Annotated in this window: 59 protein-coding genes (1 of these 59 running past the window's edge); 35 read left to right on the top strand and 24 right to left on the bottom strand. The window is 73.3% G+C overall.

Annotated elements, in window-relative coordinates:
* Window positions 1-77 precede the first annotated feature (77 nt).
* Entirely contained in the window at window positions 78-1,481 is a 1,404-nt protein-coding gene (locus tag IEY99_RS15625) for an aldehyde dehydrogenase family protein (protein WP_189203827.1), read from the top strand.
* 6 nt (window positions 1,482-1,487) lie between these two features.
* Here the strand turns inward: IEY99_RS15625 and IEY99_RS15620 are convergent, their stop codons facing one another.
* The 6 genes from IEY99_RS15620 to IEY99_RS15595 all read right to left on the bottom strand — a co-directional run bounded on the left by IEY99_RS15620 (window position 1,488) and on the right by IEY99_RS15595 (window position 6,076).
* Window positions 1,488-2,348 (bottom strand): glycosyltransferase family 2 protein, encoded by an 861-nt coding sequence (locus tag IEY99_RS15620; RefSeq protein ID WP_189203826.1) that lies wholly within the window; start codon window positions 2,346-2,348, stop codon window positions 1,488-1,490.
* Between the two features lie 62 nt (window positions 2,349-2,410).
* Entirely contained in the window at window positions 2,411-3,367 is a 957-nt protein-coding gene (locus IEY99_RS15615; protein ID WP_189203825.1) for a TIGR03557 family F420-dependent LLM class oxidoreductase, read from the bottom strand.
* Between the two features lie 70 nt (window positions 3,368-3,437).
* On the bottom strand, window positions 3,438-4,076 hold the full coding sequence (locus IEY99_RS15610) for a DUF3618 domain-containing protein (protein ID WP_189203824.1): 639 nt from the start codon (window positions 4,074-4,076) through the stop codon (window positions 3,438-3,440).
* Window positions 4,052-4,474, bottom strand: coding sequence for a phage holin family protein (locus IEY99_RS15605; RefSeq protein ID WP_189203823.1), 423 nt, complete (start codon window positions 4,472-4,474; stop codon window positions 4,052-4,054). The genes IEY99_RS15610 and IEY99_RS15605 overlap by 25 nt, the downstream gene beginning before the upstream one ends.
* Complete coding sequence (locus tag IEY99_RS15600; protein WP_189203822.1) at window positions 4,471-5,373, bottom strand: hypothetical protein; 903 nt, start codon at window positions 5,371-5,373, stop codon at window positions 4,471-4,473. The genes IEY99_RS15605 and IEY99_RS15600 overlap by 4 nt, the downstream gene beginning before the upstream one ends.
* Window positions 5,374-5,680: 307 nt before the next feature.
* Window positions 5,681-6,076, bottom strand: a complete 396-nt coding sequence (locus IEY99_RS15595; protein WP_189203821.1) for a tyrosinase family oxidase copper chaperone — start codon at window positions 6,074-6,076, stop codon at window positions 5,681-5,683.
* A gap of 240 nt (window positions 6,077-6,316) precedes the next feature.
* Here IEY99_RS15595 and IEY99_RS15590 point away from each other — a divergent pair, with 240 nt between their 5' ends.
* Together IEY99_RS15590 and IEY99_RS15585 are read left to right on the top strand one after the other, a co-directional pair.
* Window positions 6,317-6,751 (top strand): tyrosinase family oxidase copper chaperone, encoded by a 435-nt coding sequence (locus IEY99_RS15590; protein WP_189203819.1) that lies wholly within the window; start codon window positions 6,317-6,319, stop codon window positions 6,749-6,751.
* Between the two features lie 54 nt (window positions 6,752-6,805).
* On the top strand, window positions 6,806-7,612 hold the full coding sequence (locus tag IEY99_RS15585) for a tyrosinase family protein (protein ID WP_189203817.1): 807 nt from the start codon (window positions 6,806-6,808) through the stop codon (window positions 7,610-7,612).
* A 36-nt stretch (window positions 7,613-7,648) separates the two neighbouring features.
* On the opposite strand, the gene IEY99_RS15580 is transcribed toward IEY99_RS15585, so the two are convergent.
* On the bottom strand, window positions 7,649-8,146 hold the full coding sequence (locus IEY99_RS15580) for a hypothetical protein (protein WP_189203815.1): 498 nt from the start codon (window positions 8,144-8,146) through the stop codon (window positions 7,649-7,651).
* 148 nt (window positions 8,147-8,294) lie between these two features.
* On the opposite strand from IEY99_RS15580, the gene folP reads away from it, so the two are divergent.
* Window positions 8,295-9,179: a dihydropteroate synthase gene (folP, locus tag IEY99_RS15575; protein WP_229798751.1), complete on the top strand. Its 885-nt coding sequence runs from the start codon at window positions 8,295-8,297 to the stop codon at window positions 9,177-9,179.
* On the opposite strand, the gene IEY99_RS15570 is transcribed toward folP, so the two are convergent.
* Window positions 9,176-9,718, bottom strand: a complete 543-nt coding sequence (locus tag IEY99_RS15570; protein ID WP_189203813.1) for a TetR/AcrR family transcriptional regulator — start codon at window positions 9,716-9,718, stop codon at window positions 9,176-9,178. The two genes, folP and IEY99_RS15570, sit on opposite strands and share 4 nt — an antisense overlap.
* A gap of 85 nt (window positions 9,719-9,803) precedes the next feature.
* On the opposite strand from IEY99_RS15570, the gene IEY99_RS15565 reads away from it, so the two are divergent.
* Window positions 9,804-11,219, top strand: a complete 1,416-nt coding sequence (locus IEY99_RS15565; RefSeq protein ID WP_189203811.1) for a DHA2 family efflux MFS transporter permease subunit — start codon at window positions 9,804-9,806, stop codon at window positions 11,217-11,219.
* A gap of 60 nt (window positions 11,220-11,279) precedes the next feature.
* Here IEY99_RS15565 and IEY99_RS15560 read toward each other — a convergent pair whose 3' ends face one another.
* The 6 genes from IEY99_RS15560 to IEY99_RS15535 all read right to left on the bottom strand — a co-directional run bounded on the left by IEY99_RS15560 (window position 11,280) and on the right by IEY99_RS15535 (window position 20,229).
* The gene (locus IEY99_RS15560; protein WP_229798748.1) at window positions 11,280-13,088 is read right to left on the bottom strand and encodes a LamG domain-containing protein; all 1,809 of its coding nucleotides are present in this window, start codon (window positions 13,086-13,088) and stop codon (window positions 11,280-11,282) included.
* A 109-nt stretch (window positions 13,089-13,197) separates the two neighbouring features.
* Window positions 13,198-15,207: a neutral/alkaline ceramidase gene (locus IEY99_RS15555; protein ID WP_189203807.1), complete on the bottom strand. Its 2,010-nt coding sequence runs from the start codon at window positions 15,205-15,207 to the stop codon at window positions 13,198-13,200.
* Between the two features lie 20 nt (window positions 15,208-15,227).
* Complete coding sequence (locus IEY99_RS15550; RefSeq protein ID WP_189203806.1) at window positions 15,228-16,268, bottom strand: hypothetical protein; 1,041 nt, start codon at window positions 16,266-16,268, stop codon at window positions 15,228-15,230.
* 86 nt (window positions 16,269-16,354) lie between these two features.
* A complete protein-coding gene (locus IEY99_RS15545; RefSeq protein ID WP_229798746.1) occupies window positions 16,355-18,499 on the bottom strand; it encodes a transglycosylase domain-containing protein in 2,145 nt (714 codons plus the stop codon).
* Between the two features lie 10 nt (window positions 18,500-18,509).
* Entirely contained in the window at window positions 18,510-19,166 is a 657-nt protein-coding gene (gene bluB / locus IEY99_RS15540) for a 5,6-dimethylbenzimidazole synthase (protein ID WP_189203804.1), read from the bottom strand.
* 31 nt (window positions 19,167-19,197) lie between these two features.
* Window positions 19,198-20,229: an alpha/beta hydrolase family protein gene (locus IEY99_RS15535; protein ID WP_189203803.1), complete on the bottom strand. Its 1,032-nt coding sequence runs from the start codon at window positions 20,227-20,229 to the stop codon at window positions 19,198-19,200.
* 124 nt (window positions 20,230-20,353) lie between these two features.
* On the opposite strand from IEY99_RS15535, the gene IEY99_RS15530 reads away from it, so the two are divergent.
* Window positions 20,354-21,136, top strand: a complete 783-nt coding sequence (locus IEY99_RS15530) for an LLM class F420-dependent oxidoreductase (protein ID WP_189203802.1) — start codon at window positions 20,354-20,356, stop codon at window positions 21,134-21,136.
* 62 nt (window positions 21,137-21,198) lie between these two features.
* On the opposite strand, the gene IEY99_RS15525 is transcribed toward IEY99_RS15530, so the two are convergent.
* Entirely contained in the window at window positions 21,199-22,683 is a 1,485-nt protein-coding gene (locus IEY99_RS15525) for a GntP family permease (protein ID WP_189203801.1), read from the bottom strand.
* A gap of 95 nt (window positions 22,684-22,778) precedes the next feature.
* Here IEY99_RS15525 and IEY99_RS15520 point away from each other — a divergent pair, with 95 nt between their 5' ends.
* From IEY99_RS15520 to thrS, 6 genes are all read left to right on the top strand, one after another.
* Complete coding sequence (locus tag IEY99_RS15520) at window positions 22,779-23,384, top strand: GNAT family N-acetyltransferase (protein WP_229798745.1); 606 nt, start codon at window positions 22,779-22,781, stop codon at window positions 23,382-23,384.
* Window positions 23,342-24,241 carry an amidohydrolase family protein gene (locus tag IEY99_RS15515; RefSeq protein ID WP_189203800.1) on the top strand — a complete coding sequence of 300 codons (900 nt, stop codon included), beginning with the start codon at window positions 23,342-23,344 and terminating at the stop codon, window positions 24,239-24,241. The genes IEY99_RS15520 and IEY99_RS15515 overlap by 43 nt, the downstream gene beginning before the upstream one ends.
* A gap of 79 nt (window positions 24,242-24,320) precedes the next feature.
* Window positions 24,321-24,476 carry a hypothetical protein gene (locus tag IEY99_RS15510; protein WP_189203798.1) on the top strand — a complete coding sequence of 52 codons (156 nt, stop codon included), beginning with the start codon at window positions 24,321-24,323 and terminating at the stop codon, window positions 24,474-24,476.
* Between the two features lie 5 nt (window positions 24,477-24,481).
* Window positions 24,482-25,333 carry a PfkB family carbohydrate kinase gene (locus tag IEY99_RS15505; protein WP_189203796.1) on the top strand — a complete coding sequence of 284 codons (852 nt, stop codon included), beginning with the start codon at window positions 24,482-24,484 and terminating at the stop codon, window positions 25,331-25,333.
* A gap of 131 nt (window positions 25,334-25,464) precedes the next feature.
* Window positions 25,465-25,779, top strand: coding sequence for an alpha-amylase inhibitor (locus IEY99_RS15500; RefSeq protein ID WP_189203794.1), 315 nt, complete (start codon window positions 25,465-25,467; stop codon window positions 25,777-25,779).
* Window positions 25,780-26,066: 287 nt separating this feature from the next.
* Window positions 26,067-27,281, top strand: coding sequence for a threonine--tRNA ligase (gene thrS / locus IEY99_RS15495; protein WP_189203792.1), 1,215 nt, complete (start codon window positions 26,067-26,069; stop codon window positions 27,279-27,281).
* Here the strand turns inward: thrS and IEY99_RS15490 are convergent.
* From IEY99_RS15490 to IEY99_RS15475, 4 genes are all read right to left on the bottom strand, one after another.
* On the bottom strand, window positions 27,278-27,673 hold the full coding sequence (locus IEY99_RS15490; protein WP_189203790.1) for an HIT family protein: 396 nt from the start codon (window positions 27,671-27,673) through the stop codon (window positions 27,278-27,280). The genes thrS and IEY99_RS15490 overlap by 4 nt on opposite strands.
* A 78-nt stretch (window positions 27,674-27,751) precedes the next feature.
* Entirely contained in the window at window positions 27,752-28,762 is a 1,011-nt protein-coding gene (locus IEY99_RS15485) for an NADP-dependent oxidoreductase (protein ID WP_373293379.1), read from the bottom strand.
* Window positions 28,763-28,827: 65 nt separating this feature from the next.
* On the bottom strand, window positions 28,828-30,672 hold the full coding sequence (gene htpG / locus IEY99_RS15480) for a molecular chaperone HtpG (RefSeq protein WP_189203786.1): 1,845 nt from the start codon (window positions 30,670-30,672) through the stop codon (window positions 28,828-28,830).
* A gap of 58 nt (window positions 30,673-30,730) precedes the next feature.
* A complete protein-coding gene (locus IEY99_RS15475) occupies window positions 30,731-31,477 on the bottom strand; it encodes a hypothetical protein (RefSeq protein WP_229798741.1) in 747 nt (248 codons plus the stop codon).
* A gap of 105 nt (window positions 31,478-31,582) precedes the next feature.
* Between IEY99_RS15475 and IEY99_RS15470 the strand changes: the two genes are divergently transcribed.
* Together IEY99_RS15470 and IEY99_RS15465 are read left to right on the top strand one after the other, a co-directional pair.
* A complete protein-coding gene (locus tag IEY99_RS15470) occupies window positions 31,583-31,939 on the top strand; it encodes a hypothetical protein (protein ID WP_229798738.1) in 357 nt (118 codons plus the stop codon).
* A gap of 174 nt (window positions 31,940-32,113) precedes the next feature.
* A complete protein-coding gene (locus IEY99_RS15465) occupies window positions 32,114-32,482 on the top strand; it encodes a hypothetical protein (RefSeq protein ID WP_189203782.1) in 369 nt (122 codons plus the stop codon).
* Here the strand turns inward: IEY99_RS15465 and IEY99_RS15460 are convergent.
* A complete protein-coding gene (locus IEY99_RS15460; RefSeq protein ID WP_189203780.1) occupies window positions 32,448-32,822 on the bottom strand; it encodes a hypothetical protein in 375 nt (124 codons plus the stop codon). The two genes, IEY99_RS15465 and IEY99_RS15460, sit on opposite strands and share 35 nt — an antisense overlap.
* A gap of 93 nt (window positions 32,823-32,915) precedes the next feature.
* Here IEY99_RS15460 and IEY99_RS15455 point away from each other — a divergent pair, with 93 nt between their 5' ends.
* Complete coding sequence (locus IEY99_RS15455; RefSeq protein WP_189203778.1) at window positions 32,916-33,800, top strand: ABC transporter substrate-binding protein; 885 nt, start codon at window positions 32,916-32,918, stop codon at window positions 33,798-33,800.
* A 21-nt stretch (window positions 33,801-33,821) separates the two neighbouring features.
* Here IEY99_RS15455 and IEY99_RS15450 read toward each other — a convergent pair whose 3' ends face one another.
* Entirely contained in the window at window positions 33,822-34,619 is a 798-nt protein-coding gene (locus IEY99_RS15450; RefSeq protein ID WP_189203776.1) for a CDP-alcohol phosphatidyltransferase family protein, read from the bottom strand.
* Between the two features lie 112 nt (window positions 34,620-34,731).
* On the opposite strand from IEY99_RS15450, the gene IEY99_RS15445 reads away from it, so the two are divergent.
* The 10 genes from IEY99_RS15445 to recQ all read left to right on the top strand — a co-directional run bounded on the left by IEY99_RS15445 (window position 34,732) and on the right by recQ (window position 45,063).
* On the top strand, window positions 34,732-35,715 hold the full coding sequence (locus tag IEY99_RS15445) for a zinc-dependent alcohol dehydrogenase (protein WP_189203774.1): 984 nt from the start codon (window positions 34,732-34,734) through the stop codon (window positions 35,713-35,715).
* The gene (locus IEY99_RS15440; RefSeq protein ID WP_189203772.1) at window positions 35,716-36,114 is read left to right on the top strand and encodes a 6-pyruvoyl trahydropterin synthase family protein; all 399 of its coding nucleotides are present in this window, start codon (window positions 35,716-35,718) and stop codon (window positions 36,112-36,114) included.
* On the top strand, window positions 36,111-37,148 hold the full coding sequence (locus tag IEY99_RS15435) for a glycosyltransferase family 4 protein (protein ID WP_189203770.1): 1,038 nt from the start codon (window positions 36,111-36,113) through the stop codon (window positions 37,146-37,148). The genes IEY99_RS15440 and IEY99_RS15435 overlap by 4 nt, the downstream gene beginning before the upstream one ends.
* A complete protein-coding gene (locus IEY99_RS15430) occupies window positions 37,145-37,942 on the top strand; it encodes a class I SAM-dependent methyltransferase (RefSeq protein WP_189203768.1) in 798 nt (265 codons plus the stop codon). Before IEY99_RS15435 ends, IEY99_RS15430 begins: the two co-directional genes overlap by 4 nt.
* A gap of 61 nt (window positions 37,943-38,003) precedes the next feature.
* Window positions 38,004-39,062: a lysylphosphatidylglycerol synthase transmembrane domain-containing protein gene (locus tag IEY99_RS15425; RefSeq protein WP_189203766.1), complete on the top strand. Its 1,059-nt coding sequence runs from the start codon at window positions 38,004-38,006 to the stop codon at window positions 39,060-39,062.
* Between the two features lie 37 nt (window positions 39,063-39,099).
* Entirely contained in the window at window positions 39,100-39,789 is a 690-nt protein-coding gene (locus IEY99_RS15420) for a RibD family protein (protein WP_189203764.1), read from the top strand.
* Between the two features lie 51 nt (window positions 39,790-39,840).
* The gene (locus IEY99_RS15415; protein WP_189203762.1) at window positions 39,841-40,488 is read left to right on the top strand and encodes a GTP cyclohydrolase II; all 648 of its coding nucleotides are present in this window, start codon (window positions 39,841-39,843) and stop codon (window positions 40,486-40,488) included.
* A gap of 93 nt (window positions 40,489-40,581) precedes the next feature.
* A complete protein-coding gene (locus tag IEY99_RS15410) occupies window positions 40,582-42,516 on the top strand; it encodes a SpoIIE family protein phosphatase (protein WP_189203760.1) in 1,935 nt (644 codons plus the stop codon).
* A gap of 47 nt (window positions 42,517-42,563) precedes the next feature.
* Complete coding sequence (locus tag IEY99_RS15405) at window positions 42,564-43,163, top strand: mycothiol-dependent nitroreductase Rv2466c family protein (RefSeq protein ID WP_189203758.1); 600 nt, start codon at window positions 42,564-42,566, stop codon at window positions 43,161-43,163.
* 55 nt (window positions 43,164-43,218) lie between these two features.
* Window positions 43,219-45,063, top strand: coding sequence for a DNA helicase RecQ (gene recQ / locus IEY99_RS15400; protein WP_189203755.1), 1,845 nt, complete (start codon window positions 43,219-43,221; stop codon window positions 45,061-45,063).
* A 160-nt stretch (window positions 45,064-45,223) separates the two neighbouring features.
* Here recQ and IEY99_RS15395 read toward each other — a convergent pair whose 3' ends face one another.
* Window positions 45,224-45,418 (bottom strand): hypothetical protein, encoded by a 195-nt coding sequence (locus IEY99_RS15395; protein ID WP_189203753.1) that lies wholly within the window; start codon window positions 45,416-45,418, stop codon window positions 45,224-45,226.
* 156 nt (window positions 45,419-45,574) lie between these two features.
* Here IEY99_RS15395 and IEY99_RS15390 point away from each other — a divergent pair, with 156 nt between their 5' ends.
* The 3 genes from IEY99_RS15390 to IEY99_RS15380 are packed head-to-tail and all read left to right on the top strand — an operon-like array spanning window position 45,575 to window position 48,062.
* Window positions 45,575-45,946: a YybH family protein gene (locus IEY99_RS15390; RefSeq protein ID WP_189203751.1), complete on the top strand. Its 372-nt coding sequence runs from the start codon at window positions 45,575-45,577 to the stop codon at window positions 45,944-45,946.
* Window positions 45,943-46,824 (top strand): class I SAM-dependent methyltransferase, encoded by an 882-nt coding sequence (locus IEY99_RS15385; protein WP_189203749.1) that lies wholly within the window; start codon window positions 45,943-45,945, stop codon window positions 46,822-46,824. Before IEY99_RS15390 ends, IEY99_RS15385 begins: the two co-directional genes overlap by 4 nt.
* Entirely contained in the window at window positions 46,821-48,062 is a 1,242-nt protein-coding gene (locus IEY99_RS15380; RefSeq protein WP_229798735.1) for an EAL and HDOD domain-containing protein, read from the top strand. The genes IEY99_RS15385 and IEY99_RS15380 overlap by 4 nt, the downstream gene beginning before the upstream one ends.
* An 80-nt stretch (window positions 48,063-48,142) precedes the next feature.
* Here IEY99_RS15380 and IEY99_RS15375 read toward each other — a convergent pair whose 3' ends face one another.
* Window positions 48,143-49,144: a 3-oxoacyl-ACP synthase III family protein gene (locus IEY99_RS15375; RefSeq protein ID WP_189203745.1), complete on the bottom strand. Its 1,002-nt coding sequence runs from the start codon at window positions 49,142-49,144 to the stop codon at window positions 48,143-48,145.
* A 182-nt stretch (window positions 49,145-49,326) separates the two neighbouring features.
* On the opposite strand from IEY99_RS15375, the gene IEY99_RS15370 reads away from it, so the two are divergent.
* The 3 genes from IEY99_RS15370 (at window position 49,327) to IEY99_RS15360 (ending at window position 52,008) form a co-directional block, all read left to right on the top strand.
* Entirely contained in the window at window positions 49,327-50,892 is a 1,566-nt protein-coding gene (locus tag IEY99_RS15370; protein ID WP_229798733.1) for a M4 family metallopeptidase, read from the top strand.
* Window positions 50,893-50,972: 80 nt separating this feature from the next.
* Window positions 50,973-51,236, top strand: a complete 264-nt coding sequence (locus tag IEY99_RS15365; protein ID WP_189203741.1) for a hypothetical protein — start codon at window positions 50,973-50,975, stop codon at window positions 51,234-51,236.
* Between the two features lie 67 nt (window positions 51,237-51,303).
* Complete coding sequence (locus IEY99_RS15360; RefSeq protein WP_189203739.1) at window positions 51,304-52,008, top strand: hypothetical protein; 705 nt, start codon at window positions 51,304-51,306, stop codon at window positions 52,006-52,008.
* Here IEY99_RS15360 and IEY99_RS15355 read toward each other — a convergent pair.
* On the bottom strand, window positions 51,959-52,768 hold the full coding sequence (locus IEY99_RS15355; RefSeq protein WP_189203737.1) for a polysaccharide deacetylase family protein: 810 nt from the start codon (window positions 52,766-52,768) through the stop codon (window positions 51,959-51,961). The two genes, IEY99_RS15360 and IEY99_RS15355, sit on opposite strands and share 50 nt — an antisense overlap.
* Before the next feature lie 130 nt (window positions 52,769-52,898).
* Between IEY99_RS15355 and IEY99_RS15350 the strand changes: the two genes are divergently transcribed.
* The 4 genes in view from IEY99_RS15350 to IEY99_RS15335 are tightly spaced (each overlapping or abutting the next) and all read left to right on the top strand, a layout consistent with a single transcriptional unit that may run on beyond the window.
* A complete protein-coding gene (locus IEY99_RS15350) occupies window positions 52,899-53,294 on the top strand; it encodes a YbaB/EbfC family nucleoid-associated protein (RefSeq protein ID WP_189203735.1) in 396 nt (131 codons plus the stop codon).
* A complete protein-coding gene (locus tag IEY99_RS15345) occupies window positions 53,284-53,766 on the top strand; it encodes a hypothetical protein (RefSeq protein ID WP_189203733.1) in 483 nt (160 codons plus the stop codon). The genes IEY99_RS15350 and IEY99_RS15345 overlap by 11 nt, the downstream gene beginning before the upstream one ends.
* Complete coding sequence (locus IEY99_RS15340; protein WP_189203731.1) at window positions 53,763-55,127, top strand: hypothetical protein; 1,365 nt, start codon at window positions 53,763-53,765, stop codon at window positions 55,125-55,127. Before IEY99_RS15345 ends, IEY99_RS15340 begins: the two co-directional genes overlap by 4 nt.
* Window positions 55,124-55,378, top strand: the start of a protein-coding gene (locus tag IEY99_RS15335; protein WP_189203729.1) for a hypothetical protein. It continues 306 nt past the right edge of the window; only the first 255 of its 561 coding nucleotides appear in the window; the start codon lies at window positions 55,124-55,126; the stop codon falls past the right edge of the window. Before IEY99_RS15340 ends, IEY99_RS15335 begins: the two co-directional genes overlap by 4 nt.

Genomic DNA, 55,378 nt, shown 5'->3' with positions numbered 1-55,378 from the left:
TTGATCGCGGCGCTGACCTGCACTGATAGGCACAGTTGTCAGGTTTTGGACCATGCCCGCGGGGGCAAGCCGCGCGCATGAACGTGGAGCATCTCATCGGGGGCACCTGGGGCCCCGGCAGCGGAACACGCACATCGACCGTCCTCGACCCGGCGAGCGGAGAGCCGGTCTCGACCGTCCCGGTCGCCTCCGACGCCGACGTCTGCGCGGCGGTGAAGGCGGCGCGCGACGCCGCGCCGGGCTGGGCGCGCACCGCACCGGCCGCGCGGGCCACGGCACTGCACGCCGCGGCGAACGCGGTGGAGGCGGCGGCGGACGAGCTCGCGCAGCTCATGACCGCGGAGATGGGCAAGCCCACCGGCGGTGCCAGGGACTCGATCGGCGCGGGGGTGGGCACGCTGCGCCAGTACGCCGAGCTGGGCCCCACCCACCGCGGGCGGGCCCTGGCCGGCAACGACGAGGCCATCGACCTGATGGCGTACGGACCGCGCGGCGTCGTCGCCGCCGTCACCCCCTGGAACGACCCGGTGGCCGTCTCCTGCGGACTGCTGGGCGCCGCCCTGGTCACCGGCAACACCGTGATCTACAAGCCGAGCGAGCGCACCCCGGCGACGGGCTGGCGGCTCACCCAGCTGCTCGCCCCGCACTTCCCCGCCGGGGTCCTCTCCCTGCTCAACGGCGACGGGCCGGTCGGCGCGGCGCTCGCGGCGGCGGAGGTGGACGTCGTCGCGCACGTGGGCTCCACCGCCACCGGCCGGGCGATCGCCGCGGCGTGCGCCCGGACCGGCGCGAAGGCGCTGCTCGAGAACGGCGGCAGCGACCCGCTCGTGGTGGACGCCGAGGTGGACCCGCAGTGGGCGGCGCAGCAGGCCGCGCTGGGCGCGTTCGCCAACTCCGGGCAGATCTGCGTGGCGGTCGAGCGCATCTACGTCCACCGCGACGTGGCCGAGCCGTTCCTGGCGGCGCTGAGCGCCGAGGCGCGCCGGTGGGCGGGCGACATCGGCCCGCTGGTCGACACCCGGCTGCGGGAGGCGGTGCACGCGCAGGTCAGCGACGCGGTGGCGGCGGGCGCGCGGGTGCTCGCCGGCGGCGAGGTACCCCCGGGGCCCGGGGCGTTCTACCCGCCGACCGTGCTCGCCGACTGCACCGACGCCATGGCCGTGGTGCGCGAGGAGACCTTCGGCCCGGTCGCGCCGGTGGTCGTCGTGGACTCGTTCAGCGAGGCGCTGGCCCGGGCCGCGGACTCGCCGTACGGGCTGGCCGCCACCGTGCTGACCGGCAGCATGAGCCACGCCCAGCGTGCCTGGCGCGAGCTGGGCGTCGGCACGGTGAAGGTGAACGCGGTCTTCGGCGGCGCCCCGGGCGGTGCCGCGCACCCGCGGCGCGGCAGCGGGCAGGGCTTCGGGTACGGCCCGGAGCTGCTCGACGAGCTGACCGTGACGAAGGCGGTGCACATCGAGGCGCCGCCGTCCGGCTGGTGACCCGGCTCAGCAGCCGAGGACGCGCAGATCCCGCTCGACGTCCTGGGGCAGCGTGCGCCGCTGTCCCAGGATCCGGGGCAGCATCCTGAGGGCGTCGACCGTTCCCGCCCGGTCCGCGCGCCAGGCGGCCGCGACGGTCCGTCCCACCACCGCGGGCGGGCGGCGCAGCAGCGCGGTCAGCACCCGGTTGCGCACCTCGCGGCGGTGCCGCAGGCCGGTGTCCCGGCCCGCCGGCAGCGGCATGTGCCGCACGGTCAGCGACGGCGCGTACGCCAGCCGGTGGCCCGCGGCGGCGAGGTCCATGGCGAGCAGCGCCTCCTCGCCGTACACGTGCAGCGCCGGATGGAAGCCGCCGGCCCGCAGGTAGGCGTCGCGCCGCAGCACGACGGCGCAGGCGAGGAAGCCGAGGATCTCGGGGCCGGGTGCGCCGTCGCGCACGCCGAGCGGCGCGGCGGCCATGGCCGCCGAGATGGGGTCCTCGCGCCGCTGCCGCCCGACCAGCACCCGGGCCGAGATCAGGGCGGTCCGGGGGTACGCGTCCAGCAGCGCGGCCGCCCGGGCCAGCGAGCCCGGCTCCCACCAGGAGTCGTCGTCGGCGAAGGCCACGTACTTCGTGGCGGCGCGCTCGACGCCGACGGTGCGCGCGGCCGCGCCCCGGTTCTCGCCGAGGCGGACGACGTCGACGCCGGCGACGGCGTCCGGGCCGCCGTCGTCGGAGCCGTTGTCCACGAGGACGACCGGGGCCGCGTGCCGGGGAAGGGTCTCCCGGAGGCGGTCGCGCCGGTTGCGGGTGGCGACCACCACGGTGACGTCGGCGGTCTCGGGCGGCACCGGCGCGGCGGCCCGGCCGGTCTGGATCATCGTCATGGCCGCGGTGGGTACCCCGATTGCCCGTGACGAAGCCACCACTTCGAGTGACCGTCGCGCGGTCACGCGCTGCGCAGCCGGTCGCCCAGTTCCTTCTGGAAGAAGTCGATGAAGCCGTCCGGGTCCGGCCCCGCGTTCTGCAGCACGATGTGGTCGAAGCCCGCCGCCACGTACGTCCGGACGGCCTCGAGGTACGGTTCCGGGTCCGGCCCGGCGGCGAACTTCTCCCGGACGTCCTCCTCGCGGACGGTCTGCGACGCCGCCTCGAAGTTGACCGGGTTCGGCAGCTCGCTCATCACCTTCCAGCCGGTCAGCGCCCAGCGGGTGGTCCGGTGCGCCTCCCGGATGCCCTCCTCGGCGGTGGGGGCCCAGGCCACCGGCACCTCGGCGTAGCGGGGTCCGGCGCCGCCGGCCCCGCGGTAGGTCTCGACCAGGTCGGCGCGCGGCTCGGTGGCGAACAGGCCGTCGCCCAGCTCGGCTGCCATCGTCGCGGCGTCGCGACCGCCGGCGGCCACCGCGATCACCGGAGGCTCGTCGGGCAGGTCGAAGACGCGGGCGTCCTCGAGCCGCAGGTGCTTGCCCTCGTACGACTGGTAGCCACCCCGCCACAGCAGCTTGATGATCTCCAGCGCCTCGCGCAGCCGCTCCTGGCGCTCGCGCACGTTGCCGAAGCCCTGTCCGACGACGTGCTCGTTGAGCCGCTCCCCCGAGCCGACGCCCAGGGTGAAGCGGTGGTCCGAGGTGATCGCGAGGGTGGCGGCGGCCTGCGCGATGATCGCCGGGTGGTAGCGCACCGACGGGCAGGTCACGCCGGTGGCCAGGCCGATCCGGTCGGTGCGCGCCGCGATGGCCCCGAGCACCGTCCAGGCGAACGGCGAATGCCCCTGGGCGTCCAGCCAGGGGTGGTAGTGGTCGCTGATCTCGACGAAGTCGAACCCGGCGCGCTCGGCGGCGACCGCCTGCGCGATCAGCTCCTTGGGCCCGAATCCCTCCGACGCCAGCTTGTACCCGATCCTCATGGGCGCTCCCTCGTTTGCCGCTTCCTGCCGGTTGCCCCCGGCAGGAAGCGGCAAACGTGGCGGAAGCACCTCAGGAACGGGCGTCCGCGACGGCCTGCTTGCTCTGCTCCTTGGCGTCCTGCGCCGAGGAACGGGCCTGGTCCTTGGTGGTCTCCGCGGCGTCGCGGGCCGTCTCCTTGAGCTGGCCCGCGGCCTGCTGCACCGTGCCGGTGACCTCGTCCTTGAGCTCCATGGCGACGTCCTTGACCCGGTCGGTCACCTCGCCGCCGTGCTCCTTGAGCTGCTCGCCGGCGCGCTTCTCGGCCTCGGTGACCGGGATCAGCGTGGCCGCCAGCATGCCCACGCCGAAGGCGATGATCCCGGCCGCGAGCGGGTTGCCCTGGGCCTGCTGCGTCATCGCCTGCGGCGCGCCCTTGACCGCGTCGGCGACGTCGTGCGCCTTCTCGCCGGCCCGGTCGCTCAGCTCGGACGCCTTGTCACCCAGCCGCGACGCCTTGTCCTGCACCGTGCTCGCCGCGGCGTGCGCGGCCCCGGACGAGCTGTGGCGGGCGTGCTCGGTCGTACCCATGACCTTCTCCTTCACCGCGGTCCAGCGCCGCCGGGCCACCTGCTTGGGGCTCGTCTTCTCGGCCAGCAGGTCCACGTCGCGCGTCAGCGAGGCCCGCGTCTGCTCGATCTCCTGCCTCAGCCGGTCGGGTTCTTCAGCCATTGCGCGTCCTCCTTGATGGTGTCGACGGTGCGGCGGGGCACGGGGTCCACGGACTTCAGCCGCTTGCGGCCGGCCGCGTAGAGGACGGCGCCGGCGGCGCCCCAGATCACCGCGACGATGAGCGCGGCCCAGCCCAGGTCCATGACGTTGCCCAGCCCGAAGACCAGGGCCAGGCTCAGCAGCACCACCGCGAGGTAGCCGGCGAACCCGGCGCCGCCGAGCATGCCCGCCGCCTTGCCGGCCTTGCCGGCCTCCTGCTTGAGCTCGGCCTTGGCCAGCTCCACCTCCTGGCGGAACAGCTGGGACAGGTCGTTGCTGATGTTGCCGATGAGCTCGCCCACGGAGGTCGCGGAGACCTCCTCGGCCCGGTCGTGGCCGGTCGGGTACGGGGCGGTCATCGGGTGCCGCCCGGATACTGCTCGTCCACGACGGCGGGCGTGCCCGTGCCGGTGGAGGCGTACTCGGTGCCCGCGGCCGTCGTGCCGGCGGCCGGGTAGCCGGCGGTCGTGCCGGCACTCGGGTAGCCCGCGGTCGCGCCCGCGGCCGGGTATCCGGTGGTCGTGCCGGCGGCCGGGTAACCCGCCGTCGTGTCCGCGAAGCCGGAGCCGTAGCCGGCGTCCGCACCCGAGACGAAGGTGTCGGTCCGCGGCTTGCCGGCGGTGTCGTCCGCCTTCATGACGCTCTTGCCGAGCCGTCCGGCCACGAAACCGGCGGCCAGCGCCGTGGCGAGGAACGCGCCGGGACGGCGGCGGGCGAAGTCGGTGACCTCGCGCAGGACGCCCTCGGGACCGTTGCGGTCCAGGTAGTCGGCCATCTGCCGGCCGCCCTCGGCGATGCGGGAGACGACCTGCGCGGCCGGCGAGTCCTGCCGCTCGCCGCGCATCTCGTCGAGCTGGTCGGCGGCCTGTCGCAGGGTGCCGACGAGCTTGTCGTTCTGGTCCCGGGCCTGGGTGCTGACCCGGTCCCGGACGTCGGAGGCGACGTTGCGCATCTGCGTCTTCGCCTCGGCGCCGACCCGCTGGGCCTGCTCCACGGCGGTGTCCTTGATCTCGCCGGCGGCCTGCCCGGCGGCGTGCGCGCCCTCTCCGGCGACGTGCTTGGCCTGCTCCTTGGCGCCTTCCGCGGTGCCCCCGCCGGACGAGGACGCGCCGAAGGCACGGTCGTCGCCGGTGGTCAGGCCGGTCCCGGTGGCGGGGCCCGTCGTGGCGGGGTACGCCTCGACCACCGGCTGGACCGGCACCTCGCCGTAGCCCGGGGTGGCGTCCGGTGCGCGGGCGCCCGTGTAGGGGTCACTCATCGCTACCTCCATGATGGTTCGTCCGTGGGTGCTTCGCCCCTTCCGCTACCCGCCAAGCGGGGTCGGCGAACCTGATCGCCCTCGCACAATTAATGGAAAAACCCCTGCATAGATTGCCTGTCCCCGGGTATTCGCCCCGGTTCGCGCGCGCCCGCCCGCGGCGGCGGCCCGGGCGCGCCCGAAATCACCCTGCGTATCGCACACAAGAGACTGTCGCCGGTGGAAGCGGTGGCGCAAAAGCAGTCGACGGCCGCCCTCGTCAGGACGGCCGCCGAGTGCCTGCGCCCCCGCGAGGGGACCCGGGTGGCTAGCTCCCCTCGGGGGCAGCGGTGACGAAGACGGGGCAGTGCGCGACGGGGTCCGCGGGCGGGACGAGGCGGGCCTCGCCGAGGACGTCCGCCGAGGCCTTGGTGATGTTCTTGACGCCGCGCTCCTCCTCGTAGGCCTGCAGCGCACTCACGTACCGGTTGCGGCCGAGGGGGTAGAGCACGAGCTGCACGCCGTCGATGTAGGAGCAGGCCGACTCGTCGCGGCCCCAGCCCATGATGTGGTGTCCCCCGTAGCGCTGCGCGAAGAATCCGGCCAGGTCGGCGCCGGCCTGCGCGGCCGGTTGCGGCGCGGGGGCGGCGACGGCGGGGCCGGCGGTGGCGATCAGGCCGGCGCCGGCGGCCAGCACGGCCGCCAGGATGGGGATTGCTCGCATGGAAACTCCTCGGATTCTTGCCTGTTTCCCGTCCAGGCACGGGTAGTCCATCGTCCACCTATCAGTGACGAATGTCGATCCCCAATGGCTGAAAGGCTCGTCATCCGCCACGACCGTCCAATTGCGAGCGCGCGGCTCGCGCCAGTAGTTTTCCTCCAGTCGACGATGTCGATGGAAACGGCAACCACGAGCTGCCCGTACCGAATGGCTTTCTTCCAGAAGAGGATTCCTATGGCCGACATGAGCCGACGTGACGTCCTGCGCTACGGCGCCGCCGCCGCGGTGAGCGCCACCACCGTCGCGGTGGCCACGCAGACCGTCACCGCCGCCCGCTCCGACGCGGCCCCCCAGCGCGCCGCCGCGGACCCGCGCGACTTCGACGAGGTCTACAAGGGCAAGAAGATCAAGGGTAAACACCACTCGAACGGCAAGCACGAGCTGCACATCAACAACAAGAAGCTGGCGCTCACCCCGATCGACACGCTGTTCGTGCCGGAGGACGGGTCGGCACCGCACGTGGGGGTCGGCTACATCAGCGCCCTCAACCACTACGACCCGGTGGAGATCGACGAGAGCCAGCACAAGGACGGCCTCAAGAAGCTGGCCAAGAAGGCGGTCGACACCCTGGGCGAGTTCGAGCTCGGCGACGAGGCGGGGCTGGCGCACCACCACTGACCACGGTGGTCCCGCGCCCCTGCCCTTCCCCACCATTCGAAAGGTAACCGAACAATGGCAGTCGCCCGCAAGAGTGTCGCCGCTCTGACCTCGACCGAGAAGACCGCGTTCGTCAACGCCCTGCGCCAGTTCAAGACGACGTCCGCGAATGGACGGAACTACAACTGGTACATCGACCAGCACATCGCATTCTTCGCCCGCACCTCGGACAACATCAGCCACGCCCACCAGTCACCGTCGTTCTTCCCGTGGCACCGCGAGTACCTGCGGCTGCTGGAGTTCGACCTGCAGACCGTCAGCGGCAACCCCGACATCTTCATCCCGTACTGGGACTGGACCGGCACCGCCACGCCGTTCACCACGGACTTCTGTGGTGCCATCACCAGCGGGAGCGTGTCCAGCGGCAACTTCAGCCCGGCGTGGGGCTGGAACATCTACCGCAGCAGCATCGCCACCTCCTACCTGCAGCGCCGGCTCGGCCAGAACGCCACGCGTCCCAGCGCCAGCACGGTGAGCACGGTGCAGAGCTACACGGTGTACGACCAGTGGCCGTGGAACTCCACCGTGAGCAACAGCTACCGCAACCGCAACGAGATCGACCTGCACAACCGGGTCCACAACTACGTGGGCGGGCACATGGGCACCCGCGAGGCACCCAACGACCCGGTCTTCTGGCTGCACCACTGCAATGTCGACCGGCTCTGGTGGCTGTGGCAGACCAGCCGCGGCGTCGACACCTACCAGCCGCGGACCGGGACCTCCGGCGTCATCGACAACACCGAGACGATGCGCCCGTTCGCCAGTGGCCGGACGCCCTCGGCGGTGCGTGACATCAGCACCCTGAACTACAGCTACGCCTGAGCCCGCCGCTGAGGCGGCACCCGAGCGGGTGCCGCCTCAGCCGGGCAGCGCGATGTCCAGCCGCCGGGCCAGCTCCCGGTGCGCGTCGACGACGGCGCCGACGAAGCGGGCCAGCACCCGCTCGGGCGGCTCGGGCCGGGTCAGGCGCAGCCAGTACACCTCCCGCTCGAGGTGCGCGGTGGAGATGACGCCGGGCCCGCGCGCGAGCGCCAGCTCCACGAGGTCGTCCTCGACGCCGGTGTAGCCGCCGGTGTCGACGATGCCCTTGACGGTGCAGTCGATCAGGAGCTCCCACGCCCGCCCGTCGGCGGTGACCACCTCCAGCAGGCCGGGGAGATCCTCGCGGTCGACGGCCATCTCCGCGTTCCCGGGGTCGTCGGCGACGGCGAGGAACACCTCCGGCGCCCGGGCGAGCGCCGCCACCACGGCCGGCTCGCCGGCCAGCGCCGCACCCTCGTACGCGACGGCCGAGCGGTCGGCGATGAACCCGATGTCCACCGGCGCCAGCACCCGGCCCCGCAGCCACGCCCACACGTAGCCATCTTCGCGCCGGACCCGCCCCGACCCTTCGGGATTCGCCGGAATCTCCTGCGGCCGGGCGCCGGGCCGGCGCCCCTGATCATGATCACCGTCACCGCCGATCCCGTCCTGCGGGCCCGGGATCCGGGCTACTCTCCCGGGCGTGAGTGACTACGCACCCCCGTTGATCAGCGCCGAACGGGTCATCGGCGGCCGCCGGTACGACTTCTCCCGCCGGGTCGCGGTGATGGCGATCGTGAACCGCACGCCGGACTCGTTCCACGACCGGGGCCGCACCTTCGCCCTGGACCGGGCCACCGAGGCGGTGCGGGCGGCCGCCGAGGCGGGTGCGGACTGGATCGACATCGGCGGCGTGCCGTTCGCGCCGGGGCCCGAGGTGTCGGCGAGCGAGGAGCTGGACCGGGTGCTGCCGGTGGTCGAGGCGGCGCAGGGGCTCGCGGTGGTCTCGGTCGACACCTTCCGGCCGGAGGTCGCCCGCGAGGTCGTCAAGGCCGGGGCCGGGGTCGTGAACGACACGTCGGGCCTGCGCGATCCCGCGATGGCGGACGTGGTGGCCGGCACGGACGCCGCCCTGGTGATCACGCACAGCCTGGCCGCGCCGCGGACGCCGTACCCGGGCCCCACGTACGGGGACGTGACCGCCGAGGTCGCGGACTTCCTGCGGCGGCGGGTGCAGCTCGCGCTCGACCGGGGCGTACGCCCGGAGCAGATCATCATCGATCCCGGCCACGACCTCAACAAGAACACGCTGCACACGCTGGAGGTGACCCGGCGCCTGCACGAGATCGCGGACCTCGGCCATCCCCTGCTGGCGGCGGTGAGCAACAAGGACTTCATCGGCGAGACCCTCGACCTGCCGCAGCGCGAGCGCCTCTCCGGCACCCTGGCGGCGGTCGTCTTCTGCATCCTGCGCGGCGCCCGCATCGTCCGCGTGCACGACGTGCGCCCGGCGGTCGAGGCGGTCCGGATGACCGAGGCGATGCTCGGGCTGCGCGAGCCGGCGTACACCCGGCACAACATGCCCTAGGACCCGTCGCCGCCGAGCAGCTCGGTCATCCACGGTTCCCGGGGCACCGCGTCCGGGCCCACCACCCGCATCGCCCCCAGGCAGGTGAGCAGCATCCCCATCGCGAGGAACCCGCGGGCCTCCTCCTCGCCGGCGCCGGTCAGCTCCCGGACCGTGCGGTAGATCCGGCCGAAGCAGTCGCGCACCACCGGCCCGATCGCGGGGTCGGCGCTCGCGGTGAAGCCGTGCAGCAGCACGGTGATCAGCTCCCGCTCGGCCAGCAGGTCGTCGTAGGCGGCGCCGAGGCTGGCCAGGGTGGGGTCCTCGGCGGCGGCCTGCCGGAACCGCTGCTCGATGCGGTCGCCCGCGCGCCGCACGGTGGCGAGGAAGAGCTGCTGCTTGGTGCCGAAGATCCTGATCACGTACGGCTGGGAGACGCCGGCCAGCCGGGCGACCTGGTCGGTGGTGGTGCCGGCGTAGCCGCCCGTGGAGAAGGCGGTCAGCGCGGCGCGGAGCAGCTGCTCCTGGCGTTGTTCGGCGGTCAGGCGGGTGCGGGCCACGTCCCGACGCTACCTTGCCAAGGCATCGGTTGATAACTAAGGTGGCGGTCGCTAGTTATCAGTGAATAACAACTAGGAGCGCGCGATGACCGCCGTCCTCGCCCGGCCGGCACCCCCGGCCACCCGCCCGCTGGCCGCGGTGCTGGCCGCCGTCGGCATCCCGACCTTCATGGTCACCCTCGACAACCTCGTGGTCACCACGGCGCTGCCGGTGATCCGCACCGAGCTCGGCGCCTCCCTCACCGACCTGCAGTGGTTCGTCAACGCGTACACGCTGCCCTTCGCCGCCTTCCTGCTCACCGCCGCCGCCGTGGGCGACCGGCTCGGCCGCCGGCGGATGTTCGTCGCCGGGATCGTCGTCTTCACCCTGGCGTCCGCCGCCGCCGCGCTGGCCGGCGAGCCCTGGATGCTCACCGCCGCGCGGGCGGTGCAGGGGCTGGCCGGCGCGGCCGTCGCACCCCTGTCGCTCACGCTGCTGGCCCAGGCCGTACCCGAGCGCCTGCGCAACGCCGCGGTCGGCATCTGGGGTGGCATCAACGGCCTCGGCGTCGCCGTCGGCCCGGTCGTCGGCGGCGCCGTGGTCGAGGGCCTGCACTGGTCGTGGATCTTCTGGCTCAACGTGCCCGTCGGGGCGCTCGCCGTCGTCCTGGCGACCACCGTGCTGCGCGAGTCCCGCGGCGGCGCGCCCCGGCTCGACCCGCTCGGCCTGCTGCTGTCCGCGGCCGGCATGCTGTCGCTGGTCTGGGGGGTGGTGGACGGGCCGGACCACGGCTGGACGTCGGCCCGGGTGCTCGGCATGCTCGGCGCCGGCGGCGTCCTGCTCGCCCTCTTCGTCGCCTGGCAACGGCGCAACCCCACGCCGATGCTGCCCCTCACCCTGTTCCGCTCCCGCGGGTTCGGTCTGGTCAGCGTGGTCACCCTGACCTTCTCGGCGGGCACGTTCGGCGCGGTGTTCCTGCTCGCCCAGTTCTTCCAGGTCGTCCAGGGGCTCAGCCCGCTGGCCTCGGGGGTGCGCACGCTGCCCTGGACCATGGCCCCGATGGTCGTCGCACCGCTGGCGGGCATCTTCGCCGACCGCCTCGGGCTGCGGAACCTCATCGTCGCCGGGCAGGCGCTCCTCGCCGCGGGCGTGCTCTGGATCGCCGTGGCGACCACGACCACCGTCTCCTACGGCGACCTGGTGACCGCCTTCGTCCTGGCCGGCGTCGGCATGGGCCTGACCTTCGCGCCGATCAGCACGATGGCCCTGGCGAGCGTGCGGCCCGAGCAGAACGGGGTCGCCTCCGGCGCCAACAACACCATCCGCGAGCTGGGCATCGCGGTCGGCGTCGCGGTCCTGGCCTCGGTCTTCAGCGAGTACGGCGGCTACACCTCGGCACAGTCCTTCGTCGACGGCATCGTCCCGGCCGTCCTGGTCGGCGCGGCCGTGATCGCGGCCGGTGCGGCGGTGGCCACCCTGCTCCCCCGGCGCCCGGCAGGGACACCACCGCGCGCGCAGTGACTGCCCGCAGACGCCACGACGGCCGGGACACCGGGTCCCGGCCGTCGTCGTCTCCGGGGTTCAGCCGATGCTGACCCACACGTCGTCGAGGCTGCCGTGGAACTGGTCGTTGTTGACGCCCGTACCCTTGCCGCCCAGGCTGAGCGGCTGGGTGGTGATCACCGACAGGGCCGCGGGCAGCGTCGTGCTGCCCTCCACCTTGTCGTCCACCAGGATGGTCAGCGTGGTGCCGGCCCGGCGGCACTCGATGGTGTGCCAGGAGCCGTCCGCCATCGACCTGCCGCTCTTGGCGACGTGGATGGTCGTGGCCTCCTTGTCGCTCATCACGCAGCTCGGCTTGCCGGACACGCCGTCGATCTGCATCTTGTACTGGCCGCCGGCGGTCGAGTAGCCCTTCTGCATGATGTTCTCTCCCGTCGAGGTCTCCGCCGGGGAGAGCAGGACGTACGCGCCGTACTTCAGGTTCTTGCTGCCCGGGTTGAGGTCCGGTGCGTCCGCGGCCTGCAGCACCACCCGGGGACAGGTCGTTCCGGCGCACTTGGGCGGGAAGACGATGGCCTGGCCGCTGCCGTGCGCCACCGTCGTGAGCGCGCCGCCGTTGACCGCGAGCGTCCGGAGCAGGTGGCCGTTGCCGGAGCCGTCGTCGTAGGTGCCGTCGGGCACGGTCGAGTCGAAGTTGTACGACGCCACGTACGGCGACGGCGGCGCGGGCGGGACGCTCTGGCGCGAGGCCGGGCCGCCGAAGGAGGCGTAGCGCTTGCGCGTGACCCCGGCGACGGTGGTGAAGTCGCCGCCGACGCTGAGCAGTCCGATGGCGGGGTTGGCCCCGAGCGTCCGGACGCCGACCACGCCGTTGGCCTGCGGGCCCCACTCGGTCAGGTTGCCCGCGCCGTCGATGGCGGCGAGCTTCACGCGGGACACGGAGCCGTCCGTGCACAGGCCCTGGGCGCCGTTGTTGGTGGTCGTGCACGCCCGGTCGAAGTGGCCGCCGACGTAGGTGGTGCCGTCGAGGGTGGCGATGGCCTGGGCGTCGCCGTCGAAGACGCGGGTCCAGCGGGCCGCGCCGGCGAAGGTGTAGGCGATGGCCCGGCCGCCCTGGCCGCCGAGCGCGGCGTAGACCCCGGCGGCGTCCGTGGTGAGGGCGAAGACCTGCGAGACCGGCTTGGGCAGGAAGCTCTTGTCCAGCGTGCCGGTGACGCCGTCGACGGCCGTGAGCCGCAGCGTGGAACTGATGTTGTTGGTCCGGTGGAAACTGCCGCCCAGGTAGACCTTGCCGCCCGCGGCGGCGAGCGCGTTGACCGTGTCGTCGGTGGTCGGCGCCCAGGCGTCGAGGGCGCCGGTGGCCGTGCTGAACGCCGCGAGGTTCGCGCGCGGCGCGCCGTCGACCGAGGTGATCCGGCCGCCGACGTAGAGCCGGCCGTTGGCCACGGCGAGCGCGTTCGGCTGGCCCAGCACGGTGTGCTTGAGAGTGCCGAGGGCGCCGGTGGTGGCGTCGATGCCGGCGACCGCGTCGCGGGACATGCCGGCGACCCGGTCGAAGTCGCCGGCGGCGTAGACGGTGGCGCCGTCGACGGCCAGGGCGCGCACGGTGGCGTCGGCGCCGGGGTTCCAGCCGAGCAGCGTTCCGGTACGGGCGTCGAAGGCGGCGAGCCGCGCCCGGGCGATCGTCTTGCCGCCGACGATCGCGCCGGTGAAGGAGCCTCCGACGTAGACGACGTCGCCGCGGTGGGCGACGGCGTAGACCGGCCCGTTGAAGGACGGGGTCGCGGCCGGGGTACCGGAGACCACCTCGGCCAGGGCCGCGCCGCCCGCGGCGACCAGGACGGTGGCCACGCCCAGCGTGACCAGCTTGCGCCTGGCGGATGTCAAGCTTCGGTTGTTCAGCACATCAGCAGTCAACGGCGCTCGCACCCGGAAGGACGCGAGCGCCGATCGACCGAATAGGTCACATTTCCGGACGAATGGCCATTTCGCCCCACTATGGGGTGATCATGAAGGTCCGGGTGACACCGGTGAACGGTTTGATCGTTCCCCACAGGCTCCGGGCATCCCCGTGGTGCACGATCCGGTACGTCCCCGGCACCGCGTCGGCGGGCACCGTCCAGCCGATCTGCGCCGTGGAGACGCCCAGGTACTCGCGCTTCCAGCGGTAGGTCGTCTCCCACTCGGCGTCGGTGGCGACCGTCGTCCACGCGGCGCCGTCCTGGCGCTGGACCTCCAGGAACGTGCCCTCGAGCCGGAGGTTGTTGTTGGGGTGGCCGGTGACGAAGTCGGCCCGGACGGTGGCGCCGCGGGCGTACGAGGCGAGCGGCTGGGTCAGCACGCTGCCGAACGACTTGCCCAGCGGCGGCGTGTCGAGCACCACGCCGGGCCGGATGCTGAACCTGTTCTGCGGCAGCGCGGGCGGCTGGACCGCGCTCGGCGCCGGCTGCCCGTCGCGCAGCGCCGCGGCGAGCTTCGCCAGCTCCTGGGCGTACGCCGGGGCGGTGTAGCGGCCGAAGTGCGTCGCGGCACCCTCGTAGTGCTGCAGGTCGTACTCCTCGGGGGTGGTGACGTAGCCGGCGTAGGCGTTCGCGTACCCGGCCAGGATCTGGTGGGTGGCGACGCCGCCGAGCTCGGCGGCGACCGCCGCGCGGACCCGCTCGCCGGCCACGATGGTGAACTCGCCCGGCGCGGTGGCGATGGCGAGCTGGCCGATGCGCAGGATCTGCAGCGGCATGACCTGCGGCGTCCACGGCGGAACCTGGCTGCCGCTACCGAGGAAGACGTCCTTGGGCGCCTGGCAGGCCCGCACCTCGGCCGGGGTCGGGTTCAGCACGATGCCCGCGACCAGCAGCAGCGGGTTGGTGGCGAGGTCGCCCTCCTCCACGATCGGCGGCCCGGGGCCGTCCTCGGCACCGGCGGTGAAGTTCTGCCCGAGCGCGCCCGGGCACGTCCGGTGGGCGCGGCCGTCGGGGTTGTACTGCCCGGCCACCTGGACGTGCGAGAAGTCGACGTAGCGGCCGCGGGCGTCGATCGCCCCGGTGAGCTCCTCGGTCGCGCCGTCGAAGAGCTGCCGCGCCCGGTCGGCCTGCAACCTGCCGATGATCCGGGTGTTCTCGAACTCGTCGTCGGTCGGGCCCTGGGCGCCGCCGTTGCGCAGGTTCGGCGACATGTCACCCGCGGCGGTCTGCGCGAACGCGGCCACGAACGAGCCGCGCCGGGCCCAGCCGGCCCCGGCGGCGTCCTCCACGAGGTGTGACGCGTAGCCCTTGTTGTCGGCGCTGATCAGGTGGTTGTGCTTGGTCATCGAGGTGCCGTGGGTGGCGAAGAAGCTCAGCATGCCGACCGGGCTGCCGCCGCGCTCGAAGCGGAGCACCGTCATCCGGGTGTCCACGGCGCCGGGGAACTTCGCCCGGTCGGCGGCCGGGTTGGCGTGGAACGGCGCGAGCGAGCGGTTGACGTTCGCGCCGGTGAGCGTGCCCTCCGCGATCTTGACGGCGCCGGGCGCGAGGCCGGCGTGCGCGGCGCCGACCGCGCGCACGATGCCGGAGACGATGGCCTCGAAGACCGGCGCCTCGAAGCCGAGGGTGGTCAGGTTCCACATCAGATACTCGGAGAACCCGCCCGGGCCGGCGTGGGTGTGCGTCGCGGTCAGCACCACGTTCTGCTCGGTGTAGGTGGCGCCGTAGGTGGCGCGCAGGCGCTTGAGCACCTCCATCTGGACGGCCTGGGTGACGAAGTCGATCTCGGCACTGACGAAGGCGACGTGGTGCCCGGCGCCGTCTTCCACCACGAAGGCGCGGGCCCATTGGCGCGAGGCGAGGCCGGCGGTCGTCTGGCCGGGATCGGCGTATCCCAGCATGCCGACCTCGGCCGCTTCCCCGGTGATGTCGCCGATGCCGACGCCGACGCGATAACCGGAAGCGGCGGCCTGGGCCGCGGTGGGTACGGGCAGGAGCAGGAGCAGAAGCACGGCCAGGGCGCCGAGCAGGCGGCGAGGGGACAAGGGCTCCTCCAGGTGTCGGGTCAGTCGACGACGCGCGGTGCGGTCCTCGCCGCCTCCTCGAGCTGGGCGGCGGCCTCCGCGTAGGGGTTGTGCGTGTACGACCGGGCCAGCGCGCCCGGCACGGTGAAGTACTGCGCCGCCAGCGCGGCCGGGTCGGTGGCGATCTCACCGCGCGCGGGCAGGTCGTTGCCGTCGTCCCAGCCCCAGGGCGCGTTGGCCGAGTTGGTGCCGCAGGAGAAGGTGCCCACGCCGCAGCCGCCGGAGGTGTCCCCGGCGAACGTGCCGAGGTGGGCGAAGAGGGTCTCGTTGCCGCGCTGGGCCCAGAGGCCGTCCGGGGCGAAGATGTCGATCAGGGCGTACCGTACGTCGCGGTCGTCGGCGTGGCCGGGCGTCTCCGCGGTGGTCGACGGGTAGTGGACGAGGCCGTCGCCGTTGATCGAGTACTGCGGGTAGGCCTTGAGCCCGTGCCCGCCCCGCTCCTGCGCCGTCACCGGGTGCAGATGCCCGTCGTGCGGCGACGGCTGCATCCGCAGGGTGCCGTCGACCGTCTCCCGGCCGCTGGTCCAGGTGCTGCCCGCCGGCGTGTACGAGTAGAAGTTCGCGTGCGCCACGGTCACCGCCGCGCGCAGCACCCCGTAGTCGCTGCCGTCGCGCTCGATCGCGAGGGTGAGCCCCTCGCCGTCGTTCTCGTGCTCGCTCTCGAAGAACGGGTGGTCGATCCAGTCGCGCGGGTGGAAGAAGAAGTACGTGATGTACCAGTGACTCGCCGTCTCGACGACGGAGTAGTACACGTGCGCGGCGAACGACGAGCCGGACCGGCCGGCGTTGTCCCAGTTGTTGCGCCCGTTCAGATCGCCGTCGTAGTCCACCCGCGTCAGGTAGTCGGACCGGCCGCCGAGGGCGTGGTTACCCGTCGTGTCCACGTCCTGGTGGTGGATCGGCGCCCAGCGCAGCGCGAGCTGGGCCCGGTCGACCGCCGCGTGCGCCGGAGCCGGGACGGCCAGCGCGGCCCCGGCGAGCACCGCGCTCAGCGCGGCCGCGATCCTGCCCCGGACGGCCATGCGTCCTCCCCCGCTCGCCTGGATAGACTGCAGTCAATCTATGGGCGGCGGGGCGCGATGTCCAGGGCGGGAGCGCGGCGCGGTGGCTACTGGTCCGGCGTCTTGAACTGCTCCTCGGGCTTGCCCTCCATGAAGTCGGCCAGGGCGTGGTAGACCGCCGGGTTGACGATGTTGTGATCCATGTGGTCGGTGTGCCCCGACCAGTCCGGGTTCACCAGGTATCCGGCGATGACCAGCGACGTCGTGCCGACCACCAGCGCGGCGGTCTTGAAGCTGTCGGTCGTGCCCGTCTTGCCGAAGACCGGGTGACCCACCGTGGGCCGGGCGGCGGGCTCGGTCGAGCCGCCGCAGTTGCCGAGCTGCGCCTGGTCGCCGACCGGGCAGCGGGCCGCGTCGAGCGCCTTGCGGGCGACCTCCTTGCTCGTCGCCCGCTTGCAGTCGGGCTGCCCCGCGTCGAGCTTCGAGCCGTCCGCCGCGGTGATCCGCTGGATCGGGGTGGGCTTGCAGTACATGCCGTCACCGGCCAGCGTCGCGTACGCGTTCGCGATGTCCAGCGGGGTGGACGCGGTGACCCCCAGGGTGAAGGCGCCGAACTGGTGGGCCCCCTCGGGGTCGTTGACGATGTCGGCGTCGGACTTGGCGCGGAACTGGATGCCGAAGCGCTTGGCCACGTCGACGACCTTCTCCGCGCCGACCTGCTCCTGCAGCGGCACGAAGTAGGTGTTCACCGACTTGGCGAACCCGCTCCACATGTTGAAGGTGCCCTTCAGGCCCTTGTACGCGTTCGACGGGCAGTAGAAGTGCGTGCCCGGGCAGGCCGCCTCCGAGCTCGGGTCGATGATGTAGCTCGATTTGTAGCGGTTTCCGGAGGTGATCGAGTGATCCAGCCCGAAGCCGTTCTCCAGCGCCGCCACCATGGTCAGCATCTTGAACACCGACCCGGACTGGTAGCCGACGATGTCGCCGCCACCGGTGATGATCGGGTTGGTGGTGTTCGGGTACGTGCCGCGGATGCCCTGGGCCGCCAGCTCCGGGTTCGAGCTGAGCTTGTTCTCCGGATCCGCCGGGTTGTCGAGCTTGTACTTGCGGTTGGCCGCCAGCGTACGGACCCGGCCGGTCCCCGGCTCCACGCCGGCCAGCAGCAGGGCGTTGCGGTTCTTGTCGCTGATCCGCTCGGTGATCCGCTCGCGCGCCGCCGACTGGGCCTTGAGGTCGAGCGAGGTCACCACCCGGTAGCCGCCGCTCTTGAGCTGGCGCTCCCGGTCGTACGTGGTCGGGCCGAAGGCCTCCTGGCTCAGCCACCAGCGGTAGAAGTAGTCACAGAAGAAGCCCCAGTGGTTCTTCGCCACCGACACGCAGCCGTTGCCCGGCCGGTTGGTCGTGCGGCCCAGCTTCACCGCCTTGGCCTTGGCGGCCTCCTCCGGGGTGATCATCTTCAGGTCCTGCATGTTCTTGATGATGTAGTCTCGCCGGGCGAGCGCCTGCGGGTGGCCCTTCGTCGTCGTCGGGTCGAACGAGGTCGGCGCCTTCACCATGCCGGCCAGCAGCGCGGCCTCGGCCACGGTGAGGTCCTTCGGCTTCTTCTTGAAGTAGACCTGGCTGCCGGCGTAGATGCCGTAGGCCCCGTTGCCGAACGGCGCCATGTTGAGGTAGCGCTCGAGGATCTTGTCCTTGCCCAGCTCCTTGTCGACCTGCAGGGCGTACTTCATCTCGGAGAGCTTGCGCTCCGCGCTGTCCTTGGTGGCGTCGATGGCCTGCTGCGGCGTCTTCGCCGAGTACGCCAGCGTCATCCGTACGTACTGCATGGTCAGCGTCGAGGCACCCTGCTGCGCGCCGCCGTTGCGGTTGTTGACGAACGCGCGCGCCACGCCCTTGAGGTCCACGCCGTTGTGCTCGTAGAACTGGTGGTCCTCGGCCGCGATGATCGCGTTCTGCATGTTCTTCGAGATGTCCTTCAGCGGCACGTCGCTGCGGAACTCGTCGTACATGACCGCGATCTGCGTCTTGCCGTCGGACGCGAAGATCCGCGTGACCTGCGGAGCCGACTGCTGCGCCAGCTCGCTGGGCAGCTCCGCGAAGCCCTTCGCCCCCGCCTTCGCCGCCAGCCCGGACATCGCGACGGCCGGGAAGGAGGCCGCCGCGACCACGACGCCGGCGAGGAGGCCGCAGATCATCAGTGATCCGGTGTTGGCGAAGAGGGAGCGATCGCGTTTTCGGGTCCAGAAACTCACCCGGCCCACGTTAGCCACGGAGGTCCAGCACCGCCTCTCGAGGGTTACCCCAGGTGTCCGCATGCAGGGCGGCGCCGAGGGGCCGCCGCCGGCGCCACCCGTGCCGCTCCAGGTCCGGTACGCGCTGAAGGTGGGTGACCGGCCCCAGGCACAGCCACGCCACCGGGCGCACTTCCTGCGGTATGCCCAGCAGCGTCCGCAGGTAGTCCTCACGGTAGAAGGACACCCAGCCCACGCCCAGCCCCTCCGCCGTCGCGGCCAGCCAGAGGTTCTGGATGGCCAGGCACACGGAGTAGAGACCGGCGTCGGCGATGGCGTGCCGGCCCAGCACGGCCGGACCACCGCGCTGCGGGTCGTAGGTCACCACCACCGAGAGAGTGGACTCCATCACACCATCGATCTTGATGCGCGCGAAGCGCTCCGCGGCCTCGCCCGTGAGGCCGGCGGCGAACACCCGGCGCTCGGTCTCCACGTGGTCGCGGAACCGTCGGCGCAGGCCGGGGTCGCGCACCAGCACGAAGTCCCACGGCTGGGACAGCCCGACGCTGGGCGCGGCGTGCGCCGCGGTCAGGATCCGCTCGAGGACGTCCCGGGGGATCGGCGCGCCGGTGAACTCGCCCCGGACGTCGCGGCGGCGGTGGATGGTCTCGTACAGCTCGTGCGGCAAGGAAGCTCCCGGTGAGTGCGGCCCCGTACGGTCAGAGCTGATTCTCGAAGGTCGCCACGCCGCCCTTCGCGGCCGCCTCCGGGATCCGGGCCCTGGCGGCCGCGTCGCCGTACAGCGCCCAGCGCAGGAACTCCGTCGAGGCCGAGGTCGACGCCTCGAAGTCGGCGCCCTGGGTGACGTGCCCGCCCTCGGTGACCGACAGCATCGCCCGCGACCACGGCACCGCCTGGAACACCGTGTGCCCGGCACGATGGGTGACCGTGGTGTCCCGGCGGCCGTGCACGAAGAGCAGCGCCGCGCTCGGCCCGGTGAACGGCGTGCCCTGGAAGTCGGTGCCCGCGAACACCACACCGGCCTTGAGACGCTCGTCACGCCGGGCGCTGAACAGCCCCACGGTGGTGATGCCGCCCGCGGAGTGCCCGGCCGCCGCGACCCGCGCCGGGTCGACGAGGGCGGCCACCGGGTGACCGGGGGCGAGCAGCGTGTCGAGCACGAAGGAGGCGTCCGCGGGCTGGTTGACGATGTCCGACGGGTCGAGCCTCTCCGCGCCGTAGGAGGTGTGCGGATACTTCGGCGCCGCGACCACGAAGCCGGCCTGTGCCCAGCGGGCCAGCAGCGCGGCGTAACCCTCCGGATAAGACGTGAGCCCGTGGCTGAACAGCACCAGGGGGAAGCGCCCGGGCGCGCTCGGCGCGTCGTCGACCGGGGCCGGGGTGGCCGGCGCGGTGCCCGCGGCCGGGTAGTGGACCGTCGTCGGCAGGGCCCGGTCGCCCCGGCTGAGCGACAGGACCCGGCGGCCCAGCGGGTACGCCTGCGCGGGCGCGGCACCCGGTGCGGGCACGTACGGCGCCGTGACCGGCCGGGGCGTCAGCGAGGACGCGGCGGTCGAGCCGAGGATGGGCGCGGCCGAGGCCGAGGGGGTGGCCGAGGCGGCCGAGGAGACCGCGGGAGCGGAGGTGCCCGGCGGCGGAGGGCTCGGCGGCGTGGTCCCGGCCGTGCAGGCGGCCAGTCCTCCGGCCCCGGCGGCGCCGGCCAGCCCGAGCAGCAATGTCCGTCTACGCATGGTGACCAGTGTGCGGCGTCTTCCTGAAATGACCTTGAGAGCGCGGACGAGCCGTAAATCACATTCGGTGACCCCGGCGCCGGAGCACGGCCGGTCCGGCGCGCGCCCGAATATGCTCCGGCTCATGACGCACAGGCCTGTGAGAATCGGGCTGCAACTGCAGCCGCAGCACGCGGACTACCCGACGATCCGGCGTACGGCCGCCGAGGCGGAGGAGCTCGGCGTCGACGTCCTGTTCAACTGGGACCACTTCTATCCGCTCTACGGCGATCCCGACGGACCGCACTTCGAGTGCTGGACCATGCTCGGCGCCTGGGCCGAGGCGACGTCACGGGTGCAGATCGGCGCCCTCGTGACCTGCAACAGTTACCGCAACCCCGACCTGCTCGCCGACATGGCGCGCACCGTCGACCACATCAGCGACGGCCGGCTCATCCTGGGCATCGGCTCCGGCTGGTTCGAGAAGGACTACCGGGAGTACGGGTACGAATTCGGCACCGCCGGCGGCCGCCTGGACGCCCTCGCCGAGGCCCTGCCCCGCATCGAGACCCGCCTCGGCAAGCTGAACCCGCCGCCGACGCGGCACATCCCCGTGCTCATCGGCGGCGGCGGGGAGAAGAAGACGCTGCGGCTGGTCGCCAAGCACGCCGACATCTGGCACAGCTTCGGCGACGCCGACACGCTGCGCCACAAGCTGGGCGTCCTGCGGCAGCACTGCGCCGACGCCGGGCGCGACATCGCCGAGATCGAGATCTCCAGCGGAGTGCAGGCGGACAGCAAGCCGGAGGCGGCGGCGGGCCTGCGCGAGCAGGGCGTCTCCCTGTTCACGCTGGGTATCGGCGGACCGAAGCCGGACCTCGCCCCGCTGCGGGACTGGCTGGCCTGGCGCGACGAGCAGAACGCCTGACACCCGGCGCGGGCGTGCCCCGCACCGCTCGGTGCCGGGCACGCCGGCGCCGTTCCGCGCCGTCAGACGACCAGGTCGAGCAGCAGGACGCAGGCGAAGCCGGCCACCGAGATGACGGTCTCCATCACCGACCAGGTCTTGACGGTCTGCCCCACGGTCATCCCGAAGTACTCCTTGACCAGCCAGAACCCGGCGTCGTTGACGTGTGAGAAGAACAGCGAGCCGCAGCCGATCGCGAGGGCCAGCAGCGACACCTCGGGCCGGTCCAGGGTCGCGGCCAGCGGCGCGACGATGCCGGCGGCCGTGATGGTGGCGACGGTGGCCGAGCCGGTGGCGACCCGGATGCCGACCGCGACGAGCCAGCCCAGCAGCAGCGCCGAGATGTCGGCCTCCCGCGCCGCGTCCGCGACCACGGTGCCGACACCCGCGTCCACCAGCACCTGCTTGAAGCCGCCGCCCGCGGCGACGACGAGCAGGATGCCGGCGATCGGCGGCAACGCCCCGCCGATCACCGACGAGGTCTGCGCGCGGCCGAAGCCCGCCCGCTTCCCGAGCGTCCACATGGCCAGCAGCAGCCCGGCGAGCAGCGCCACGACCGGATCGCCGAGCACCTCGAAGGCCGTCCGGAGCGTCCCGGCGTCCAGGGTCAGCTCGGCGACCGCCCGCAGCAGCATGAGCACGACGGGCAGCAGCACGGTGAGCACCGCGGGCCAGAAGCCCGGGCGGCGGCGCCCGGCGGGCAGGCCGGCGTCCACGAGCGCGTCGGGCTCGCGGGACCCCGCGTTCGCCAGGTCGTCGCGGTCGACGAAGTCCTGCCCCGCGGCCGGGCCGGCACCGCGCCCGTCGCCGGCCGCCGTCAGCACCCCGGCCGGCACCGCGAGCGGAACCCGCCGGGCGATGAAGCCGCCGAAGATCGGGCCGGAGACGATCACCGTCGGAATCGCGCAGACCAGGCCGAGCGCCAGGGTCAGCCCGAGGTCGGCGTTCAGGCTGGAGATCGCGACCAGCGGGCCGGGGTGCGGCGGCACCAGGCCGTGCAGCACCGACAGCCCGGCCAGCGCCGGGATGCCGATCCGCAGCAGCGGCACGTCGGTACGCTGCGCGACCAGCAGCACGATCGGCACCAGCAGCACGACGCCGACCTCGAAGAACAGCGGCAGCCCGACGAGCGCGGCGACGCCCGCCATCGCCCAGGGCAGCGCCGGACCGGAGACCCGGCGCACGATCGAGGCGACGATCCCGTCCGCCCCGCCCGACTCGGCCAGCAGGGCGCCGATCATCGAGCCCAGCGCGATCAGCAGCCCGACGCTGCCGACCGTGCTGCCGACGCCCGCCTTGAACGAGGTGATCGTGTCGCCGGGCGCGGCGCCGGCGACGATCCCCAGCACGCCCGCGCCGAGGATCAGGGCGAGGAACGGGTGCCACTTCGCCCAGGCGATGAGCAGGACGACCGCCGCGATCCCGAGCACCGCGGCGAGGACGAGTCGGCCGGTGCCGGCGGAGGTGATCGCCTCCGCGGCCAGCACCGGGGCGGCATGCGCTGTCATGGGCGGGCCGTACCCGGATCGACGAACTTCGAATCCTGAGACACCGCGGCGAAAATCGGCGGGCACGCGGCGCCCCGGGAGGGCACCATGGTCGCGTGCCGAGCGAAAACCACGCCGAGTTGCGTCCCTCGTACCCCGTTCGTACCGAACGTCTGCTGCTGCGCCCCCTGACGGAGGGCGACGTGGACTCGCTGCTCGCCTACCGCAGCATCCCGGAGCTCTGCCGCTACGTCCCCTTCGAACCGCAGGACCGCGACGTCGTCCTCGACCGGCTCGCCGGGCCGTGGGCGCGGACCGCGCTGACCGACGAGGGCCAGTCCCTGACGCTGGGCGCCGAGCTGGCCGAGACCGGTCAGCTCGTCGGCGACGTGGTGCTCTTCTGGCACAGCCGGCTGCACCGCGGCGGCGAGATCGGATACATCCTCGACCCGCGCTTCGGCGGCCGTGGCTACGCGACCGAGGCGGCGTCCGCCCTGCTCCGCCTCGCCTTCGAGGAGCTGGGCCTGCACCGCGTCGTCGCGCGCATCGACGAGCGCAACGAGGCGTCCGCGGCGGTGGCGCGCCGGCTGGGCATGCGCCAGGAGGCGCGGCTGGTCCACAACGAGTTCTTCAAGGGCGAGTGGAGCACCGAGCTCGACTTCGCCATGCTGGCCGCGGAATGGCGGGCGGCGCACCCCGCGGGCCACGTGGTGCCGGCGTGACCGGCTTCGCCACCACCCTGGGCCTGCCCGGTCTCGCGGACGTCCACACGCACTTCCTGCCCGAGCGCATGCAGCGCCGCGTCTGGGCGCACTTCGACGAGGCGGGCCCGCTGATCGGCCGGCCGTGGCCGATCACCTACCGGGGCACCGAGGCCGAGCGGGTGGCCGAGCTGGGCCGGCTCGGCGTGCGGGCCTTCTCCGCGCTCGCGTACGCCCACCGCCCCGGCATGGCCGCCGACCTCAACGACTGGACGCTGGGCTTCGCCGAGCGCACCCCGGGATGCCTGCCGAGCGCGACGTTCTTCCCGGAGCCGTCGGCGGCCCGCGACGTCCGCACGGCGCTGGAGCGCGGCGCCCGGATCTTCAAGCTGCACCTGCAGGTCGGCGGCTTCGACCCCCGCGACGAGCGGCTCGACCAGGCGTGGGGCCTGCTCGCCGAGGCCGGCACGCCGGTGGTCGTGCACGCCGGTTCCGGCCCGGTCGCGCACGGGTTCACCGGGCCCGGCCCGATCGGCGAGGTCCTCGCCCGGCACCCCCGGCTGACGATGATCGCGGCGCACCTCGGCGCCCCCGAGTACACCGGGTTCCTGGAGCTGGCCGAGCGCTACGAGCGCGCCGGGCTGGACACCACCATGGCGTTCACCCGCTTCTTCGAGGACATGGCCCCGTTCCCTACCCGGCTGCTGCCGCGGCTGCGCGACCTCGGACTGGCCGGCAAGGTGCTGCTGGGCAGCGACTTCCCGAACATCCCCTATCCGTACGCCCACCAGCTCGAGTCGCTGGCCGGCCTGGACCTCGGCGACGACTGGCTGCGGGCGGTCTGCTGGCACAACGCGGCCCGGCTTTTCGGCCTGTGACGGCGCGATTCGGCAGGCCCGGCGTGCGCCGGTGTGCGACGATCACAGATCGCGGCTGCGGCGAGGAGGTGAATCGGCGATGAAGAAGGTTGTCGGCTGGATCGTGCTCGCCCTGGTCATCTTCTACATCGGCACCAACCCGGGGCCGGCTGCCGACATCGCGCGCGGCATCGGCGACGGGGTCGCCAACGTGTTCCGCAACATCGGGGTGTTCTTCTCCGACCTGGCGTCCTGACCGCCGTGCGGCTCGTCTGCGTCGGCCTGGCCACCGTGGACCTGGTCCAGCGCGTCGACCGGCTGCCCGGCGTGGACGAGAAGGCGGAGGCCCTCGCGGCGGAGGTCGCCGCCGGAGGCCCGGCCACCAACGCGGCGGTCACGGCGGCCGCCCTCGGCGCCGACGTCACCCTCGTCACCGCGGTCGGCGCCCACCCCCTCGGCGACCTGGTCCGCGCCGACCTCGCCGCGCACGGCGTCGCCCTGCTCGACGCGGCACCGCAGGCCACCACGCCACCGCCGGTCTCGGCGGTCACCGTGCTGGACCGCACCGGCCAGCGGACGATCGTCAGCCGCAACGCGCGCGGCACCGAGGCCGCCGTACCGGAGGACCTCGCACACCTCCTGCACGCCGCGGACGCGGTGCTGGCCGACGGCCATCACCCCGCCCTGGCCCGGGCCGCCGCGCACAGCGGCCGGCCCCTGGTGCTGGACGCCGGCAGCTGGCGCCCGGTCTTCGCCGACCTGCTCCCCCGCGCCGCCTTCACGGCCTGCTCCGCGGCCTTCCGCCCGCCCGGCGACCGGCCGGTCGAGCAGGCCCTGCGCGCACTCGGGGCGAGCCGCGGCGCGATCACCCGCGGACCGGATCCGGTGCAGTGGTGGTCCGCGGACGCGACGGGAGAGATCGAGGTGCCGCGGGTCGAGGCGGTCGACACCGCCGGCGCCGGCGACGCCTTCCACGGCGCGCTCACCGTGGCGCTCGCGCGCGGCGCGGACACACCCGCGGCCGTCCGGTACGCGATCCAGGTGGCCGGCATCCGCGTCCGGCACCGCGGCCCGCGCTCCTGGCTGGCGGCCCTGCGACCGTACGGCTCGTGAACTCCCCTGAGGCCGTATCTGTCGTCGAGGACAGATGGCCTCGGGCCGGGGACAGCTAGGCGTTGCGTACGGCAGGCCGGAATTCGCAGGCTGTGGCCGTCAAGCCGGAACAGCTTCCTGAAGGGAACGTCATGACTCGAAAGAAGGTGCGTCTCGCGCTGGCCGTGACCGCGGTGAGTGTGGGCGCGGCCGTGTCGCCGGTGGCCATCGCGGCCACACCGGCGCAGGCCGCCCAGTGCGTGAACCTGACGGGCCACCGAACGTGGTCCGGGTTCAGCAGGTACGCCGAGGTGCGCAACATCTGCAGCGGCACGTACCGGTTCTCCATCAGACGCTCGGACAACGTGAACATCGGGTGCTACACCATCCAGGGTGGCGTGTTCGCCGACTACGTCTACGCGTACACCTGGGAGAGCGTCACGCCGACCAGGATCGTGTACTGCTGAGACCGGAGTCGACGTGCGCGGCGCTGGAGTCCTTCCGCCGGTGCGACTGTCCCGGATTGTTGTCGTCGCGTTCCGCTGACTCGGGGGCCGGGAAATCGCGTGGTGGGCGGTGCCGGGTGCGGCCTACCCTCGGCGGCATGGTGAAGAGGATGGTGACGACGACGCCGGAGGTTCCCGGCGTCCGTTCGCGCTGATCCTGCCTGCAGCGACGACCTGGCCCCGGGCGAGATGCCCGGGGCCAGGTGCGTTCCGCGGCGTCTCCCCGGCCGTACCGAAGGAGACACACCATGCCCGCCGACCATCGCCGGCTCGGACGTGAGCTCGACATCTTCGACTCCGATCCGCTCATCGGGGCGGGGCTGCCGTTCTGGCTACCCGCCGGCGCCGCCGCCCGCCACGAGGTGGAGTCGTACGTCCGGGACCTGGAGCGCCGCGCCGGGTTCCAGCACGTGCACTCGCCCGTGCTGGCCAAGCGCGAGCTCTACGAGCTGTCCGGCCACTGGGCCCACTTCGCCGGGGACATGTTCCCGCCGCTGCGTCCCGGCGGCGACGACGCGCTGGTGCTGCGGCCCAGCCTGTGCCCGCACCATGCGCTGATCTTCAAGGCGCGGCACCGCTCGTACCGGGACCTGCCGGTGCGGATCGCCGAGATCGGCGCGATGTACCGGGCGGAGCGCTCCGGCGTCCTGGGTGGCCTGTCCCGGGTACGGGCCATCTCCCTCAACGACGGGCACGTGTTCTGCTCGGTCTCCCAGGCCGGCGCGGAGGTGGCCGCGGCGCTGCGGCTGATGGGGGTGGCGCACACCGCCTTGGGGCTGCGCGTCTCCTCGTACCGGCTGTCGCTGCGCGGCGGCGACGGCCGGTACGCCGGCGGCGACGAGGCGTGGCACGCGGCCGAGCGCGTGCTGCGCGGGGCGCTCGACGCCGCGGGCGTGCCCTACGCCGAGGCTCCCGGCGAGGCGGCGTTCTACGGGCCGAAGATCGACGTGCAGGTCGCCGACGCGGCGGGCCGGGAGTCCACCCTGTCCACCGTTCAGCTCGACTTCCACCAGCCCGCGCGGTTCGGCCTCTCCTACGCGGACGCCGCCGGCGGCCGGGCCCGGCCGGTGATGGTGCACCGCAGCCTTGTCGGCTCGTTCGAGCGGCTGTTCGCGCATCTGGTCGAGGTCCACGCGGGCGCCCTGCCGCCCTGGTACGCGCCGGTCCAGCTGGTCGTGCTGCCGGTCGCCGCCGCGCAGGACGCGGCGGCCGCGGCGTTCGCCCGGGACGCGGTCGCCGCGGGGCTGCGCGCCGAGGTGCGCCACGACGGCTCGCTCGGCGCGCGGATCCGGGAGGCGGCCGGGCGCAAGGTGCCGTACGTGGCGGTGATCGGCGCGCGGGAGGCCGCGGGCGGCGAGGTGGCGATGCGCCTGCGCGACGGCAGGCGGCTGGCCGCCCGGCCCGGCGCCGACGCGATCACCGGCATGGCGGCGGTCGTGGCGGCGCGGGCGCCGGATGTCTAGCCGAGGGCGTCGAGGACACGCTTGTGGTGCGCGTCCAGCTCCTCGCCGCTGATCCCGGAGTTGACCTTGGCGAAGTCGAAGTCGGCCATCTCCCGCGCGGGGAAGACGTGCACGTGCGCGTGCGGCACCTCGAAGCCGGCGACCACCAGGCCCACCCGCGGCGCGTCGAACGCCCGCTTGAGCGCGGCGCCGACGGTGTGCGCCACGGTCATCACGTGCGCCAGCAGGCCGGGTTCGAGGTCCGTCCACTCGTCCACCTCGGCGCGCGGGACGACCAGGGTGTGCCCGGGCGTCAGGGGCGCGATGGTGAGGAACGCGGCGACCTGGTCGTCGGACCACACGATCCGGCCGGGCAGCTCGCCGTTGATGATTCTCGAGAAGATCGTCGGCACTGCGGGAACCTTCCTGTGGGCACCGGGTGTCGGTGCGTCCATGACATCACGTCACCGGCACCCGGCGTACCACCGGGCTCAGGCGATCCGCACGAGGTTCTTGCCGACGGCGTCGCCGCGCAGCATGGCGAGGAAGGCCTCCGGGGCCGTCTCCAGGCCCTCGAAGAGGGTCTCGCGGTGGCGGATGGTGCCGTTCGCGAGCAGCGGCGCGACCTCGCGGACGAACTCGTCGCGCAGGTCGCCGTGGTCGCTGACGAGCATGCCGCGCATGGTCAGGCGCTTGGCGATGAGCATCGCGAGGTTGCGGGGCGCGGGCGCCGGCTCGGTGGCGTTGTAGACGCTGATCATGCCGCAGACGCAGATCCGGCCGTGCACGTTCAGCGCCGAGATCGCCGCCTCGAGGTGGTCGCCGCCGACGTTGTCGAAGTAGACGTCGATGCCGCCGGGCGCGGCCTCGCGCAGCTGCTCGCGCACGGGCGCGTCGTGGTAGTCGAACGCCGCGTCGAAGCCCAGCTCGTCGCGCAGGTAGGCGACCTTCTCCGCCGAGCCGGCACTGCCGATCACCCGGGCCGCGCCCCGATGCCGGGCGAGCTGGCCGACGACCTGGCCGACGGCGCCGGCGGCGCTGGAGACGAAGACGGTGTCGCCGGGCTTGAACTCGGCGCTGCGCAGCAGGCCGGCGTACGCGGTCAGCCCGGTCATGCCCAGCACGCCCAGGTAGGCGCCGAGCGGCGCCACCGCGGGGTCGACCTTCGCCGCCGAGGTGGCCGGCACCAGCGCGTACTCGCGCCAGCCGAGGCCGTGCAGGACGGTGTCGCCGGGCTTGAAGCCGTCGGCCCCGCTGCTGACCACCTCGCCCACCGCGCCGCCCTCGAGCGCCTTGCCGAGCGCGTACGGCGGCACGTAGGACTCCCGGTCGTCCATCCGCCCGCGCATGTACGGATCGACGCTCATCAGCAGGTTGCGCACGAGGATCTGGCCCTGCTGCGGGTCGGGCACCTCGGTGCGGGCGATCTCGAACGTGTCGGCGGTCGGCCAGCCCTGGGGCCGGGCGGCGAGGCGGATCTCGGTGGAAAGAACGCTCATGATCCGACCCTAGACCGCGATCCCGGCCGCCCGGGCCCGCCACGGGGCCCGGGCGACGAAGATCATGATCACACGGTACGGGCCAGCCGGTCGGCGAGCAGCTTGGCGAAGCGCGCCGGGTCGGCCAGGTCGCCGCCCTCGGCGAGCAGGGCGGTGCCGTACAGCAGCTCGGCGGTCTCGGGCAGGTCCGCGGCGCCGGCGTCCCGGGCGTACGCGTCACGCAGGCCGGTGACCAGCGGGTGCTCCGGGTTGAGCTCGAGGATGCGCTTGACCTTCGGCACCTGCTGCCCCATCGCCTTGTACATCTTCTCCAGGGTCGGGGTGATGTCGTCGGCGTCGCTGACCAGGCAGGCGGGCGAGGTGGTGAGCCGGGTGGACAGGCGCACCTCCTTGACCTCCTCCAGGGTCTCGCCCAGCCACGTCAGCAGCGGCGCGAACTCCCCGGTCTTCTCCTCGCTCGGCTTGTCGTCCGAGGGCAGGTCGACGGAGCCGCGGGCGATGGACTGCAGCTTCTTGCCGTCGTACTCGGGAACGGCGTCGACCCAGATCTCGTCCACCGGGTCGGTGAGCAGCAGGACCTCGTACCCCTGGGCCTTGAAGGCCTCCATGTGCGGGGAGTTCTCGACCTGGGCCCGGCTCTCGCCGGTCATGAAGTAGATCTCCTCCTGGCCCTCCTTCATCCGCGAGACGTAGTCGGCGAGGGTGGTCGGCTCGTCGCCGGCGGTGGTCGCGAACGAGGAGACGTCCAGGATGGCCTTGCGGTCGTCGGCCTCGCCGAGCAGGCCCTCCTTGACGGCGCGGCCGAACTCGCGCCAGAAGGTGCGGTACTTCTCCGGGTCCTTGGTCATGAGGTCCTTGATGGTGGACAGGACCTTCTTGGCGAGCCGGCGCCGGATCATCTGGATGTGCCGGTCCTGCTGGAGGATCTCGCGGGAGATGTTCAGCGACAGGTCGGCGGCGTCCACGACACCCTTGACGAACCGCAGGTAGTCGGGGATCAGCTCGCGGCTGTCGTCCATGATGAACACGCGCTTGACGTAGAGCTGGATGCCCCGGCGCCCGTCGCGCTGGAAGAGGTCGTGCGGTGCCCGGGACGGGATGAACAGCAGCGCCTCGTACTCGAAGGTGCCCTCCGCCCGCAGATTGATGATCTCCAGCGGGTCGGTCCAGTCGTGGCTGATGTGCCGGTAGAACTCGGCGTACTCCTCGTCCTTGACCTCGGCGCGGGGCCGGGCCCAGAGGGCCTTCATGGAGTTGAGGGTCTCCGGCTCGCCCTCGCTCTTGACCAGGCGGATAGGGAACGAGATGAAGTCGGAGTACCGCTTGACGATCTCCCGGATCTTCCACTCGTCGGCGTAGTCGTAGAGCGCGTCCTCCTCGTCCTTCGGGCGCAGGTGGACGGTGACCGAGGTGCCGACGGGCGCGTCCGGCACCTCCTCGATGGTGTACGTGCCCTCGCCGGCCGATTCCCAGCGGGTGCCGGTGTCCTCCCCGGCCTTGCGGGTGACCAGGGAGACGTTGTCGGCGACCATGAACGTCGAGTAGAAGCCGACACCGAACTGGCCGATCAGCTCGGCCGACTCCTTGTTCTCCTTGAGCTGGCGCAGCATCTCGGCGGTGCCGGAGCGGGCGATGGTCCCGATGAGCCCCACGACCTCGTCGCGGGACATGCCGATCCCGTTGTCGCGGACCGTCAGGGTGCGGGCGTCGGAGTCGGCCTCGATCGCGATGTGCGGGTCGTCGGCCCTGAGCGTCTCGTCGTGCAGGCCGGCGAGGCGCCGCTTGTCCAGGGCGTCGGAGGCGTTGGAGATCAGCTCGCGCAGGAAGATGTCCTTGTTCGAGTAGATCGAGTGGACCATCAACTGCAGGAGTTGGCGGGCCTCGGCCTGGAACTCCAGCGTCTCGGTGCTCATGTCGTCCCTCCGTGCGTACGGGTGTTGTCCGACGCTGATCGTATGACCCGCCGCCGGGCTACTCGAACGGGTCGCCGGTGGGCACGGCGGGCGGCCAGTCCATCGAGCCCGGTCCGGGCAGGCCGCCGGTGCCGGGGGCCCACGGGAAGCCGTGGTCGTCGTCGGCCTGGGGCGAGGACTTGGCCGGCTCCGGCCGGGCGGGCTCCGGCCGGGCCGGCTCCGGCTCGGCCGGAGCCGGCGTCGTGGCGGGCGTCGTGGCGGGCGTCGTGGCGGGCGTCGTGGCGGGCGTCGTCGGTGTGGTGGCGGGCGTCGTGGTGGGGGTCGCGGGCGCGGTGGTGGCGGGTGTCGTGGCCGGGGTGGTGGCGTGCGGCAGGGGCCGCTGCGGGGCCGGCCGGGAGGTGGCCCGCGTCGGCGTGGGCACCGGCGGCTCCGCCGCCGGGGGCGAGAACGCCGGCGGCCGGGGGCCGGGGGTCGTGCGCTGCGGCCGGGCGGTGGTCGCCGCGGGGGTGGTGCCGGGCACCGCGGCCGGGTGCGCGGTCGTCCCGGGCGGCGGCGCCGGAGTCAGCGTGAGGATCCGCGACGGCGCCCGGTCCGGCGCGCCGGTCTGCCGGGACGGCGCCCCGCCGGGAGCCCGCCGGGCCGCCGGGCCGAGCTCCTGCTCCGCTCCCGCCGCGACCGCCTGCTCGCGGGGCGCCGCCGTGCCGCCGCGTCCGTTGTCGGCGCCGCCGAGCACGACGGCTCCCGTGCCGGAGGCCAGGCACACGACCGCCATGCAGCCGATGAGCTGCTTTTCCCGCCTCGTCAACTCAACCATGAAATGGTCATACAGGCATGAAGGTGACACCGCGGTCGGTTCAGCGATATTTCCCTCCGTGTCGCAGGTCGCCGGATTCGGCCGGCTTCACTTTCCGTGAGTCTTGCCGACGGGCAACTACTCTGGGTATTGTCGGTCTTCCCCTCCGGCGGCACCGAGCTGCGCACACTTGCAGGAGATATCGTGAAGTTGAGCGAGGTCGCCATGGCCGCCGCTATCACCGTCAGTATCGCCGGCGTCTCTTACGCAACGCTGAACACCCGGAGCGTCACCAGCGCCGCGACGGAGGTGGCCGCGCAGGCTTCCTGCCAGGCCGTGGACGAGGCGATCGTCGCGTACGAGGCACGCCACCACGCCGCGCCGACGCGGATCGCGCAGCTGAAGCCGTTCGTGAAGGGCGACGTGTCCGCCTACCGCATCACCGGCGGCAGGGCGGCGGGGCCCGGCTGCTGACTTCGTGCTCGCCGGGGCGACCGGCGGACGACTCAGCACCTGCCTGCCGGGCGCGTTCGATCTCGGGGCTCGCGTGAACCCACGCGAGTGAATGGGCCGGGCCCTTTACGACCGCCGGGCACCCTCCGTAGCGTCGGTACTCAGTGCAACGATTCCGTAACGCTCGGAGGAACTATGCGCCGTACCGCCGTCCTCACCGGATTCGTCCTCGCCGCGCTCTGGGTCGCCACGCCCGCGCAGGCCTTCGCCCACAACGCCGTGCACCATGCCGGCCTGCACGCCCTGCTCGACGGCCTGACCCTCGCGGTCGCCTCCGCGCCGGTATGGACGGCGCTGCTCTGGCGGGGGCCGCACCGGCTGGCGCTCGCCGCGCTCATCGCCGTCGTGCAGATCCCGGTCGCCGTCGTCGGCTTCGTGCCGATCGTGCACCCGTACCTGCATCTGACGCTGTTCGTGCTCGCCCTGAGCCTGACCGGCGTCTCCCTGCACCTGGCCCGGCGCGGCACGGTCAGCGCGCCGGCACCGGCCCGCGATCGACGGTGACCCACTGCCCGGTCGGCGCCCGGACCGCCAGCCCCGACACCGGGTCGTCCGGCGCCGCACCGGAGCGCAGCACCCGCACCACCGGGCAGCCCGCGGTCTCCGGATGCCAGAATCCGGCCGGGTCCCGGACGGCCGACCACCGGCAGTGCTCCTCGTCGGTGAAGCCCCAGGCCATCAGCAGCTCGCGACCGTCCATCGAGTACCGGCCCGCGGAGGCGACCCGCTCGCCGTCGGGCCGGTGGAAGAACTCGGCGCGCAGGCCGGGCACGGGCACGCCCTCGAACGCGGCGTCGGTGACCGTCCGGTGCGGGGTGTAGGAGTCCAGGTCGGGCAGCGGCACGGATCGACCCTGCCACGCCCGGCCGGCCGTAGCGGTGCAAGACACGGCCGGGGAACCGCTTCGGGTGACGCCGGTACGGCAGACTGACCCGTCATGCGCCTCGTTTCCCTGCTGCCGTCGGCCACCGAGATCGTGTACGCGCTCGGCCTCGGCGACGACCTGGTCGGCGTCACGTTCGAATGCGACGAGCCGCCGTCGGCCCGGACCGAGAAGACGGTGGTGGTCGGCGGCCGGGACACCCGCGGGATGAGCCCGGCCGAGATCGACGCGTACGTGAAGTCGCAGATGGCGGCCGGCGCGGACCTCTACACCCTGCACGCGGGCGCGCTCGCGGGCCTGGACCCGGACCTGATTCTCACGCAGGACCTGTGCCGGGTCTGCGCGCTGCCGTCCGGGCAGGTCTCCGGCGCGCTGGACCATCTCGGCTGCCGGGCGGACGTGGTGTCGCTGGACCCGTACTCCCTGGACCAGGTGCTGGAGACGTTCACCGAGGTGGGCGCGCGGGCCGGGGTGCCGCAGCGGGCCGCCGCGCTGGTGTCCGCGCTGCGGGCCCGGCTGGACGCGGTGGCGGCGGCGGTGGCCGGGCGGCCCCGGCCGCGGGTGGCGGTCGTCGAGTGGGTGGACCCGCCGTTCACCGCCGGCCACTGGGTGCCCGACCTGGTCACGGCCGCGGGCGGCGAGCCGGTGGCGGCCCGGCCCGGCCGGCGCTCGGTGGAGACGACGTGGGCGCAGCTCGCCGCCGCGCGGCCCGAGGTGGTGCTCGTCACACCCTGCGGCTTCCATCTGGAGGGTGCCGTGGCCCAGGCGGCGCGGGTGGTGCCGCACTTCCCCGGTGCCCGGGTGTGGGCCGTGGACGGCGACGCGCTGGTGGTGCGGCCCGGTCCCCGGGTGGTCGACGGCGTCGAGGCGATCGCTTCGATCCTGCATCCCGAGGCCGTACCGGCCGCCCCGGAGGGCGCCGTCGCCCGGGTCCGCTGAGGATCCCGGGTCGGCTGAGGATCAGGCGCTGACCGACGCGGGACGGCCGGCGGGCCGGGCGCCGCGTGCCAGGGCCGGAACGCGGCGGGCCGGCGCGACCGCGGCCCGGCGGGCCCGCTCGGTGCGCCACAGCCAGGCGACGTCGCGCCCGAACGACCAGGTGAGCGAGATCAGGGCGCCGGCCACCGCGACCAGCGCGACCGGCTCCGGCAGCAGGCTCGCCGTCGCGACCACCAGCACGACGCCCTGCAGCGCGGCGACGACCTTGCGGGAGAAACGCGGCGGCAGGGCGGCGTCGAGCCACGGCGCGACCCACGAGGCGGCGACGAACACGTAGCGGAAGGCGCCGATGGCGACGGTCCACCAGCCGAACGTGCCGGCGACGAAGACGCTCAGCACCAGGATCAGGAACGCGTCGACCTCCATGTCGAAGCGGGCGCCCAGCGCGGTGGTGCTGTTCGTCCGGCGGGCGACCTGGCCGTCCACCCCGTCCAGGGCGAGGGCCACGCCGACGAGGGCGACCAGCACCGGCAGGGAGACCGGGCGCTGGAAGGAGGTCACCACCAGGGCGGTGACCGCGCCGACCAGCGTCGCCCGGCCCAGGGTGACCGTGTTGGCCGGACCGAGCGCACGCATCCCGGCCCGGCGCATCCCACCGCGCAGCAGCAGGCCCAGCGCGACGGCGTAGGCCGCGCCGGCCAGCCAGCCGGCGAGGCTCAGCCCGGTCGTCGCGGCCAGCGCGGCCATGAGTACGAGCTGGACGACCGCCCCGGTCAGGGGCCCCCGCTCGGTGCGGGCGGTCATCGTGTCGATACTCATAGTCACGTGCCTCCAGGTTTGCAAGATCAGGTGCCGCGTATGGTTGCCCCAGCTGCCCCAGAACACGCACGGTCCGCGCGTTCGGTTCACCCGGCCCGAGGAGATTCACCCGATGACAGGTACGGCCCACGCGTTCTGGCTGGTCACACCCGGCAGGGGCGAGATACGGCCGGTGCACGTGCCCGACCCGGGCCCGGGTGAGGTCCTGGTGCGCACCCTGCACTCGGGGGTGAGCCGGGGCACGGAGACCCTCGTCTTCCGCGGCGGCGTGCCCGAGAGCCAGCACGCCGCCATGCGTGCGCCGTTCCAGGACGGCGACTTCCCGGCCCCGGTCAAGTACGGCTACCTCAACGTCGGCGTGGTCGAGCGCGGCCCGGCCGGCCTGCTCGGCCGCACGGTGTTCTGCCTCTACCCGCACCAGACCCGCTACGTCGTCCCGGCCGAGGCGGTGACCGTCGTGCCGGACGCCGTACCGCCCGCGCGGGCCGTGCTCGCCGGCACGGTGGAGACCGCGCTGAACGGGCTCTGGGACGCCGCACCCCTGGTCGGCGACCGGATCGCCGTCGTCGGCGCGGGCATGGTCGGCGCCGGCGTGGCCGCCATCCTGTCCCGCTTCCCCGGCGTGCGCGTCCAGCTCGTCGACGTCGACCCCGAGCGCGCCGCGGTCGCCCGGGCCCTGGGCGTGGACTTCGCCCTGCCCGCCGACGCCGCCGGCGACTGCGACCTCGTCCTGCACGCCAGCGCCACGGCCGCCGGCCTGACCCGCTCGCTCGAGCTGCTGGCCGACGAGGGTACGGTCGTCGAGCTGAGCTGGTACGGCGACCGCGAGGTCAGCGTGCCGCTCGGCGAGTTCTTCCACTCCCGCCGCCTGATCGTCAAGAGCAGCCAGGTCGGCGGGATCGCCCCGGCCCGGCGCGGGCGCCGCACGTACGCGGACCGGCTCGCCGTCGCCCTGGACCTGCTCGCCGACCCGGTCTTCGACACGCTGCTGACCGGCGAGTCCGACTTCGCGGACCTCCCCGCGGTCATGCCCCGGCTGGCCGGTGGGGAGCTACCCGCGCTGTGCCACCTGATCACCTATCCGACTGGAGAGTGAATGTTCAGCGTCACCGTCCGTGACCACATCATGATCGCGCACAGCTTCTCCGGCGAGGTCTTCGGACCCGCCCAGAAGCTGCACGGCGCCACGTTCGTGGTGGACGCGACCTTCAAGCGCCCCGAGCTGGACGACGACAACATCGTGGTCGACATCGGCCTGGCCAGCCAGGAGCTGCACGCCATCTGCGCCGGGCTGAGCTACCGCAACCTCGACGACGAGCCCGACTTCGCCGGCGTCAACACGTCCACCGAGTTCCTCGCCAAGGTGATCGCCGACCGGCTGGCCGGCAAGGCCGCCGCGGGCGAGCTCGGCGCGGGCGCGGGCGGGCTCACCGGCATCGCCGTGACCCTGCACGAGTCGCACATCGCGTGGGCCAGCTACGAGCGAGACCTGTGACGGATCCGCTGTACGCGGTGCTGCCGGGCGACATCGACGACCCGGCGGCACCCAGCGGCGGCAACACGTACGACCGGCGGGTCCTGGACCGGCTGGCCGCGACCCGGGCGGTGCACGAGATCGCGGTCGCGGCGCCCTGGCCGTACCCGTCGCAGGACGACGAGGCCCGGCTCGCGGGCGAGCTGCGCGCCCTGCCCGGCGGGGCGACCGTGCTCCTGGACGGGCTGGTGGCGTGCGCGGCGCCGGCGGTGGTCGAGGAACAGGCCGGCCGGCTGCGCCTGGTGGTACTGGTCCACCTGCCGCTCGGCGACGAGCCCGGCGCCGCACCGGAGCTGCCGGCCCGCGAACGACGCACCCTGCACGCCGCCCACGCCGTGGTGGCCACCAGCGCGGGCGCCGCCCGGCGCCTGGAGCAGCTGCACGACCTGCCGGCGGGCGGCGTGCACGTGGCACCGCCCGGCGTCGACCCGGCGCCCGAGGCGGCGGGCAGTGCGGCCGGCCACCGGCTGCTCTGCGTCGCCGCGGTGACCCCGCGCAAGGCCCAGGACGTGCTGGTCGAGGCGCTGCGCACGCTGGACGACCTGGCCTGGGAGTGCGTCTGCGTGGGCGCCCTCGACCGCGATCCCGGCTTCGCCGCCCGGGTCCGGGCCCGCGCCGGCGAGCGGGTCCGGTTCCCCGGCACCCGCGGCGGTGCCGCGCTCGCCGCCTGCTACGCCGGGGCGGACCTCCTGGTGCTGCCGTCGCGCGCGGAGACGTACGGCATGGTCGTCACCGAGGCCCTCGCCCGCGGCATCCCGGTGCTCGCGACCCGGGTCGAGGGCGTGCCGGAGGCGATCGGCCGGGCACCCGACGGCACCGTGCCGGGTGGGCTCGTGCCGCCCGGCGACGTACAGTCCCTGGCCGGCGCCCTGCGACGGTGGCTCACCGACGAGGGCCTGCGCCGAGACTGGCGCTGCGCCGCCCGGGCCCGCCGCGGCACGCTGCGCGGCTGGGACGAGACGACACGACGACTGAGCGAGGTACTGCACCCATGACCGGAGAGTTCAGCACGGGCTGGCTGTCGCTGCGCGAGGCCGCCGACGCGGCCGCCCGCGCCACCGACCTGATCGACCTGCTCCCGGCGGGCGGCCCCCTCGTGGTGCGCGACCTCGGGTGCGGCACCGGCTCGATGGCGCGCTGGCTGGCGCCGCGGCTGAGCGGGCCGCAGCGGTGGATCCTGCAGGACCGGGACCCGGCGCTGCTCGCGTACGCGGCGGCGCATGTGCCACCGGCCGCGGCGGACGGCGCCACGGTCACCGTCGAGACGGTCGAGGCGGACGTGACGGGGCTCACCGCCGCCGACCTGGACGGTGTGTCCCTGGTCACCTGCTCGGCGCTGCTCGACCTGTTCACCGCCGACGAGGTGCGCGCGCTCGCCGGGGTCTGCGTCGAGGCCGGCGTCCCCGCCCTGTTCACCCTCTCGGTCGTCGGCGAGGTGCACCTCGACCCGCCGCATCCGCTCGACGCCGAGGTGGCCGCCGCGTTCAACGAGCACCAGCGCCGCGAGACCGGCGGCCGGTGGCTGCTGGGCCCGGAGGCGGTCGGCGCCGCGGCGGAGGCCTTCGCCACCGCCGGGGCCACCGTGACGACCCGGCCGAGCCCGTGGCGGCTGGGCCCCGAGCAGGCCGCGCTGACCGCCGAGTGGCTGCGCGGCTGGGTCGCCGCGGCCGCCGAGCAGCGTCCCGACCTGCACACGGAGGACTATCTCGCGGCCCGGCTGGCGGCCGCCGCGGCCGGCGACCTGCGGGTCACGGTCGGGCATCAAGATCTTCTGGCGCAGAAAGACTGAACCGCCTGCCGCCACCCTGACGTATGTGATGCATGAAGGGTGATCTCGGAGGGGACGGCAGATGAACCGATCGATCTGGGCGTGGGTGCGAGTGCTCGGCGGGGTGGGCATCCTCGCCGTGCTGCTCTGGCGCCTGGGCACCGGTGCCTTCCTCGACGGCCTGCGGGTGATCGACGCGGGCACGCTGGGCGCCGCCTTCGCGATCGGCGTGGCCACCACGGTGCTCAGCGCCTGGCGCTGGTGCCTGGTCGCCCGCGGCCTCGGCCTGCGCCTGTCGCTGCGGGGTGCGATCGCCGACTACTACAAGGCGCTGTTCATCAACGCGGCCCTGCCGGGTGGCGTGCTCGGCGACGTCGACCGGGCCGTGCAGCACGGGCGGGACGCGGGCGACGTCGGCCGCGGCGTCCGGGCCGTGGTGCTGGAACGCACGGCCGGGCAGATCGTGCTGGTCTCGGTGGGCCTCGTCGTGCTGCTGACCGTGCCGTCGCCGGTCCTGACGCAGGTGCGCGAGCACGGCCGTACGGTCGCGGTCGCGGCCGCCACCGCCGTGGCGCTCGGGATCCTGCTGGTCCTGGCGATGGGCCGGCTGCGGCGCGGCGCGTCGCGGTGGGCCCGGGCGGCCCGCACCGCGATCGCCGAGATCCGCACCGGCCTGCTCGCCCGGCGCACCTGGCCGGGCATCGCGTTCGCCTCCACCGCGGTGCTGGCCGGGCACCTGGCGACGTTCGTCGTCGCGGCCCGGGCGGCCGGCTCCGACGCCTCGGTGCTGCGCCTGGCGCCGCTGATGCTGCTGGCTCTGCTCGCCATGACGCTGCCGGTGAACGTCGGCGGCTGGGGACCCCGGGAGGGCGTGACCGCGTGGGCGTTCGGCGCCGCGGGCCTCAGCGCCACCGAGGGCCTGACCATCGCGGTCGTCTACGGGCTGTTCGCGTTCGTCGCGGCGCTGCCCGGCCTGGCCGTCATCGCGGCCCGCGCCCTCGCCCGGGCGCGGACGAGGGCCGCGACCTCCCGTCGCCCGGCGACGATCGCGCCGCGGCCGGCACCCGTCGCGGTCGAGATCGTCGCGGTGCGACCTGCCGTCGCGCTGCCCGCGCGGGAGCTGGTTGGCAGCAGTGCGTGAGTGTGCCATCACCCTGGACGCGGATTATGTTGGGGCGGTGGAAGATCGACCGTACGTGCTGCTGAGCTGCGGCATGTCCATCGACGGATATGTCGACAGCGCCGGCGACGAACGGCTGCTGCTCTCCAACGACGCCGACTTCGACCGGGTCGACGAGGTGCGGGCCGGCTGCGACGCCATCCTGGTCGGCGCGGGCACGGTCCGCCAGGACAACCCGCGGCTGCTGGTCCGTGACGAGGCGCGGCGCCGGGCCCGGGTGGCCCGCGGCGAGCGTCCCGACCCGGTCAAGGTCACCGTCACCGGCAGCTGCGACCTGGACCCGCAGGCCAGGTTCTTCACCCTCGGCGAGGCGGACAAGCTCGTCTACTGCGCCACCCCGGCCGTGTCGTCGGCGCACCGCAGGCTGGCCGGCCGGGCCACGGTGATCGACGCCGGCGAACCGGTCGACCTGCGGCGCGTGACCGCCGACCTGGCCCGCCGCGGTATCCGCCGACTCATGGTGGAGGGCGGCGGCAGCATGCACACCCAGTTCCTCACCGCCGGGCTCGCCGACGAGCTCCAGCTGGTGGTCGCACCCCTGTTCGTCGGCGACTCCAAGGCGCCCCGGTTCGTCGGCGACGGCACGTTCCCGTGGGGCCCGCACCGCCGCGCCGACCTGATCGCGGTCCGCCAGATCGGCGACGTGGTCCTGCTCCGCTACGCCCTTTCCGACCGGTTCCAGGAGTGATGCGTGACCGCTGTGATTGAACCTGATTCCGACCACCGAACTGGGGGCCCGATGTCCGCTCCGCTGGCCTGGCAGGACCTTCCGCGAGCCACCGTACGGACCCGCGTCACCGTTCCCCTGCGCTTCGCCGACGGGTACGCGACCACGGCCCGGGTGCTGACCTTCGACGGCCTCGTCGACGGCCGCGAGCACCTGGCGCTGGGCCTCGGCGACTGGGAGAGCGCGATCGGCGACGCCCCCCTGGTGCGCCCGCACAGCGAGTGCCTGACCGGCGACGTGTTCGGCAGCCAGCGCTGCGACTGCGGCCCCCAGCTGCGCGAGGCGGTGGAGCGCATCGCCGGCACCGGCGGGTTCCTGCTCTACCTGCGCCAGGAGGGCCGCGGCATCGGCCTGTACGCCAAGCTCGACGCGTACGCGCTGCAGGAGGCCGGGCTGGACACGTACGAGGCGAACGTGGCGCTCGGCCGCGGCGAGGACGAGCGCGACTACACGGCGGCGGCGCAGATGCTGCTCGCGCTCGGCGCCGACAAGATCCGGCTGCTGAGCAACAACCCGGACAAGGCCGCCCAGCTCCAGGCCTACGGGGTCGAGATCAAGGAGCGGATCCCGACCGGGGTGCACCTGTCCCCGGCCAACCTGCGCTACCTCGCGACGAAGGCGACGCACACCGCGCACACCCTCGACATCCCCGGGCTCTGACGGCACCCGGCCCGGTGAACCCGGGCGCGAGGGCGTGCGGTGCGGACCGCCTGCCCGCATGATGGCCTGTGAGGGCCGACGGGAAGCGGTGAGATGGGCGACGAGGAGTTCGGTGACCCTTCGGTGATCACCTCGGCCGCCGAGCAGATGCCGTTCATCGTCTTCGTCTGCGAGGGCCCCGAGCTGCGGATCGCGTGGGTGAACGCGGTCACCCGGGCCCTGATGCCCGGCCGCGAGGTGGTGGGCCGCCCGCTCGCCGAGGCCGTCGCGGACGTCGACGGCCAGCAGTGGATCGAGATGTACGCCGGCGTCTACGCCACGGGGGAGCCGGTCACCGGGGCCGAGTGGCGGGCGACCCTCACCCGGCCGGACGGCTCGGTGCACGAGCTCTACACCACCTTCCACATCACCGCCTGGCGCCGGGCCGACGGCAGCATCCGCGGGGTCATCGGCGCGGGCTTCGACGTGACCGCCGCGGTGCACGCCCGTCTCGCCGCCGAGAGCCGCACGGTCGAGCTGCGCCAGCGCTACGAGCAGACCCGTGACGTGATCACCGCCCTGCAGCGCGAACTGCTGCCGGACGGGCTGCCCGTGCTGCCCGGCGCGCAGATCTCGGCCAGCTACCTGCCCGCCGACAGCGAACGGGCGGCCGGCGGCGACTGGTTCGACGCCGTGGTGCGCGCCGACGGCACGACGGCGCTGGTGGTCGGCGACGTCGTGGGGCACGGCGTCACGGCCTCGGGAGCGATGGGGCAGCTCCGCGCGGTACTGCACGACCGGCTCGACGGCGGAGCGGACGTCGGCGAGGCGCTCGGCGCGGCCGACCGCCTCGCCCGGCGGGTGCGCGCGGCGCACGCGACGACGGTCTGCCTCGCCACCCTCGACCCGGTGCGCGGCACCGTCACCTACTGCACCGCCGGTCATCCGCCGCCGCTGCTGGTCACCGCCGCGGGCGAACCCCGCTTCCTGCCGCCGACCGGGGGCACGCCGCTGGGCACCGGCGGCGCCTTCCCGCTGCGCACCGACCGCCTGGAACCCGGGGACCTGCTGCTGCTCTACAGCGACGGCATCCTCGAACGCCCCGGCGTCGCCCTGCCGGAGAGCCGGGACGAGCTGGCCCGTACCGCCGCACGGGCCGCCGCCGGCCGGGCGATGCACGACCCGGGGACCACGGCGGCCGAGCGGGTCTGCACCCAGACCGTGGAGCTGATGGTCCGGGCCACCGGCCACCGCGACGACATCACCCTGCTCGCCGCGCAACGGGTCGCCCCGCCGCCCGACCTGGTCCTGGACCTGCCCGCCGAGCTCTCCTCGCTGCGCCGGGCCCGGTCCGCGCTGGCCGGCTGGCTGGCCGCCGCCGGCGCCGGCGAGCAGGACGCCTTCGTGCTCCAGCACGCGATCGGCGAGCTGCTCACGAACGCCATCGAGCACGGCTACGACGGCGTGAGCGACAAGAAGGACGTACGGCTCGGCGTCCGGCTGACCGACACCGGCGAGGTCGCCGCGGCGATCGCCGACCACGGCTCGTGGCGGGAACCGGACCGCCGGACGGTGCGCGGCCGCGGGCTGGCCCTCACCTCCCAGCTCGTCGGCGACCTGCGGGTGGCGCCCGGAGCGACCGGGACCCTGGCCGAGATCCGGCACCCGCTGCGGCGCCCGGTGCCCTCCCCCGGCCGCGGCGACCCGGCCCCCGGCCGGTCCCCGGACGGCGAGCCGCTGCGCATCGAGGAGGACGAGAGCGAGATCCGCGTCACAGGCGCGGTCGACGCCGCGAGCGCCACCGAGCTCCGTCAGGAGCTGCTGCGCCTGACCCGCGGCGGCAGCCTCCCGCTGCCGGTCGACCTGACCGGGGTGTCGCAGCTGGCCAGCGCCGGGGTGTCCGCCCTGCACACGGTGGCCGAGCAGCACCGGCGGCAGGGCGGCGAGCTCGACCTGCACGCGGCGGCGGGCAGCGCGGCCCAGCTCGTGCTGGACCTGGTCGCGCTGCCGCACCGCACCGGCGGGCCCGGGCGAGCGCCCCCGCGGTGACCGGCGGTTCGCGCGGCGGGACCGGCGGGCGGGGTTATCGTCGGACCATGACGAGAGTCGACTTCTACTTCGATCCGGCCTGCCCGTTCGCCTGGATCACCTCCCGCTGGATCCTCGAGGTCGAGAAGCAGCGCGAGATCGACCTGCGCTGGCACGTGATGAGCCTCTACGTACTCAACGAGAACCGGGACGTCCCGCCGGCCTACCGCGAGCTGATCAACCAGTCGCTGGGCGTCGTCCGGGTCGTCACCGCCGCGGCCCGCCAGCACGGCGAGGAGATCCTCGGCCCGCTGTACACCGCCCTCGGCACCCGGATCCACAACCAGGGCGAGAAGGACCCGGAGCGGGTGGTCACGGAGTCCCTCGCCGAGGTGGGCCTGCCCGCGGAGCTCGCCGCGGCGGCCAAGACCGACGAGTACGACGCCGAGCTGCGCCGCAGCCACCACGAGGGCATGGACCCGGTCGGCGAGGACGTCGGCACGCCCACCATCCACATCGACGGTGTCGCGTTCTTCGGTCCCGTGCTCAGCAGCATCCCGCGCGGCGAGCAGGCGCTCCGCGTCTTCGACGGCGCGGTGGCGCTGGCCGGCTACCCGGACTTCTTCGAGCTCAAGCGCACGCGTACGGGCGGGCTGAGCTTCGACTGAAGCGAGCGTCCACAGGGTGCGGCCCGGTCCGCGGCGGGGTCACTAGACTCGCGGGGTGACTTCCGCTCCCCCGGTGGCCGGCCCCGCCTACGACGTCCTCAACCGGATCTTCGGCTACGCCGACTTCCGGGGCGGGCAGCGCGAGATCATCGAGCACGTCATCGCCGGGGGCGACGCCCTGGTGCTCATGCCCACCGGCGGTGGCAAGTCGCTGTGCTACCAGATCCCGGCCCTGGTGCGCGAGGGCACCGGCGTGGTCGTCTCCCCGCTGATCGCGCTGATGCAGGACCAGGTCGACGCGCTGCGCACCCTCGGGGTGCGGGCCGGCTTCCTCAACTCGACCCAGGAAAGCGACGAGCGCCGGCTCACCGAGCAGCTCTTCGTCGCCGGTGAGCTCGACCTGCTCTACGTCGCCCCCGAGGGGCTCGGCGTCGCGGGCACCCAGCGCCTGCTCGACCGGGGACGCATCGCCCTGTTCGCCATCGACGAGGCGCACTGCGTCTCCCAGTGGGGCCACGACTTCCGGCCCGACTACCTCAACCTGTCGATGCTGCACGAGCGCTGGCCGCAGGTGCCCCGCATCGCGCTGACCGCCACGGCGACCAGCGCCACCCGGGAGGAGATCGCCGCCCGGCTCGACCTCACCGGCGCCCGGCACTTCACGGCCAGCTTCGACCGCCCCAACATCCAGTACCGCATCGTCGCCAAGAACGAGCCGCGGCGCCAGCTGCTCGACCTGCTGCGCACCGAGCATCCCGGCGACGCGGGCATCGTCTACTGCCTCTCCCGGGCCTCGGTGGAGAAGACCGCGGAGTTCCTCACCCAGAACGGCATCGCCGCGCTGCCGTACCACGCGGGCCTGGACGCGGGCACCCGCGCGGCCAACCAGAGCCGGTTCCTGCGCGAGGACGGCCTCGTCATGGTCGCCACCATCGCGTTCGGCATGGGCATCGACAAGCCCGACGTGCGGTTCGTGGCCCACCTCGACCTGCCCAAGTCGGTCGAGGGCTACTACCAGGAGACCGGCCGCGCCGGCCGCGACGGGCTGCCCTCGACGGCATGGCTCGCCTACGGCCTGCAGGACGTCGTCCAGCAGCGCAAGATGATCGAGACCTCCGAGGGCGACCTCGCGCATCGCCGCAACCTCGCCACCCACCTCGACGCGATGCTCGCCCTCTGCGAGACGGTGCACTGCCGGCGCGCGCAGCTCCTGGCCTATTTCGGTCAACCGGCCGAGCCGAGCTGCGGCAACTGCGACACGTGCCTCACCCCGCCGGAGTCCTGGGACGGCACGGTTCCGGCCCAGAAGCTGCTGTCGACGGTCCTGCGGCTGCAACGCGAGCGCGGCCAGAAGTTCGGCGCGGGCCAGTCGATCGACATCCTGCTCGGCAAGACCACCGAGAAGGTCACCCAGTTCCGCCACCAGGAGCTGTCGGTCTTCGGCATCGGCACGGACCTGCGCGAGCAGGAGTGGCGCGGCGTGGTCCGGCAGCTCCTGGCCCAGGGCCTGCTCGCGGTCGAGGGCGACTACGGCACCCTGACCCTCACCGACGCCAGCGCCGCCGTGCTGCGCGGCGAACGCCAGGTCATGATGCGCCGCGAGCCGGAGCGCACCCGCGCCCCCCGCGCCCGCCGCTCCTCCTCGCCGCAGGCCACCCCGGCGGCCGACCTCGACCCCGCCGCGACCGCGACCTTCGAGCGCCTCCGCGCCTGGCGCGCCGCGGCCGCCCGTGAGGCCGGCGTCCCGGCGTACGTCATCTTCCACGACGCCACCCTGCGCCAGATCGCCGCCCAGCGCCCGGGCTCCCTCGCCGAACTCTCCACCATCGGCGGCGTCGGCGAGACCAAGCTGGCCCGCTTCGGCCAGCAGCTCCTCGACGCCCTGTCCACGCCGGAATAGCGAGACCTCCGCCCCGTCCGTCCACCGTCGCCATCCCGGGACTCACGAGGGCCGGGTTCCCTGCACCCGCACGCGCCCACGGCCGGGTCGCCCACGGCGCGCTCACACCGCCGGGTCGCTCAGGTCCGGATCGCTCACCGCCGGTTGCCGCCCGCGCCGGTCACTCGCCGACGGACCGCTCGTCTGCGGACCGGCCGGATCGGCTCGCCGCGGCGCCGCTCAGCTGCGCCGCCCGCTCGTGGTAGAGCTCGATCGCCTCGCCGAGCCGGCAACCGCGCAGGTCACGGATCTCCTTGATGGCCGTGATCACCACCCCACGCGAGATCAGGTCATCGATGCGTTCCCATTCCTCCATGGGGCCAGTCTGCCGGAGCCTCACAACCTCCATCGACCTACCGGCTCCACGCTGATCGCCGTGACAGCTCACGAGGCCTCGCGCGTAAATGCGGTGCCGGGCGTTCGCGGAAGTGGCATGCTGCGCCGGCACGTCAGCTCCGGAAGGGATCACCGTATGCAGTTCGCCGAGGCCGTCGACCGGCATCTCGCCACCATCGCCGCGCGGGACCTGGAGGGTTTCCTCGCCACCGTGCACGACGAGGTGGCCGTCATCGCGCCGAACGGGCGGGTGCTGGCGGGGCGCGAGGAGGTGGCCGCCTTCCACCGGGCATGGTTCGCCGATCCTGACTGGACGTGGAGGCTCGAGCCGCTGCGCCGCACCGAGCTGGGGGACACCGGGCTCGCCACGTACGCCGTCAGCTACGACGACCTGGGCGCCGACGGGAAGCCGTACGCGATGAGGTATGTGTTGACGTTGGTCTTCGCGCGGATCGGGGGGACCTGGCTTCTGGTGCACGATCAGAACACGCTTGACTCGGGGGCATGAGCGACCTCTTCGACGAAGCGACCCGGGCCCGGATGGCGAGCATCGAGGCCAACTGGGACGAGCGCACCCCGATCCATGCGGCGAGCCGGTTCTACGACGTCGCCGGGCGCGACCCGCAGGACTGGTTCGCCTCCTACGAGTGGGCGGACCTGGGCGACCTGACCGGCCTCGACGTGCTGCACCTGCAGTGCCACCTCGGCACCGAGACCGTCGCGTTCGCCCGGCGGGGCGCGCGCAGTGTCACCGGCCTGGACCTGTCCGGGGTGGCGGTCGCCGAGGCCCGGCGGATCGCCGCCCGCCACGGCGTCGCGGTCGAGTACGTGCACGGCAACGTCTACGACGCCCCGGAGCTGCTCGGCGGGCGCCGGTTCGACGTGGTCTACACCGGCAAGGGTGCGCTCTGCTACCTGCCCGACCTGCCGCGCTGGGCCCGGGTCGTGGCCGGGCTGCTGCGGCCCGGCGGACGGGCGTACGTCGTCGAGTTCCACCCCGCGCTGGTCTCGCTCGGCCTGGTTCCGGCGGACCCGCAGGAGACCGGGCTGGTGCTGCGCCGGGACATGATCGGCGGGCGGGGCGCCGCCGAGCTCGACGCCACGCGGACCTACACCGACGGGCCGGCGCTGACCCGGGCGACGACCAGCTACGAGTGGGCGCACGGGCTCGGCGCGGTCGTCACCGCGCTCAGCGGCGCCGGGCTGCGGATCCGGTCGCTGCGGGAGAGCGACGAGCTGCCGTGGCCCCGCTGGCCGCACATGCACCGTACGCCCCAGGGATGGTGGCGCCTGCCGGAGGCCGCACCGAAAGTGCCCCTGTTCTACGCCCTGCTGGCAGAAGAAACCTCAAGCCGCGAGGACGCCGGCCGATCACAGACGGCGTGAACCCCTTGGTGCCGTACCCGTTGCCGGGCACTCAGCTCGTGCACGTCGGCCGGCAGCCGATCTTCGACGTGACCGGCGACGTCGTCGCCTACGAGCTGCTCTTCCGGGGCAGCATGGACGCGGTCGAGGCCGGGCGCCGCGACACGTACGCCACGAGCCAGGTCATCGTCAACACGTTCACCGAGTTCGGCATCGACGAGGTCGTCGGCGACCGTACCTGTTTCATCAACATGACCCGGGAGTTCCTCACCGGGGAGCTCACCCTGCCGTTCGGCCCCGAGCACGTGGTGCTGGAGGTGCTGGAGACGGTCGACGTGGACGACGAGGTGGTCGCGGGCGTCACCGCCCTCGCCGGCAAGGGCTACCGGATCGCGCTGGACGACTTCGTCTGGGGTTCGGGCCACGAGCGGCTGCTGCCGCTGGCCGACTTCGTCAAGCTGGACCTGCTGGCGGCGGAGCCCGGCCACCTCGACACGATCGTCGCGGCCTGCCGGGAGTACCCCAAAATCAAGATCGTCGCCGAGGGCCTGGAGACCGGCGAGCAGCTGGCGCTCAGCAACAAGTACGGCTTCGAGCTGCGCCAGGGCTACGTGCTCAGCCGCCCGCAGGTGCTGACCGCGGCCAGCCTGACCCCGTCGAAGCTGCGCCGGCTGGAGCTGATCGGGGCGCTGTCCGCCCCGGACGCCGACCTGGAACAGGTGCTGGACATCATCGCGCGCGACCCCGCGCTGACCCTGCGGGTGCTGCGGGCCAGCAACTCGGTCGCCGTCGGCACCACCAACCGGGTGTCGTCGGTACGCCAGGCCGTCGTCATGCTCGGCCTCGCGCACATCCGCCAGTGGGCGATGCTCATGGTCGTCGACGACGTCGCGGAGGCCACCGAGGTGCAGATGGCGGACGCGCTGACCCGCGCCCGGCTCTGCGAGCACGTGGCGCCCGCGTTCGGCGCCGACGCCGACGCCGCCTTCATGGCCGGGCTGATCACCGCGGTCGCCCAGATCATCGGGATGACCCCGGCCGCGATCACCCACCAGCTGCCGCTGAGCGCGGAGATCACCAAGGCCCTGAAGCGCGGGACCGGCGCGCTGGGCCGGGTGCTGCGGGTGGTCGACGCGTACGAGCGCGGCGACCTGAGCGCCGTGGCGGCCGCCTACTCGGGCGACGACCTGTCCGGCACGGTCATGGCGGCGATGCGCTGGTCGACGATGGCGGTCGCGGCCGCCCAGAACGCCGCCTGACCTTTCGTCCCGAACGGCAAGGAGCCCGTCCCACCTCGGCCGGTGGGACGGGCTCCTTTGCGTTCGTGACCGGGCGGAGCTCAGGCGGCGTACCAGCGCAGCAGGGCGGCTCCCACCGACATGCCGCCGCCGAACCCGGCGATCAGCACCAGGTCGCCGTCGCCCAGCGCGCCGGAGCGCGCCGCCGTGTCCAGCGCGATCGCGGCGGAGGCGCTCCCGGTGTTGCCGAAGCGGTCCAGCACCAGATGGGTACGCGAGCGGGTCAGGCCCGCCGCCTCCACCAGCTCCTGGAGCATCACGCCGTTCGCCTGGTGCGGCACGAAGTGGTCGACCTCCTCGGCCGTGACACCGGCGCGCTTGAGCAGGTCGTGCAGCACCGGCGGCACGCCGGCCATGACGAAGTCGCGGACGCCGCGGCCGTTCATCCGGAAGAAGTGGCCGCCCTCGGCGAGTGTCTCGGCCGAGGCGGGCAGGCGGCTGCCGCCGGCCTTGACGTGGATCAGCTCGTGCGCGTCCCCGCGGGTCACCAGCTCCACGTCGACCAGCCCGTACGGTTGCGGCACCGCGCCCACGACGGCGGCGCCCGCGCCGTCGCCGAAGAGGATCGCGGTACGGCGGTCGTCGAAGTCGAGGATGCGCGAGTACACGTCGGCGGCGACGACCAGGACGACCGCGCCGGGCCGGACCGCGACGAGGCTCTCGGCCAGGGCGAGCCCGAAGACGAAGCCGGCGCAGACGACGTTGATGTCGAAGGCGGCGGCCCGGTGCGCGCCGAGCGCGTGCTGCACCAGCGACGCGGTCGGCGGCTGCGGCGAGTCACCGGTCGACGTCGACACGATGAGGTAGTCGATCCGGTCCGCGGCGATGCCGGCGTGCTCCAGGGCCGCGGCCCCGGCCCGGATGGCCAGGTCGGAGGTGGCCTCCTCGGGCGCGGCGAAGCGGCGGGCCTCGATCAGCGTCTTCCGGGTGATCCACTCGGCGCTGGCGCCGGGCACCCGCTGCACCAGGGCCTCGTTGGTGACCTCGTGCTCGGGCACGTACGAGCCGGTGCCGAGGATGCCGGCGCGCGGTGTCGACTGCATGACCGCTCTGATCGGCGGCGGGTGGACCCGGTTGAGACATCGGCGGCGAAATTGTGTCAGTGACGGCCATATATATCTTCCTGAGTCACAAGTTTGTCACCGAAAGGCCTTCCCATTTCGCGAGGTATTCACAAAGATCTATGTCAGTCGGCCACATCCGGCCGGCCACGAGAGGAGATACGGTGCGCACCAGAGCCATCGTCACCGCCACCACGCTGGCCGCCTCGGCCGCGCTCGCCGCGCCCGTCGCCGCGCAGGCAGCCGCCCCGCCGCAGCCGGTCACCCCCGCCCTCGCCGCCAGCCGCGCCACGAGCGCCATCGGCAGCAACCCGGCCGCCTTCGCGGCCGGCGCGTCGGACACCTTCGCCCAGCGCGGTGTGCTGGTGGAGAAGAACGGCGCGAGCCACGTCCACCTCGACCGCACCTACCGGGGGCTGCCGGTCATCGGCGGCGACGTGATCGCGCACCTGAACGGGGCCGGCGCGCTCAGCGCCGTGACCAGGACGCAGCTCGCACCCATCACCCTGACCACCGCGCCGACGCTGAGCGCCGCCAAGGCGGTCAAGGCCGCGGCGGCGGCGCTCGGCGGCAGGACCATCGCCGGCGCACCCACCACCCTGGCCGTCGACGCCCTGCCCACGACCCCCGTGCTGGTGTGGCGCACGGTCGTCACGGTGCCGGACCCCGAGGGCGGCGACGGCGTGACCCACGTGCTGGTCGACGCGCACACCGGCAAGGTCGTCGACAAGTGGGCCGAGGTGCAGACGGTGGAGGGCACCGGCACCGGCTACAACGTCGGCGGCGTGGAGCTGGACACCACCAAGTCCGGGTCGACGTACCAGCTCAAGGACCCCGAGCGTGGCAACAACTACACCACCGACATGAACAACCGCCGCTTCGGCCAGGGCACCCTGTTCACCGACGCCGACAACGTCTGGGGCACCGGCCAGCTCGACAACCGGCAGACGGTGGCCGTGGACGCCCAGTACAGCGTCGCCGAGACGTGGGACTACTACCTCGAGAAGTTCGGCCGCCGGGGCATCGCGGGCGACGGCAAGGGCAGCTTCAACAAGGTGCACTACGGCAACCGGTACAACAACGCCGGCTGGTCCGACACCTGCTTCTGCATGCTCTACGGTGACGGCGACGGCACGAACTACGGCCCGTTCACGTCGCTGGACGTCGGCGGCCACGAGATGACCCACGGTGTCACCTCGCGCACCGCGGGCCTCGTCTACAGTGGCGAGTCCGGCGGCATCAACGAGTCGATGAGCGACGTGTTCGGCACGCTCGTCGAGTTCCACTCCAACAACGGCTCGGACGTCGCCGACTACCTGATCGGCGAGGAGATCGCGCTCGACCACACGCCGCTGCGCTACATGGACGACCCGGCCAAGGACGGCGACTCCGCGAGCTGCTGGAGCAGCACGGTCGGCAACCTCAACGTGCACTACTCCTCCGGCGTCGGCAACCACGCCTTCTTCCTGCTCGCCGTCGGCAGCGGCGCCCACACCGTCAACGGGGTCCAGTACAACAGCCCCACCTGCAACAACAGCACGGTGACCGGGATCGGCAACGACAAGGCCGGCGCGATCTTCTACAAGGCGCTGACCACGTACATGAGCTCGGGCACCAAGTACGCCGGGGCCCGTACGGCCACCCTCAACGCCGCCCGTGACCTCTACGGCGCCGGCAGCACCGAGTACAACGCCACCGCCGCCGCCTGGGCCGCGGTCAACGTCAACTGAACCGCCACCGCACCACCGCAGCACCGCGGGGCCGCGCGTCGTGACGCGCGGCCCCGCGCCGCACAGAGATAATCTTGACTGTGACCAACTGGGAGTACGCACGCCTCGAGTACCGCGCGGCCGGGACGTTCGGCGCCGACCGGTTCATGGACTGGACGGCCACGTTCTACCACCCGGGCGGCGTGCTGCGCTGGGGCACCGACGAGCGCTTCGACGACCTGCGCCACCTCAACCGTGCGGGGGCGGCCGGCTGGCAGGCGTACGACCGCGCCGCGATCCACGTCATCAACGAGCCGCACCGCCTGCACGGCGTCACGTACTCCATGCGCCGCCCGGTCCCCTAGAGCAGCTTTACCCAAGTCGAACATCACGCCGAGGCCCGCGCTGACGCGACGCCTCTAGGGTCGCGGCATGACATCGGCGACACTCGATCGGTGGACCGTGCGGTGGTCCACGGCCGGCGGGCTGTTCACCGCCGCGTGCACCGACCTCCTGGCGCCGCTGGCGCTCGCCGGCGGCAGCGAGGGCCGGGGGTTCCCCACCACGGCGGTGTTCGTGATCGGCTTCGGCGGCCTGCTCGTCGCTCCGGTCCTGCTGATCTTTCTCGACCTTCCCGCCCGGTGGGTGAAGGTCGTGATCGCCGGGCAGCTGATCGTCGGACCCACGGCGTTCTGCGCCGGAGCGGAGGCCACCCGCGGCGCCTACCTGCACCTGATGGGCCGCCCGGTCGCCGCCACCGTCGCCGACGGCGAGGTGGACTGCGGCGAGGGCGGCGGGCCGGCCGGTGACCGCGGGGTGGTGTGCACGCACTTGCTGCGGCTGGAGCGCCCCGACGGCACCCCGCTCGCCGGGCCCCCGCTGGTCGCCGGGCGCCAGCCGGACGGTTTCGGCGACGACGACGGGCCGGTACCGATGATCGAGGACCGTCTGGGCCTGGTCCGGGCGGCGCCCGCCGGCGCCGGCGGCGGTCCCCACCTGTCCGCCGAGGACTGGGCCGCCGGCGTCGTCCTCGCGGCCGGCTGGCTGGTGCTGCTCGGCGGACTGGCGGCCGGGACGGCGGAGCGGCTCAGGGCACGTAGTCCTCGAGCAGGGCCGGCGTCAGTCCCGCCTTCTTGATGGCCCGCAGCGCGGCCAGGTAGTCCTTCACGAACGCCTTGCGGAAGTGCATGAGGATGATGTCGCCCGGCTGGACGCGGCGCCCCTCCTGGAAGCGGACCTTGCCCTCGTGGACGGTCTCCTTCCACATGAAGCCCGCCTTCATGCCGCAGTCGCGCGCCGCCTTCAGGGTGGTCTCGTCCTGGTTGCCGAACGGCGGGCGGAACAGGGTCGGCCGGCGGCCGTACCACTTGCCCAGCTTGTCCGCCGCGCCGCAGAGCTCGCGCTTCTGGAAGGCGTACGACCGGCCGCGCAGGTCGCTGTGGGTGATCGTGTGGGACTCCACCACCGCACCGGCCTTGATCATCGGCCGGAAGTAGTCCGGATCGTCCTTGATCGCGTCCGTGGTGAGGAACAGCGTCACGGGTACGCCCGCGGCCGCGATCAGCTCCGGCGCCTCGGGATGCTTGAGGAAACCGTCGTCGATCGTCAGGAACGCCACCTTGTTCTTCGTCGGGATCCGCAGCAGGTAGGGCGCGCTCCCACCCGGCGGCAAGGTGATCTTCTCGGGCGCGGGGGCGGGGCCGAACACGGGAATGTCGGAGTCGCGCCACCCGTCGTGCTGACGGTCGGGACGGGCCGGGGCGGAGGAGGCCGGCCCGGAGGGCGCGGCGGCCGGCGACGGCCCGGCACCGGTCTCGGCCTCGGGGGTGGACGAGGCGGAACACCCCGCCAGGACCAGGGCCGCCGTCACCGCGGTGAGCGCACGCAGGATCGACATGACCCGACATGGTGGACCGTACGGTGTCAGCTCCCGGTGAAGTGCCTCCCCGCGCTCGCGCCACGACGTACGGTCACCGGTTGCCGCTCTCGCCCGCCGGGTCCTAGTGTCGGAGGCCGGGGAGGCTCACATGCGGGATATCGACGCCGCCGAGCAGTGGCTGGAGTCCTGGGCGGCCGGCGTCGACGAGAACGCCCGACGCGCGGTCGAGCTGTCCCGCCGGGTGTCCGCCCTGACCGCCGAGGCCCGCAGCCACGACGGCCTCGTCACGGTCACCGTCGGATCCTCCGGTCAGCTCGAGCACCTCCACATCGACGACCGCGCCCGGCAGCTGACCGGCGCCGCGCTGAGCGCCGAGATCATGACCCTGATCGGCCGGGCGCAGGCCCGCCTGTCCGCCCGGGTCGCGGAGCAGGTCGCGCAGACCGTCGGCGCGGACACCGCGACCGGCCGGGCGGTGATCCATGCGTACGCCGCGAGGTTCCCGCAGCCGCCACCCGAGGCGGACGACGGCCATGCCCGCTGACGGGATCGCATTCCCGGCCGCCGCCGTCGAGCACCACGCCGCCGGCGTCGAGGGCGTCGCCGACGCGGTCCGCCAGGCCCGCTCCGCCGTGCGCGAGGTCACCCTCGACAGCCAGGCGTACGGGCAGCTCTGCCAGTTCCTGCCCGGCCTGCTGAGCCCGCTCTTCGCCCTCGCCCTCGACGCCCTGGACGACGCCGACGACGCGCTGCGCGACACCGCCGGCAACCTCCGCGCCGTCGCCACCAGCACCACGGCCACGGACGACGCAGCCGGCCGGCGGGTCCGCACGGCGGGCGGGCCGGGGCTTCACCTGCCCCTCTCCGGTCCGCCGCCCTCCGGCGGGCCGCCCTCCGACCCGCCGCCGCTCGACCCGCCGCCGCTCGACCCGCCGCCGCTCGACCCGCCGCCGCTCGACCCGCCGCCGCTCGACCCGCCGCCGCTCGACCCGCCGCCGCTCGATCTGCCGTTGTGAGCACGAACCCGCTCGTCGCGCAGAGCCACGACTCCACCACCTGGTCCACGGGGCTCGGCCTGGTCGGCGACGCCGCCGACATCACCGCCGGCATCCGCGACAACAGCTGGGTCGACGCCACCCTCGGCGGCGTCGGCGCCTCCCTCGACATGCTCTCCCTGGCCGTCGACCCCCTCGGCACCCTCGCCTCCTGGGGCGTCGCCTGGCTGATGGAACACGTCCAGCCCCTCGAGGACGCCCTCGACCTGCTCGCCGGCAACGCCGACGAGGTCGCCGCCCACGCCACCACCTGGGCCACCGTGGCGGCCTTCACCGACCAGGCCCGCCAGGACTACGCCGACCGCCTCCGCACCGAGGTCTCGGCCTGGTTCGGCGCATCCGGCGACGCGTACCGCGAGCACGCCGCAGCGCACCTGAACACCCTGGAGGGCATCGCCACGGCCTGCCGCGGCATCTCCTGCGCCGTGGAGGGCGCCGGCCTGCTGGTCGCCCTGGTCCGGGGCATCGTCCGCGACCTGATCGCGGAGTTCGTCGGCACCCTGGCGGCCCGCCTACCGCAATGGCTCGCCGAGGAGGGACTCACTCTCGGCCTGGCCACTCCCCTGGTCATCGGCCAGGTCGCCACCCTCGTCACGAAGTGGGTCAACAAGATCCAGCACTTCGTCCGAGCCCTCCTCACCAGCCTCCGCCGCCTCCACCCCATGCTCGACAACCTCGCCGACATCCTCACCCGACTCCGCCGCCGCCGACCCCCGGCCGCTCCCCCACCGAGCGAGTTCCGGCCCGACTTCCCCCGCGGCAGCGACTTCATCGACGACGGCGAGGGTTTCAGCGAGCGGGCCGCCGACGCCTACCGGCGCATCCGCGAAAGCCCGGAGGACACTCCGTCGGCCGCGGCCAACACCGGCATCGACCCCCGCATCGTCGAGGTCACCCGCCAGAACCTGTTCGTCCGGCAACACGACATCGCCCTCGGCCCCGACCACGTCGAACGCGGCTACTTCACCCCCGATGATGACATCGCAGACCTCTGGGAGGGCGCCACCCGTGGCACCCTCGACGCGGAGGGCCGGGCCGCGTTCCGGAATCTCGCCGCTCACGAATATGTGGAGAACAGGCTGATGGAAGCCGGGCTGCCCTACCGGTCGTCGCACCCCGACGCGTTCGACGCTCACGGCGACCGAGTGGTCAGCCGCCATCACCCTGGTGCACATGATCTGCCTCCCAACCAGTGGCGGCCGGAGAATCCGTTCGGACACTGGCGCCTGTACGGCATCGACGGCTCCGGGCTCCGCATGGCCGACGACCTCTCGAACCTGGATGAGATCGTCGACGCTGTTCTGCGAGGATTGGGACGATGACAGCCGACGAAGCCGTTGAAGCCATGGCCGCCCGTCTCAGCGCCATCGACTACGAGCGCCATGGGCATCGGGCATGGTCGAAAGCCGCGCTGCTCAAGGAATATTTCCGGCGAATCGCGCAATGGGCCGACGCCTGCGGATGCGATACCCGGACCCCGTTCTTCGACCTGGCCCTGTGCATCGACCCTCGCGTCCGCGCCCGGCAGGAGGTCGTGGACCGCGTCCTCGCGGCAGCGAGATCCGGTGCCCGG

Source organism: Couchioplanes azureus, from assembly GCF_014648355.1.
Taxonomy (GTDB): domain Bacteria; phylum Actinomycetota; class Actinomycetes; order Mycobacteriales; family Micromonosporaceae; genus Actinoplanes; species Actinoplanes azureus.
The sequence above is the reverse complement of the archived record's forward strand: the minus strand, read 5'-3'. Positions and strand labels throughout refer to the sequence as shown.

Coding starts and splice junctions, on each gene's coding strand:
- IEY99_RS15595 (WP_189203821.1), bottom strand. CDS start 6,076: ATGCGAGCAATCCCCATCCTGGCGGCCGTGCTGGCCGCCGGCGCCGGC.
- IEY99_RS15425 (WP_189203766.1), top strand. CDS start 38,004: ATGAACCGATCGATCTGGGCGTGGGTGCGAGTGCTCGGCGGGGTGGGC.
- IEY99_RS15415 (WP_189203762.1), top strand. CDS start 39,841: ATGTCCGCTCCGCTGGCCTGGCAGGACCTTCCGCGAGCCACCGTACGG.
- IEY99_RS15620 (WP_189203826.1), bottom strand. CDS start 2,348: ATGACGATGATCCAGACCGGCCGGGCCGCCGCGCCGGTGCCGCCCGAG.
- IEY99_RS15395 (WP_189203753.1), bottom strand. CDS start 45,418: ATGGAGGAATGGGAACGCATCGATGACCTGATCTCGCGTGGGGTGGTG.
- IEY99_RS15445 (WP_189203774.1), top strand. CDS start 34,732: ATGACAGGTACGGCCCACGCGTTCTGGCTGGTCACACCCGGCAGGGGC.
- IEY99_RS15615 (WP_189203825.1), bottom strand. CDS start 3,367: ATGAGGATCGGGTACAAGCTGGCGTCGGAGGGATTCGGGCCCAAGGAG.
- IEY99_RS15605 (WP_189203823.1), bottom strand. CDS start 4,474: ATGACCGCCCCGTACCCGACCGGCCACGACCGGGCCGAGGAGGTCTCC.
- IEY99_RS15360 (WP_189203739.1), top strand. CDS start 51,304: ATGACATCGGCGACACTCGATCGGTGGACCGTGCGGTGGTCCACGGCC.
- IEY99_RS15455 (WP_189203778.1), top strand. CDS start 32,916: ATGCGCCTCGTTTCCCTGCTGCCGTCGGCCACCGAGATCGTGTACGCG.
- IEY99_RS15450 (WP_189203776.1), bottom strand. CDS start 34,619: ATGAGTATCGACACGATGACCGCCCGCACCGAGCGGGGGCCCCTGACC.
- IEY99_RS15530 (WP_189203802.1), top strand. CDS start 20,354: ATGACGCACAGGCCTGTGAGAATCGGGCTGCAACTGCAGCCGCAGCAC.
- IEY99_RS15535 (WP_189203803.1), bottom strand. CDS start 20,229: ATGCGTAGACGGACATTGCTGCTCGGGCTGGCCGGCGCCGCCGGGGCC.
- IEY99_RS15345 (WP_189203733.1), top strand. CDS start 53,284: ATGCCCGCTGACGGGATCGCATTCCCGGCCGCCGCCGTCGAGCACCAC.
- thrS (WP_189203792.1), top strand. CDS start 26,067: ATGCCCGCCGACCATCGCCGGCTCGGACGTGAGCTCGACATCTTCGAC.
- IEY99_RS15405 (WP_189203758.1), top strand. CDS start 42,564: ATGACGAGAGTCGACTTCTACTTCGATCCGGCCTGCCCGTTCGCCTGG.
- IEY99_RS15430 (WP_189203768.1), top strand. CDS start 37,145: ATGACCGGAGAGTTCAGCACGGGCTGGCTGTCGCTGCGCGAGGCCGCC.
- IEY99_RS15550 (WP_189203806.1), bottom strand. CDS start 16,268: ATGGCCGTCCGGGGCAGGATCGCGGCCGCGCTGAGCGCGGTGCTCGCC.
- htpG (WP_189203786.1), bottom strand. CDS start 30,672: ATGAGCACCGAGACGCTGGAGTTCCAGGCCGAGGCCCGCCAACTCCTG.
- IEY99_RS15590 (WP_189203819.1), top strand. CDS start 6,317: ATGAGCCGACGTGACGTCCTGCGCTACGGCGCCGCCGCCGCGGTGAGC.
- IEY99_RS15465 (WP_189203782.1), top strand. CDS start 32,114: ATGCGCCGTACCGCCGTCCTCACCGGATTCGTCCTCGCCGCGCTCTGG.
- IEY99_RS15410 (WP_189203760.1), top strand. CDS start 40,582: ATGGGCGACGAGGAGTTCGGTGACCCTTCGGTGATCACCTCGGCCGCC.
- IEY99_RS15350 (WP_189203735.1), top strand. CDS start 52,899: ATGCGGGATATCGACGCCGCCGAGCAGTGGCTGGAGTCCTGGGCGGCC.
- IEY99_RS15610 (WP_189203824.1), bottom strand. CDS start 4,076: ATGGCTGAAGAACCCGACCGGCTGAGGCAGGAGATCGAGCAGACGCGG.
- IEY99_RS15390 (WP_189203751.1), top strand. CDS start 45,575: ATGCAGTTCGCCGAGGCCGTCGACCGGCATCTCGCCACCATCGCCGCG.
- IEY99_RS15375 (WP_189203745.1), bottom strand. CDS start 49,144: ATGCAGTCGACACCGCGCGCCGGCATCCTCGGCACCGGCTCGTACGTG.
- IEY99_RS15585 (WP_189203817.1), top strand. CDS start 6,806: ATGGCAGTCGCCCGCAAGAGTGTCGCCGCTCTGACCTCGACCGAGAAG.
- IEY99_RS15500 (WP_189203794.1), top strand. CDS start 25,465: ATGACTCGAAAGAAGGTGCGTCTCGCGCTGGCCGTGACCGCGGTGAGT.
- IEY99_RS15565 (WP_189203811.1), top strand. CDS start 9,804: ATGACCGCCGTCCTCGCCCGGCCGGCACCCCCGGCCACCCGCCCGCTG.
- IEY99_RS15600 (WP_189203822.1), bottom strand. CDS start 5,373: ATGAGTGACCCCTACACGGGCGCCCGCGCACCGGACGCCACCCCGGGC.
- IEY99_RS15625 (WP_189203827.1), top strand. CDS start 78: ATGAACGTGGAGCATCTCATCGGGGGCACCTGGGGCCCCGGCAGCGGA.
- IEY99_RS15515 (WP_189203800.1), top strand. CDS start 23,342: ATGGCGGGCGGCGCACCCCGCGGGCCACGTGGTGCCGGCGTGACCGGC.
- IEY99_RS15525 (WP_189203801.1), bottom strand. CDS start 22,683: ATGACAGCGCATGCCGCCCCGGTGCTGGCCGCGGAGGCGATCACCTCC.
- IEY99_RS15355 (WP_189203737.1), bottom strand. CDS start 52,768: ATGTCGATCCTGCGTGCGCTCACCGCGGTGACGGCGGCCCTGGTCCTG.
- IEY99_RS15440 (WP_189203772.1), top strand. CDS start 35,716: ATGTTCAGCGTCACCGTCCGTGACCACATCATGATCGCGCACAGCTTC.
- IEY99_RS15510 (WP_189203798.1), top strand. CDS start 24,321: ATGAAGAAGGTTGTCGGCTGGATCGTGCTCGCCCTGGTCATCTTCTAC.
- IEY99_RS15385 (WP_189203749.1), top strand. CDS start 45,943: ATGAGCGACCTCTTCGACGAAGCGACCCGGGCCCGGATGGCGAGCATC.